Source organism: Oricola sp. (assembly GCF_022763245.1).
Taxonomy (GTDB): Bacteria; Pseudomonadota; Alphaproteobacteria; order Rhizobiales; family Rhizobiaceae; genus Oricola.
The window spans coordinates 1-57,671 of the sequence record NZ_JALEGV010000009.1 but is presented as its reverse complement, the minus strand read 5'-3'; the positions used below and the strand labels follow the sequence as shown (position 1 = coordinate 57,671).

Sequence of the window (57,671 nt, the reverse complement as noted above, 5' to 3'; positions counted from 1 at the left end):
CCGAGCCGCTTGCGCGCGTGCCCCTGGATGGAGAGCTGCAACTCCTCGTCCGCGGAAAAGCCCGGCTTGAGCGCGACGAAGGCCTTGACGATCTCGCCGGCGGTCTCGTCCGGTACGCCGATCACGGCCGCTTCCGCGACCGCGTCATGCTCGATCAGCGCGCTCTCGACCTCGAACGGGCCGATCAGGTGGCCGGCGCTCTTGATGACGTCGTCGCTGCGGCCGACGAACCAGAAATAGCCGTCGCTGTCACGCATCGCGAGGTCGCCGGACAAGTACCAGCCGTTGGAGAAGGCTTTGTCGTAGCGCGCCTCCTCATGCAGGTATCCCCTCATCATGGACGGCCATCCGGTGCGAAGCGCCAGTTCCCCGAGCGCCATGGGCTTGGTGACTTCCTGCGCGCCGGCCTCCGTGCGCTCCACGATCCCGGCCTCGATGCCCGGCATCGGCCGTCCCATCGAGCCCGGCTTGACATCGGCGCAGGCGTAGTTGGCGATCATGATGCCGCCGGTCTCGGTCTGCCACCAATTGTCGTGGAACGGCTTCCCGAGAACCTCGACGCCCCAGAGCACCGCTTCGGGATTGAGCGGCTCGCCGACGCTGGCCATGAAGCGCAGGCTGGAAAGGTCCTCCTTTCCTGCAAGCTCCGCCCCGGCTTTCATCAGCATGCGGATCGCCGTCGGCGCGGTGTACCAGACATTGACCTTGTTCCGGGCCAGGATGCGATACCAGCGCTCGGCGTCGAACTCCGCCTCGTCGACGATCATCGTAACGCCGTTGGTCAGCGGCGCGATGATCCCGTAGGAGGTACCGGTCACCCAGCCGGGATCGGCCGTGCACCAGAAGACGTCGTCGGGATGCAGGTCGAGGGCTGTGCGGCCGGTGTAGTTGTGGGCAACCACGGCCTGATGGACGTGCATCGCCCCCTTCGGCTTGCCCGTCGTTCCCGAGGTGAAATGCAACAGCGACAGGTCTTCCGGCTCGGTGGCGACGACATCGAATTCCGTGGAAGCCGCGTCCATGAGCCTCGCGAGGTCGAGCAGTCCAAGCTCCGGGCCCTCGCCGTCGATCAGCAGAATGTGCTTGAGCTCGGGCAGCTGGTCGCGGATCGGCGCGACCTTGCGCTTGTAGAGGAGCCGCGTCGTCACCAGCACATTGGCGCCGCCGATCTCCATGCGCGCCTTCACCGGCTCTGGTCCGAAGGCGGAGAAAAGCGGCGAGAACACGCAGCCCGATTTCAGCGTTCCCAGCACCGCGACATAGAGCTGCGGCACGCGCCCGAGAAGCGAATAGACCCGATCCCCCTTCTCCACGCCGAGGCCGCGCAGAACATTGGCGAACCGGTTCGTCGTGCGCATCAGGTCGCTGTAGCTGATGTCGGTGGCACTCTCGTCCTTGGCGATCAGCCGAAGCGCGGTCTTCTCGCCGCGCCCATGCACGACATGGCGATCCACGGCCTCATAGGCGATGTTGAGCCTTCCGCCGGGCAGACCGTCCAGAAACGCCCGCGCCTTGTCCCAGGAAAATGATGCGCGTTCCACATCATAGTCCTGCATGTTCGCCCGCGCCTTGTCGTCGGCGGACTTCCCGATCAAGTCTTCGGTCAATGTGCCCTCCCGGCCGGCGAGCCGGCTGAATAGAATTTCCTCCGGCTGAAAGACTAGGAGGACGGGAGAACCAAGAAAATGACGTCCATCAACGCGCCATCAAATCTTGGCAAGCACGCTTGAGAGCGCCTTCACTGTCCGTGAAACAGCAAATCGCGCACGTCGGGCGGGACGTCATGGAAGGCGAAACCCGGCGCGAAGGTCAGCATCGAGAAGGGCTCGTCCAGGTTCTTGAAGATGTAGTCCGCGCCAGCGAAATCATCTTCCGCCGTATAGATGCTCGGCGTGATGACGGTCGGGGCGCCTGCCGCCTTGGCCGCGCGCAAACCGTTGGCGGAATCCTCGAAGACCAGGCAGTCCTCCGGAGGAAAACCGAGATCGGCAAGGACCAGCCGGTAAACTTCGGGATCGGGCTTCTTGCGCGGCGTGTCCTCGCCGGTGCGCACCGAGCGAAACCAGGACAGCGCGTCAGCTCCCAGCGTCGCCTGCATCAATGCGCCAACATTGGTGCGACTTGTCGTCGTCCCGATTGCCAGATCCAGGCCTGCCGCGCGTGCCCGACGCAGAAGCGCTTCGACGCCCGGCCGCAACGTCACGTTTCCCGGCCGCATCGACGCGCCGTAGATGTCCGTCTTGCGCCGATGCAGTGCGCCAACATCGATGTCCTGCGCGCCGATCCGCTCGGCATGGAACCGGATGCGTTCGCGGCCGCCTGTTACGGCAAGAAGCTCTCGGTAGAGCTCCCGGTCCCAGACCCAGTCGAGCCCGGCTTCCTCGAAGGTCCGGTTGAAGGCGATACGGTGCAGTTCTTCGGTTTCGGCGAGCGTGCCGTCCACATCGAGGATCAGCGCGCGCACCGCCATGTCATGCCGGTTCCTTCAACCGCTCTATCGCCTGGGGAACCTCGGTGAGGCTGTCGATGACGACGTCGGCGCCGAGCTCATCGACGGGCATGGTCGTGTAACCGCCGCGCACCGCGATCGAGGGCATCGGCACGGCCTTCGCCGCCTCGATATCGGCCGGGCTGTCGCCGACCATCAACGCTCGGTGGGCGCCGTAGCCCAGTTGTTCGAGCGCATGGAGCAGCATGTCGGGCGCGGGTTTGCGCGTCGGCCCGGTGTCGCCGCCCACTACGGCGTGGACGGAAGCGGTCAGCCCGAAATGCGCGATGATTTCGCGCGAGAACGCCTCCGGCTTGTTGGTGACGACGCCGATCTTCACCCCGGCGCGCGCATAGGCCGTCACCATCGTCTCCGCGCCGGGCATCAGCGTGGTTTCGCCGGTCAGATGCCGTGCATAGATGCCCATCATCCGGTCGGTCATCGCGCTCAGCGCGTCGCCCTCGAGCACGATCCCGCGCGCCGCGAAGGCCCGTTCAACCAGCTTGCGCACGCCGTTGCCGATCATCTTGCGGACGTCGTCGACCACCAGCGCGGGCTTGTCCTCGGATGCAAGCAACTCGTTGACGGCGGCGGCGATGTCGGGAACGGAATCGATCAGGGTTCCGTCCAGGTCGAAGAGCACCACCTGCGGCCAGCCGCACCGGTCACCGTCCTGCGCGAAACGCGTGCTCATGCCGCATCCTTCCACTTGATCGAGCACCCCATGGACGGGATCTGCTCGCGCGGCCCCTCGCCGGTCTCCGCGACACTCCGCATCGCCTCGAAAAGCTCGCGCGGGACGTCGCCTTCGGCCGGCGCCGCCCGCGACGCGTCGAGCCGCCCCCGATACTGGAGTTCAAGGTCCCGGTTGAAACCGAAGAAATCCGGCGTGCACACCGCGTCATAGGCGCGCGCGACCGACTGGTCCTCGTCATGCAGGTAGGGAAACGGGAAGGCGTGCGCGGCCGCGAACGCCTTCATCGCGGCGAACGAATCCTCCGGATAGGCGGCGGCGTCGTTCGCGTTGATCGCGACGAAGCCGATGCCCAGCGCCTCCAAGTCACGCGCGTCGCGCACCATGCGGTCGATCACCGCTTTCACATAGGGGCAGTGGTTGCAGATGAAGGCGACGACCAGCCCGTTCGGGCCGGCGCAATCGAAGATCGAATGGGCCCTGCCCTCCGTGCTCGTCAGTCGCGCGTCGATGGCCTTCCAGCCGAAATCGCAGATCGGGGGCGCAGCTCCCATCACACTTCTCCCTTGAAATCAGGCGGCCGCCGCGTCGGCGGCATTTCGGATGGCCTCGATATTGGCTCTGTATGCCGCTTCCTCGCCACCCTTGAACACAGCGGAACCGGCGACAAGCACATTGGCGCCGGCGGCCGCGACGAGCGGTGCCGTCTGCGGCGTCACGCCGCCGTCGATTTCGATGTCGATCGGCCGCTCGCCGATCATGGCCTTGATCCGCTTGACCTTCTCAACGACCGAGGGAATGAAGGCCTGACCGCCGAAGCCCGGGTTGACGGTCATAAGCAGCACCAGGTCGAGCCGGTCGAGTACATATTCGATCACGTTTTCCGGCGTCGACGGATTGAGCGAGACACCGGCCTTCTTGCCGAGATTGCGGATCGCCTGCAGCGAGCGGTCCAGATGCGTCGTCGCTTCCGCATGCACGGTGATGATGTCGCACCCGGCATCGGCGAAGGCTTCCAGGAAGGGATCGCACGGCTCGATCATCAGATGGCAGTCGAACACCTTGTCGGTCCGGTCGCGCACGGCCTTGATGATCGGCGGGCCGAAGGTGATGTTCGGAACATAGTGACCGTCCATGACATCGAGGTGAATCCAGTCGGCGCCGGCGCGGACGACGGCCTCGATCTCGTCACCGAGCCTGGAGAAATCCGACGAAAGCACGGACGGGGCGATGATGGTATTGGATGCCATGGCGATTGTTCTCCGCTTGAACGGCCTATTTGGTCAGATTGGCAAACAGGCTTGGCAGTTTTTCCGGCAGGCGTTCGACCTGGTCGATGATCGTATAGTTGTTGGATCCGAAGATGCGCTCGACATATCGATCCGCCTCGGGATCCAGGGTCAGGCAATAGCTTGAGACACCCGCCTGCTGTAACTCAACTGCCGCCTTTTTTGCATCCATCCTCAGATATTGCGGATCGCGCTCGTCGATATCAGCCGGCTCGCCGTCCGTGACGATCAACAGCAGCTTGTGACGCTCGCTGCGCTGGCCGAGATGATGGCCCGCATGCCGCATGGCCGCGCCCATCCGCGTTGAAAGCCCGCCCTTCATGCCGGCGAGCCTTCCTTTCACATCGGCGTCGAGGCGCTGTTCGAAATCCTTGAACCGATAATACTGCACGTCGTGGCGGCCGTCCGAGGCGAAACCGTGAATGGCGAAGGGATCGCCGATGCCATTGATGGCGCTGGCGACGAGCGCGGAAGCCTCGCGCGTCAGTTCCAGTACCGTCTTCTCCGTGCCCCGGACAATTTCATTGGTGGATTCGGACAGGTCCAGCAGGATCACCACCGCCAGATCGCGACGATTGATGACATTGCGCATGGTGATGCGCGGATCCGGCGGCATGCCGAGCCGCGTCATGACGATGGCGTCGACGGCTGCGTTGATATCGAGCTCGTCGCCATCCTCCAGCCGCCTTTGCCGGGAGATACCCTGCGGACGCAGGCGGTCGACGATCTGCCTGATCCGGTGACTGACGCCCTTGTGCGCGGTCAACATCGTGTCGATGGTCTCGGGATCGCCCCTGCCCTGCCGGCGCTCATAAACCGTCGCCCAGCTCGGGCGATGCAGCTGAACCTTGTAGTCCCATTCGGCATAGTGGAAGGGACCGGAGACCGGCTCCCTGCCCTCCCTATCGTTGTAGGAGACGCCCTCGTCCTCATAGGGAAAGAGTTCGCTCGACAGGACCCAGACCTCCTGCGCGTCGTCGCCGGCGGTTTCGACGTCCACCTCATTGATGAATTCCATCAGCCCGACATTCCGGCGAACCTGTCGCTCCAACTCCGGGCGGTAGGTATTGCTCTCCCCCCAGTCATAATCATCCATCGACCAGACAAAGCGGTTGTCGTCGCGATAGGGAGTATTCAACGTCTCAAGAATGCGCAGGCTGGGGACCGCGCGGCGCTCAGCCAGCAGGTTGTAGAGCTCAATGCCGAGCCCCCAGGAGAACATCGTCTCGCGCTCGTTCGCCGCGATGTTGATGTGGAACTGCTCGACCAGCGAGTCGATCGCACGATCTCCGAGCGGAGGCCCCGGCTCCAGCAGCGCCCGCGCGATCCTCTCCAATAGATACATCGTGTCGTGTTCGTAATAGCCGGCAGGCGATTGCGCCATCAGCGACCTGAACAGCCCGCGCAGTCCCGGGAACTGCCGCGTGGCCGCATACTCGACCCGCGCGTCGTCAAGCATGCCGACGAAGAACATCTGCGCCGGACTCAGCGCCTGCTGGCTCAATCCTCGGTCCGAGCTGGCGATATGCGCCGCCATGTGGGCGCACATGGCGCGATAGAGGTCGAGGCCGCCAACAGTGCCTATTTGATCGACCGCGTCAGGCAAGTGCATCGCGCCGTCCTCGATGAACGGACGAAAACCGGCATGGTCGGCGGCGCTCGGGCGCAGGAAGAAATCGCGGCCCCAAAATGCTCTGAGATAGAAGTTCAACCGGCGCTGAGAGTTGACGAAAAGCGTACCTCGGCGTTCCTGTTTCAGAACCGCGCGCGAATCCTCGCTGACGAGGCCAAAATAGTCGGCCTGTTTCGGCAGGTCGCGCCGATAGGCCTCGGCGCCGAAATCGACCCAGCGCCGCAGGCCCGACAGGGTCAGCTTGGAGAGGAGTTCTTCCAACACGCCGAACATCGGTCGAAGTCCGCGCGGGGCGCGCGCTGCAAGACGATGCAGGAGCTGCAGATAGTCCCGGAGCAGATCCGGATCGCCGAAACGATGCGCCGCACCGGGCAACGTCGAGATCATCAGGGTCAGCACTTCGCCGGAGACCATCGAGGCCAGCTTGAGCGTCGCGCCGACGACATCGCGTATAATGTCTTCGCCGCATTCCTTGACCACCTGCGGCATCTCGTCGAGATAGCTCGTCAGCAGGTTCGGGCCCTTGCCGAGCGAAATCAGCGCCCGCGCGCCGTCGAGATAGTCCTTCAGGCCGGCGGGCGACATGAGCCGCGCGGATTCATGGAACAGGCCTTCCAGCGTATCCACCAGTTCCGGCGCGGCCTTGGTCAGCTCTTCACGATAATCGTCAAGATTGACCGTCATGCCGCCCGATCTTTGCTGCTGTCGGTGATTTCGGGAAAGAAGGTGCTGACCGCGGCCTGCAGCGTGTCGCGGATGTCCGGATCGTCGGTCAGCGGCTCGACCAGCGCCATCTGGCAGGCCGCCTGCGCCGGAATGTCCTTGGCGATCAGCTGGCCCGCATAGACCAGCAGGCGCGTCGACATGCCCTCGTCGAGCCCGTGGCCCTTCAGGTTTCGGGAACGTTGCGCCACCTGCACGAGCCGCTCCGCGGTCTTGCGGTCGACGCCCGCCTCATGGGCCACAATCTCGGATTCCACCTCGGCGGTCGGAAAATCGAACGACATCGCGCCGAAGCGCTGCTTCGTCGACTGTTTCAGGTCCTTCATCATCGACTGGTAGCCGGGATTGTAGGAGATCACGACCTGGAAATCGGGGTGGGCGTCCACCACCTCGCCCTTCTTCTCCAGCGGAAGCTGGCGGCGATGGTCGGTCAGCGGGTGGATCACCACCGTCGTATCCTGACGTGCTTCCACGACCTCGTCGAGATAGCAAATCGCGCCAATCCGCGCCGCGATCGTCAACGGCCCGTCCTGCCATTTCGTGCCGTTGATATCGAGCAGGAAACGGCCGATCAGGTCGGAGGCGGTCATGTCCTCGTTGCAGGCGACCGAGATCAGCGGCTTGCCGAGCTTCCACGCCATATGTTCGACGAAACGCGACTTGCCGCAGCCGGTCGGTCCCTTGAGCATGACCGGCATGCGTACGTCATAGGCGGCCGAGTATTTCTCGATCTCGTCGCCGACGGGCCGGTAATAGGGTTCGGTCTCGATGCAGAACTGCTTCGGGTCGATATCGGTCATCGTCGTCTCCTGTCGGAGCGGGGAACTCGTTTGAACAGGGTGAACCGGGGCCGCATAGTGCGGCCCCGGCAGCCGCGCTTCAGAGCTTGATCGAGGCGCGGTGCACGACCAGCGCGGTGCCCTGTGTCTGCTTGAAGTTGTCGTAGCCGACGAGGCGGACATGATTGTCCGGATTGGCCTTCTTGCACATCTCGATTTCCTGGAAGATGGCGTCGACATCCGTCTCGCCGAACATCGGCAGCTTCCACATGTACCAGTAATGCGAGGACGCGTTTTCCGGTTCGGTATGCTCGATGGCCGGGTTCCAGCCCTTCGAGACGATATATTCCACCTGGCTGCGCAGTTCCTCTTCCGTTAGTTCCGGAAGATAGGAGAAGGTACCCATTTTCCGGCTGTTCGGGTCCGACAGGCGGGAGCCATAATCTTGAACTTCGCTCATAGTTTCATTCCTTCGATAAATTTTCGTTCGTGGTGATCCGGGGGCGGATTACCGGTGAGCGACATCCAGCTTGTCGACGGTGTCGAATTCGAACTTGATCTCTTTCCATGTTTCCATGGCGATCTTCAGTTCGGGGCTGTGCTTGGCGGCCGCGGTCAGGATGTCCTTGCCTTCCTTTTCCAGCTCGCGCCCTTCGTTGCGCGCCTTGACGCAAGCCTCGACAGCGACGCGGTTCGCCGCAGCGCCGGCTGCATTGCCCCACGGGTGGCCGAGCGTGCCGCCGCCGAATTGCAGGCAGGCATCGTCGCCGAAGATCGCAACGAGTGCGGGCATGTGCCAGACATGGATGCCGCCCGAGGCGACCGGCAGGACGCCGGGCATCTGTCCCCAATCCTGGTCGAAGAAGATGCCGCGCGACCGGTCTTCTGCGACGAACTTGTCGCGCAACAGGTCGATCCAGCCGAGCGTCGCCGCGCGGTCGCCCTCAAGCTTGCCGACAACCGTGCCCGAATGCAGGTGGTCTCCGCCGAGCAGGCGCAGCATCTTCGCCAGTACCCGGAAATTGATGCCGTGCTTCGGATGGCGGTCGATCACGCCATGCATGGCCCGGTGGACATGCAGCAGCATGCCGTTATCGCGGCACCAGCGCGACAGGCTGGCCTGCGCCGCCCAGCCAAGCGTGAGATAGTCGCTCATGATGATCGGGGTGCCGATCTCCTTGGCGAATTCGGCGCGCTTGTACATCTCCTCGATATTCGGCGCGGTGACGTTCAGATAGTGGCCCTTGCGTTCGCCGGTCTCGGCCTCGGCCTTCTCGATGGCTTCCTGGCAGAACTGGAAGCGGTCACGCCAGCGCATGAAGGGCTGCGAGTTGACGTTCTCGTCGTCCTTGGTGAAGTCGAGGCCGCCGCGCAGCGCTTCGTAGACGGCGCGGCCGTAATTCTTGGCCGACAGGCCGAGCTTCGGCTTGATCGTGCAGCCGAGGAACGGACGGCCATATTTGTCCATCTTGTCGCGCTCGACCTGGATGCCGTGGGGCGGGCCGTCGCAGGTCGCGACGAACCAGAGCGGAAAGCGCACATCCTCGAGACGCAGCGCGCGGACGGCCTTGAAGCCGAACACGTTCCCGACTAGCGAGGTAAAGACGTTGACCACCGAGCCTTCCTCGAAGAGCCCCATCGGATAGGCGATGAAGGCGTAATAGCTTTCATCGTCGCCCGGCACGTCCTCGATCGCGTAAGCGCGGCCCTTGTAATATTCGAGGTCGGTCAGAAGGTCGGTCCAGACCGTCGTCCAGGTACCGGTGGAGGACTCGGCGGCGACGGCGGCGGCCGCTTCCTCGCGCGGCACGCCCGGCTGCGGCGTGATCTTGAAACAGGCGAGAATGTCGCTCTCCTTCGGTGTGTAGTTCGGCTCCCAATAGGTTTCGCGATATTCCTTGACGCCCGCGGAATATTTGCCGGGAGACGTGTGCGTGTTCATGGGTTCGTTCCTCTGATCTGTTTTGTGCAGGGAAGTGTGGGGGCTTCGATCGCTTGCCTTATGCGGCCTTGGCGGTAGCGGTCTGCGGATCGAGTTTTCCGGCCGCATAGCGCTTTGCCATCTCGTCCATCGGGATCACCTTGATCTTCGAGGCATTGCCCGCCGTGCCGAAGGCCTCGAAGCGATCGCGGCAAAGATCGCGCATCGCGTCCATCGCCGGCTTCAGGAACTTGCGCGGATCGAATTCCGACGGATTGTCCTTTGCGATCTTCCGGAACTGGCCGGTCATCGCCATGCGGCAGTCGGTGTCGATATTGACCTTGCGCACGCCATGCCGGATGCCGCGGACGATCTCCTCCACCGGCACGCCGAAGGTCTGCGGCATCTCCCCGCCATAGGCGTTGATGATGTCCTGCAGTTCCTGCGGCACGGACGACGATCCATGCATGACCAGATGTGTGTTCGGCAGCTTGGCGTGGATCTCTTCAATTACGCGCATGGCGAGGATGTCGCCGGTCGGCTTGCGGGTGAATTTGTAGGCGCCATGGGAGGTGCCGCAGGCGATCGCCAGCGCGTCGACCCCGGTGCGGGTGACGAAATCGACCGCCTGGTCCGGATCGGTCAGGAGCTGGTCGTGCGACAGCTTGCCCTCGGCGCCGTGTCCGTCTTCCGCCTCCGACTCGCCGGTTTCGAGCGAGCCGAGCACGCCGAGCTCGCCCTCGACCGAGGCGCCGACCCAGTGGGCCATTCTGGCGACATGTTCGGTGATCTCGACATTGTATTCGTAGGAGGCCGGCGTCTTGGCGTCGGCTTCCAGCGAGCCGTCCATCATCACCGAGGTGAAGCCGTGCCGGATCGCGGTCAGGCAGGTCGCTTCGTTGTTACCGTGATCCTGGTGCATGCACACGGGGATATCCGGATAGATTTCCGCCAGCGCGTCGATCATCTTGGCCAGCATGATGTCGTTGGCGTAGGAGCGCGCGCCGCGCGACGCCTGGATGATCACCGGCGCGTCGCAAGCCTTGGCCGCCTCCATGATGGCAAGCCCCTGCTCCATATTGTTGATGTTGAAGGCCGGCACGCCATAGGCATGGTCGGCGGCGTGGTCGAGCAACTGGCGAAGGGTGATGCGGGCCATTCTCAAGCCTCCTCTTTGGTGATGGTCTCTGACGGGCCGAGGTCCGGCTCCGGCAGCATCGTCTTCAGCGCCGCCTGCCAGCCCTCGGGATTGAGCGGCGGATCGCCGGCGTCGATGAAGTAGTCGCCCAGCACGGACAGGCGCATCGCGAAGACCTTTTCCCGACGCCGCTCGTCGGCGTGGAAACGCAGGTTCTCCATCAGCGCGATCTCGCCATAGGGCACCCGCGCCAGACCGGCTTCCGCCCCGATGCCCACGCTTTCCTTGACGAAGGCCACAGCCTTGCCGGTGAGGGTCTCCAGGATCGGACGGAAAGGCTCCAGGCTGAGCGCCGGATTGATGTCTCCGGCGGGATTGCCGAGTCCGGCGACCACCACCACCCGGGCGCCGGCGTCTGCCAGCCGGTCGATCAGCGGAATGGCCGTATGGCTGATGCCCTCGTCCAGGCTGATCCTGATGATCGCCGTCTCACCCTCGAGCGGCCGGGCTCGCGCTTTCATCGCCAGCATCACGCCCGTCCTCCGCCCGCCAGCCGGACCGCTTCCTCGACAACCGCGTCCGCAGTGATGCCGAAATGCTTGAATAGATCGCCGGCCGGCGCACTGGCGCCGAAGGAGGTCATGCCGACAAAGGCACCGTCCTCGCCGATCCAGCGGTCCCAGCCGAGCCGCGCGGCCGCTTCGATGGCGATACGGGGCGCTGTGCCCAGCACGTCGCGGCGGTAGGCTTCGTCCTGGGCCTCGAACAGCTCCCAGCAGGGCATGGAAACCACCGCCGCGCTGATGTTCTTCTCGGCCAGCAACCTGTCTGCTGCCGCCTTCGCAATCTCGACCTCCGACCCCGTCGACAGGATGGTGACATCGCGCCGCCCCTCGGGTTCGTGCAGCACATAGGCACCGCGCGCCGAGCGGTTGTCCTTCGAATGAGCGGACCTGAGCATCGGCAGCCCCTGCCGGGACAGTACCAGCACCGTCGGTCGATCCGCCGTCTCCAGCGCCAGTTCCCAGGCTTCCGCGGTTTCGATGATGTCGGCCGGGCGGAAGAGATTGATGTTCGGCGTTGCCCGCAGCATGGCGAGATGCTCGACCGGCTGATGCGTCGGCCCGTCCTCGCCGAGCCCGATGGAGTCATGCGTCATCACGTAGATCACGCGCTGCCCCATCAGGGCCGACAGTCGCATCGCGCCGCGCGCATAGTCGGAGAAGACCAGGAACGTTCCGCCATAGGGCACGAAGCCCCCATGCAGAGCGATCCCGTTCATGGCCGCAGCCATCCCGTGTTCGCGGATGCCGTAATGGATGTAGCGCCCCTTGAAGTTGGCCGGCGTGATCGGGTCCAGTCCCTTGGTGATCGTCAGGTTCGAATGGGTCAGGTCCGCGGAGCCGCCGACCGTGAGGTTGGTGGCAGCATTGATGACACCCAGCGCCATCTCCGAGGCCTTGCGGCTGGCGACCTTGGTGGCCTGCTCCACATGGGTCTTGCGGAAGGCCGCAAGGTCCCGCTTCACCCGCGCCGGCACCTCACCGGATATCGTCGCCAGGAAGGATTTCTGCCGCGCGCTCGCTGCCAACCGTTCCTCCCAGGCCATGCGGCTCTCCTTGCCGCGCGCGGCGATCGCGCGCCATGCTGCGGCGATGTCGTCCGGTACGACGAACGGTTCGTGCGCCCAGCCGATATTGGCACGCGTCGCGGCGATCTCGTCGTCGCCCAGCGGCGCGCCATGGGTCTTTTCGGAGCCCTGCATGTTCGGCGCGCCCTTGCCGATGAGCGTGCGGCAGGCGATCAGCGATGGCTTGCGCGATTTTCGCGCCTTTTCAATGGCTTCCCCAACCGCGCTCATGTCGTGACCATCGACGCTCTGGACGTCCCAGCCCGCCGCCTTGAACCGCGCTTGCTGGTTCATCGAGGTCGAAAGCGAGGTCGGCCCGTCGATGGAGATGTGATTGTCGTCCCACAGCACGATGAGCCGCGAGAGCTTCAGATGCCCGGCGAGGTCAATCGCCTCGTGGCTGATGCCCTCCTGAAGGCAGCCGTCTCCCGCGATGACATAGGTGAAATGATCGACCAGCCTGGTGCCGAAACGCGAGGCCATCATCCGCTCGCCGATTGCCATGCCGACGGCGGTCGCAAGCCCCTGCCCGAGCGGCCCCGTCGTCGTCTCCACGCCGAGCGTATGGCCATATTCCGGATGGCCGGCCGTGTGGCTGCCCAACTGGCGGAACTGCTGCAACTGCTCGATCGGCATGTCCTCGTAACCGAGGAGATGATGGATCGCATATTGCAGCATGGAGCCGTGGCCCGCCGAGAGGACGAAGCGGTCGCGGTCGGGCCAGTCCGACTTCGACGGATCGAGCTTGATGAAGCGGTTGAACAGAACCGTCGCCACGTCGGCCATGCCCATCGGCATGCCGGGATGGCCGGATTTCGCCTTCTGCACCGCATCCATCGCCAGCGCGCGAATGGCGTTGGCCATGTCGCGTTCACCGACGCCGGATGTCAGATCTGCCGTTGCCTGGATGTTCATTGTGTCCTCCTCCAGTCGCGCGATCAGGACGCGCGGCGCTTCAGATCCATCAGCTTGTGGATCAGCGGCGTGAAAATGAGCTGCATGGCGAGATCGAGCTTCTCGCCCGAACACACGATGGAATTGGCGCGCGACATGAAGCTGCCGTCGAGCATCGAGAGCAGATAGGGAAAGTCGATGCCGCGCGGATTGGCGAAGCGGATCACGAGCATCGATTCCGCCGGTGTGGGAATCCAGCGCGCCACGAACGGATTGGACGTATCGACCGTCGGAATGCGCTGAAAGTTGATGTTGGTCTCGGAGAATTGCGGGCAGATGTAGCGCGCGTAATCCGGCATACGTCGCAGGATCGTGTCCGTCACCGCCTCGGTGGAATAGCCGCGCGAGGCCTTGTCGCGATGGATCTTCTGGATCCACTCCAGATTGATGACCGGCACGACGCCGATCTTCAGGTCGATGTGCCTGGGCAGGTCGATCGCGTCCGTCTTCACGCAGCCATGCAGACCCTCGTAGAACAGGAGGTCGCTCGGCTGCAGGTCGGCCCAGTCTGTGAAGGTGCCGGGCGGCGCTCCGTAGAGATCGGCTTCCTTGTCGTCATGGACATAATGACGGGTCTTGCCGGTGCCCTTGCGCCCGTATTCCTCGAACACGGATTCCAGGATTTCCAGCTCGTTCGCCTCGGGGCTGAAATGCGAGAAGTTCGTGTTCCCTCTCGCCTCCTCCTCGGCCACCTTCTCCTTCATGCCGACGCGGTCGTAGCGATGGAACGCGTCGCCCTCGATGTAGGAGGCGGTCACGCCCTCCCGGTCGAAAATCTTCTTGAACGTGTCCTTGATCGTCGTGGTGCCGGCGCCCGACGAACCGGTGATCGCGATAATGGGATGCTTGTGGGACATGGGTTCTTCGTTCTTTCGGTGTCAGGCGCGGAACAGGCCGCGTTTTGCGAAAAGGGGATGACGCGTGCCGATCGCCGAGGGGTCGCTGTGATAGCGCGCGATCTTGTCGACCTCCTTCTTCGATCCGAAGACGAGCGGAGTGCGCTGGTGCACGTCGCCCGGCACGAGATCGAGGATGCGGGTGACGCCGTCGGTCGCCATGCCTCCGGCCTGCTCCACCAGAAGCGCGATGGGGCTCGCCTCGTAGATCAGCCGCAACCGGCCCTGCGCGTAGCCCTTGCGGCTGTCGCGCGGATAGAGGAACACGCCGCCGCGAATGAGGATGCGATAGGTGTCGGCCACCAGCGAGGCGATCCACCGCATGTTGAAGTCCTTCTCGCGCGGGCCTTCGGTCCCCGCGAGGCAATCGTCGATGTAAAGACGGGTCGTCTCGTCCCAGTGGCGGTAGTTCGACATGTTGATGGCGAACTCGGTCGCCATCGCCGGAATGGTCAGCGCCGGATAGGCTTCGACGAAGGTGCCGAGGCGGCTGGAAAAGACGTAGATGCGCGTGCCGTTTCGCTTGGTCAGCACCAGCGCCATCTGCGGTCCGTAGATGAAGAAGCCCGCCGCGAGTTGCTCCGAACCGGGCTGCGAGAATGTCGTGGCTGCGTCTTCCCTGCGCGGCAGGATGGAGAAGATCGTGCCGATGGAGACGTTCGTGTCGATGTTGGAGGAACCGTCGAGCGGATCAATCGCGACGGCGATGTCCGAATCCGGGTTGATGGTCACCGGATTGGCCAGTTCCTCCGAGGCGTAGTAGCCGATGCTCGCCTTGCGCGCGCCGTCGAGAAACAGATTGTCGGCGTGAACGTCGAGTTCCTTTTGCGTGTCGCCGCCTGCATTGGCGTTGCCGCGAGAGTCGGCGAAGGCCGCGCCGAGCGCGCCCTCGTTGATCGACTTGCGGACCAGGACGGCCGCCGCCGCGAAAGCGCGGATGACCTCGGCGATCTGCCCCTTCACCGGATCGTTGGATGCGGTGAACGTGTTGAGATACGCGTCGAGCGTCGCTGGTGTCATGTCGAAACCTCCCGTCGGCGACGCGGACTGGCCGAGCGCCGTGCCGTGATGAGATGCGGGAAGGTCTGAGATCAGTAAATTTTATTTTCTTTATTTTCGAGATAAGAAAATCTAACTACACACATGCTCAATCTCACCATGCGCCAGCTCCGCTCCCTGACCGCGATCGAACAAAGCGGAAAAATATCCATCGCCGCCAATGGGTTGGGCCTGACCGGCCCGGCCGTGACCTTGCAGCTCAAACAGGCGGAGGAAGAAATCGGCATGCCGCTTTTCGACCGAACGCCGGACGGCATGCGTCCCACTGCCGCAGGACAGGCCGTCCTGGAAGCGGCGCATGCTATTCAGGAGCGGCTGCGGGCGCTGGAAGAGGAGATCATCGCCTTCAAGGGCGGCAAGCGCGGGACCCTGAAGCTTGGCGCGGTGTCGACAGCGAAATATTTCGCGCCACGCCTCATCGCCGCGTTTCAGAAAACGCATCCCGACATCGACATCGAGCTCTTCATCGGCAACCGCGCAGAGACGATCGAGGCCCTCCGCCGCCAGACGATCGACATCGCCTTGATGGGACGCCCGCCGCGCGACCTTGAGGTCGAGGCCGCGCTCTTCGGAGATCACCCGCTGGTCATCATCGCACCCGCCGATCATAGGCTGGTCGGCAAGCGCGACATCACCAAGGAGGAGATCGCCGCTGAGAAGTTCCTCGTGCGCGAGCGAGGCTCGGGCACCCGCATATCATTGGAGATCTTCTTCGCCGACATCCCGGGCAAGCTGGAAAACCTCGGCACCGAGATGGGATCCAACGAGACGATCAAGCAGGCCGTCATGGCCGGGCTCGGCGTCGCGTTCATATCCGCCCACACGATCGAACAGGAATTGCAGCTCGGACGCCTTGCCATTCTCGACGTCTCCGGCATGCCCATCCGCCGGCAATGGTTCTCGGTCAGCCGCTCCGACCGGACGGCGTCGCCGGCCATGCGCATCTTCCGCGATTACCTCATCCGCGACGGCGCACGGCACCTGCCGATCACGCCGAAGACCTACCCCGCCGAAATGATCAGTAGCTATGCCGACACGCCGCTGAAGCGCTGACGAGACCGGCGCCGAAGGCTTCTCTCAGAACGCCTTGAAGGTCAGCGTGGTCAGCGACCGCGAGATGCCCTCGATGTCGAGGATGTGGTCGTTGACATATTTGCCGATGTCCTCGCCGGCCGGCACGTAAAGCTTCATCAAGAGGTCGTAGTCGCCGCTCGTCGAGTAGAGCTCCGAGGCGATCTCGCGCTCATAGACCTTGTCGGCCACCTTGTAGGCCTGTCCCGGATGGCAACGCAGCTGAACAAACACGCAATTCATCGAAGGTTCCTCACCATCACGTCCGGAAAAGGCCCGAGGCCACTGCCCCATCTCCTAAAGAAAATGCGTTCGAGATCAAGACCAAACGCCCCCGCCGCGATCCCGTAACGCACCGCCCGGAAGCTGCGGCCTAGTCGAAAACGATCGAAGGCGCCGCCTGCTGGGCCGCACCGATGCGCTGTTGAACCTGGCGGGCGATCTTCCGGTAGACTTCCGCGTTGGGGCTGTCGGGATCGAAGACCACGATCGGCGTCCCGGCGTCCGATTTCTCGCGAATATCCATCGTCAACGGCACCCCACCGAGGAACGGCACGCCCAGCTTTTCAGCTTCCTTCTCCGCGCCGCCATGGCTGAAGATGTCGTGCCGCGAGCCACAATCGGGACAGATGAAATAGCTCATGTTCTCAATGATCCCGAGAACCGGAACCTCTACCTTGCGGAACATGTTCAGCCCCTTGCGCGCGTCGATGAGCGCCAGGTCCTGGGGCGTCGAGACGATCACCGCGCCGGCGAGCGGCACGTTCTGGGCCATCGTCAATTGCGCGTCGCCCGTGCCCGGCGGCATGTCGACGACGAGCACGTCCAGTTCGCCCCAGGCCACTTCCTTGAGCATCTGGTTGAGCGCCGAAATCACCATCGGGCCGCGCCAGATCATCGGCGTGTCCTCTTCCACGAGGAAGCCCATCGACATCACCTTGACGCCGTAATTCTCCATCGGCTTCAGCGTCCGTCCGTCGATAGTCGTCGGCTTGCCGGTGATGCCCATCAGGCGCGGCATGGAGGGCCCGTAGATGTCCGCGTCCAGGATGCCGACCTTGAGGCCGAGCCCCTTGAGCGCCAGCGCCAGATTGACGGCGGTGGTCGACTTGCCCACCCCGCCCTTGCCGGACGCGACCGCGACGATCGAGGCGATGCCCGGAATGCCGGCCGGCTTGCGCGGCCCGCCACCCTGGGGCGGAACCTGCCGTGCTGGCTGCGGCGCGGGCCTTGGCTGGGACGACGGGCTTCCCGCCGTCTTGGCGGCGGTCAGGACGACACCGGCCTTCTCCACGCCCGGCACGCCAAGCGCGGCCCGCTCGGCCGCCTCGCGCAACGGCTCCAGCTCCTCGGCGCGTTCGGCCGGAACGGTCACGGAGAAGAACACCTTCGATCCCGCCTCGACGATTTCCGAGACGAGCCCGAGATCGACGATATTGCCGGTCAGGTCGGGGCCCTTCACCCGCTTCAGCTGCTCCAGAACAAGGTCCTTGATGGCCACGTCATTCCCCTTCTGTCTGGCGTTTCGATACGCCAGATAGGTGATTTGTCCTGCCAGTCCAATGGGGTGGCGCCGAAAGCGGACTCAATTTCTCAATCGGCGGACGCGTTTCCGTTGGCCGAAGGCTTGCCCGAGAAACCGGCGAGCATGCTTTGCGGCGTGATCACGCCGACCGGCTTTCCGGCCTTTTCCACCCGCAACGGCGCGTCATTGGACAGGAAGATGTCCATGATCGCGCCGACGCCCATGTCATGCGCGACGGCCTGTGCGCCGTCCGGCGCGGCCCCTTCGGTCATGACGTCCTCGGCGCACAGCACGCCGAGCGGGTTCATGTGCGCAACGAAATCGGCGACATAATCGTTCGCGGGCTTGCGGATGATCTCCTGCGGCGTCCCGCACTGGACGATGCGCCCGCCCTCCATAATCGCGATCCGCCCGCCGATCTTGAAGGCCTCGTCGAGGTCGTGGCTGACGAAGATGATCGTGCGCTTGAGGTTGGACTGTAGCTCCAGCAGTTCGTCCTGCAGCCGCGTGCGGATCAGCGGATCGAGCGCCGAGAACGGTTCGTCCATCAAGAGGATCGGTGCTTCGGTGGCGAAAGCCCGCGCCAGGCCGACACGCTGCTGCATGCCGCCTGAAAGTTCGCCCACCTTGCGCTCGGCCCAGTCCGTCAGCCCGACAAGCTTCAACTGCTCGCGCGCCCGCTTTTCGCGCTCGTCCCGCGACAGGCCCGACAGTTCGAGCCCGAAGGCGACATTGTCGAGCACGTTGCGCCACGGCAGCAGGCCGAACTGCTGGAACACCATGGAGATGCATTCGCGCCGGACGCGCCTGAGCGCCGCCCCGCCCGCATGGGTGACGTCCACCGGACCGCCCCCACCATCCACCACAACCCGTCCCCGAACCACGGGGTTCAGCCCGTTGACGGCGCGCAGCAGGGTGGACTTGCCGGAACCCGAAAGCCCCATGAGAACGAGTATCTCGCCGGCTTCGACGGACAACTGGCAATCGTGGACGCCGAGCACCTGGCCCGTTTCCTGCTGGATTTCCGCGCGATCCTTGCCCGCATCCATCATCGGCAATGCGACATGCGGCAGATCTCCGAAGACGATGGAGACGTTCTCGAAAACGACGGCGTGTTTCATCGGATCACCCGTCCTCCCCGTCGATGCGGAGCATCCGGTCGAGCATGATCGCCAGAACCACGATGATGAAGCCGCTTTCGAAGCCAAGCGCGGTGTTGACCGAGTTGAGCGCGCGCACCACGGGCACCCCCAGTCCGTCCGCGCCCACCAGCGCCGCGATGACCACCATCGAAAGCGACAGCATGATCGTCTGGTTGAGGCCGGTCATGATCTGCGGCAAGGCATAGGGCAACTCCACCTTCCACAGTCTCTGCGAAGGCGTCGCGCCAAAGGCGTCCGCGGCCTCCAGCAGGGAGCCGGGCGTGGACGAGACGCCGAGATGCGTCAGGCGAATGGGCGCGGGCACGACGAAGATGACGGTGGCGATCAGCCCCGGCACCATGCCGATGCCGAAGAACACGATGGCGGGGATCAGATAGACGAAGGTTGGCAGGGTCTGCATCAGGTCCAGGATCGGGCGCATGACCTGGTAGAGGCGCGGCCTGTGCGCCGCGGCGATGCCGATCGGCACGCCGACCGCCATGCAGACGACGCAGGCCGACAGCACCAGCGTCAGGCTCTCCGTCGTCTCTTCCCAGTAGCCCTGGTTCAGGATGAACAGGAAGCCGAGCAGGACGAAGAGCGGCGTCTTCCAGCTACGCCGCAACGCGAACGTTCCGGCGACGATGACCAGTACGACGACGATGGGTGGCGGCGTTTGCAGGATCCAGAGCAGCGCCTCGATCAGCACCTCCATCGCCTGCGCCAGCCCGTCGAAGAACCAGCCGGCATGATCCTGAAGCCAGTCGAACACCGCTTTCGCGGTCTTGCCCACGGGTATCTTGGTCTCGGTCAACCACTCCAACGCGCCCGTCCCCTCTGCCTGGAGGTCAATCGCCGCAGGATGCAGCGGGGCGGCCGCGAAGACAAGGCGCGGCCGCCTCTATCGATCAAAGGCCGAGTTCGGCCTTGACGGCGGCCATGGCGTCTCCACCGTCCTCGGTCGTCACGCCGTCGAGCCAGCCGTCGAGAACGGTGGGATTGGCCTTCAGCCACGCCGCGGCTGCATCGTCGGGATCCTCGCCGTCATTGAGGATGGCGCCCATGATCTCGTTTTCCATCTGCAACGAGAACTTCAGGTTCGACAGCAGCGCACCGATGTTCGGGCACTCCTCGGAATAGCCGGCACGGGTGTTGGTATAGACCGTCGCACCGCCGAGATCGGGACCGAAATACTCGTCGCCACCCGTCAGGTAGGACATCTCGAAATTGGCGTTCATCGGATGCGGCTCCCATCCCAGGAAGACGATCGGCTCGTCGCGCTTGCTGGCGCGGCCCACCTGGGCGAGCATGCCCTGCTCGGAGCTCTCCACGACCTCGAAACCGTCGAGACCGAAGGCGTCAGACGAGATCATGTCCATGATCAGGCGGTTGCCGTCATTGCCCGGCTCGATCCCGTAGATCTTGCCTTCCAGTTCGTCCTTGTGGGCGGCAATGTCGGCGAAGTCGGCGATGCCCATGTCCGCAGCGGCCTTGTTGACCGCCAGCGTGTATTTCGCGCCTTCGAGGTTCTCGCGAACCGTCTCCACGCTTCCGTCCTCGCGATAAGGCGCGATGTCGCCTTCCATGGTCGGCATCCAGTTGCCGAGGAAGATGTCGATGTCGCCCGATTTCATCGAGGCGTAGGTGACCGGCACCGACAGAACCTTGACGTCCACGTCATATCCGAGCGCTTCCAAAACCGTTTTGGTCGCAGCGGTCGTGGCGGTAATGTCGGTCCAGCCCACATCCGAAAACACCACTTCATCGCACTGGGCAAAGGCTAGGCTCGTGCTCGCCGCAAGCGCGGCGATCGTCGTCAGGGTGGACTTGCAGAGGGTCATATAGTCTCTCCTGTTGGCTTATCCGGCGGATGCGGATTTTCTTGATTGACGGATCAATTAAAAAACAACTAGGGATAATTGGCAAGCGACGATTGGAGAATGCTATGCCCAGGATCGGCATGGAAGCTGTCCGAAGAAGCGCCCTTGTCGATGCGGCCATCCAGGAGATCGGCTCGACGGGATCGCTGGAAGTCACCGTCAGCGCGATCGCACGACGCGCCGGAGTGTCCTCCGCCCTCGCTCACCACTATTTCGGCTCCAAGGACCAGATCTTCCTGGCGGCGATGCGACGCATCCTGAGCGATTTCGGCAATGACGTGCGCGCCCGCCTGTCGACCGCCGGCGGTCCGGTGGAACGGGTCCAGGCGATCATCGCGGCCAGTTTCGGTCCGGACCAGTTCGACCGCGAGATCGTCGCGGCCTGGCTCGCCTTCTACGTTCTGGCGCAGAAATCGCCCGAAGCCGGCCGCCTGCTGAGGGTCTATGCGCGCCGCCTGGACAGCAACCTCGTCTTCAACCTGCGCCAACTCGTCGGCGAGACCGCGGCCCGGCGCATCGCGCAAGGCCTCTCCTCGATGATCGACGGCTTCTACATCCGCCATGCCCTGCAGGAGCATGTGCCCGACCGCGAGGACATGAAGAAGCTCGTCTGCGAATATCTCGAAATGTGCCTGGAGAAAGAAAGTCAGTCGTGACGACCGCGCCCAACATCCTGATCCTGATGGTCGACCAGTTGAACGGGACGCTGTTTCCCGACGGCCCCGCCGACTGGCTGCACGTCCCGAACCTGCGCAGACTGGCAGAACGCTCCGTTCGCTTCGCCAACGCCTACACGGGCTCACCGCTCTGCGCGCCGGGACGGGCGAGCTTCATGGCCGGCCAGTTGCCGCGCCGCACGCGGGTCTATGACAACGCAGCGGAATTCGCCTCCGACATCCCGACCTATGCGCATCATTTGCGCCGCGCCGGCTACCAGACATGCCTGTCCGGCAAGATGCATTTCGTCGGCCCCGACCAGTTGCATGGTTTCGAGGAGCGCCTGACCACGGACGTCTATCCGGCCGATTTCGGCTGGACGCCGGACTACCGCAAGCCCGGCGAGCGCATCGACTGGTGGTATCACAACATGGGGTCCGTCACGGGCGCCGGCGTCGCCGAGATCACCAACCAGCTCGAGTATGACGACGAGGTCGCCTACCACGCCGTCCGCAAGGTCTATGACCTGTCGCGCGGCAAGGACGAGCGGCCCTGGATGCTGACGGTGTCCTTCACCCACCCGCACGACCCCTATGTCGCGCGGAAGAAATACTGGGACCTCTACGAGGATTGCGAGCACCTGGAACCGGTCGTGCCGGCCATCCCCTACGAGGAGCAGGACTCCCATTCCAAGCGGCTTTTCGACGCCAATGACTGGCGCAACTTCGACATCACCACGGATAACATCCGCCGCTCCCGCCGCGCCTATTTCGCCAACATCTCCTACATCGACGACAAGATCGGCGAGATCCTGGAAGCGCTGGAATCCTCGCGGCAGGCCGACAACACGATCGTCCTGTTCGTGTCAGACCACGGCGACATGCTCGGCGAACGCGGCCTCTGGTTCAAGATGAGCTTCTTCGAGGGCTCGGCGCGCGTCCCGCTGATGATCGCCGCGCCGAACGTCGTCCCGTCCCGCGTCATCGAACCGGTGAGCACGATGGACGTCACGCCGACACTCTGCGACCTCGCGGGCATCGACATCACCGAAATCGCGCCCTGGACGGATGGCCAGTCGCTCGTCCCTGCCATGGCCGGCGAGAAGCGCACGGAACCGGTGCGCATCGAATATGCCGCCGAAGGATCCTACGCGCCGCTCGTCTGCATCCGCCGCGGCAACTGGAAATACACCCATTGCGAATTGGACGATCCGCAGCTCTTTGACCTTTCGGCCGACCCGCACGAGATGAACAACCTCGCCCATGCGCCGGAACATCTTGAAACGGCTTCGGAATTTGCGCGGCTGGCCGGCCAGTTCTGGGACATGACGGCCTATGACGCCGAGATACGCCAGAGCCAGGCACGGCGCTGGGTCGTCTACGAGGCGCTGCGCAACGGCAGCTACTATCCATGGGACTACCAGCCGCTGCAGAAGGCGTCCGAACGCTACATGCGCAACCACATGGATCTGAACGTGCTGGAGGAGAGCCAGCGCTTCCCGAGGGGAGATTGAGATGCTGACCGTTTGGGGCCGCAAATCCTCCTCAAACGTGCAGGCGCTGATGTGGGCCATCGGCGAGCTTGGTCTCGCCTATGAGCGCCATGACGTGGGGCACACCTACGGCGGCAACGACACTCCGGAATTCCTGGCCATGAACCCGAACGGCACCGTGCCCGTTCTGAAGGACGGCGACGGCGACTTTCTGTGGGAGACCGGCGCGATCCTTCGATACGTCGCCAACCGCTACGGCGCCCCGCCCTTCTGGCCCGACGATCTGGCGGCGCGCGCGCATATCGACAAATGGACCGAGTGGTCGAAGATCAACGTCGCGATCAAGTTCACCGGACCGGTCTTCTGGCGCGTCGTCAGAACCGCACCGAAGGACCGCGACCCTGCCGCGATCGTCAGGGCCCTTCGCGAACTCGGCAGGTTCCTCGACATCGCCGAAACGCGCCTTGCCTCCCACCCCTTCCTTGCCGGGGACGATTTCACGCTGGCCGACATCCAGTTCGGCCACGTGCTGTATCGCTATTTCGACATCGATATCGATCGGACGCCGCGACCGGCGCTCGATCGCTACTATGTCAAACTGACAGCCCGGCCTGCCTTCCAGGAGCATGTCATGGTGTCATATGAAGAATTGAGGGTCTCGTAGATGCAAACACAACCCGCCGCCAGCCACTTCATCGACGGTGCGCCGGTCGAGGATGCCGCCGGCAAGCCGATCGAGGTCATCTATCCGGCGACAGGCGAAACGATCGCCACGCTTCACTCGGCCACCGACGCCGCAGTCGAAAAGGCACTCCAGACGGCCCAGCGCGCGCAGGGCGAATGGGCCGCCCTGTCTCCGACCGAGCGCGGCCGCGTCCTGCGTCGCGCCGCCGACATCATCCGCGATCGCAACCGCGCGCTCTCCGAACTCGAAACCCACGACACCGGCAAGCCGCTCCAGGAGACGCTCGTCGCCGACGCGATGTCAGGCGCCGACGCATTGGAGTATTTCGGCGGCCTCGCACCGACGATCGGCGGCCAGACCGTCGAGCTTGGCGGCGACTTCGCCTATACGCGCCGCGAGCCGCTGGGCGTCTGCCTGGGCATCGGCGCGTGGAACTACCCGATCCAGATCGCCTGCTGGAAGGCCGCGCCGGCGCTGGCCTGCGGCAATGCGATGATCTTCAAGCCGTCGGAGATGACGCCCCTCTCCGCGCTGAAATTGGCGGAAATCCTCATCGAGGCCGGCGCGCCTGCGGGCCTCTTCAACGTCGTGCAGGGCTATGGCGACGTCGGCGCGAAGCTGACCACCGATCCGCGCGTCGCCAAGGTGTCTCTGACGGGCTCCGTGCCGACCGGCCGCAAGGTCTATTCCAGCGCGGCGGAAGGCCTGCGCCACGTGACGATGGAACTCGGCGGCAAATCGCCCCTCATCGTCTTCGAGGACGCCGACATCGAAAGCGCCATCGGCGGCGCCATGCTCGGCAATTTCTATTCAACCGGCCAGATCTGCTCCAACGGCACCCGTGTCTTCGTGCACCGCGCCATTCGCGACCGCTTCGTCGAACGGCTGGTCGAGCGCACCCGCTCCATCGTCATCGGCGATCCGATGGACGAGGCCGTGCAGATGGGGCCGCTCGTTTCGGCGGCGCAGCGCGACAAGGTCATGGGCTATGTCGAACGCGGCCGACAGGAAGGCGCGACGCTGGAGATCGGCGGCGGCATTCCCTCGATCCAGGGCTTCGACAACGGCTTCTTCCTCGAGCCGGCGGTGTTCACCGGCGTCACGGACGACATGACGATCGCGCGCGAGGAGATCTTCGGGCCGGTCATGTCGGTCCTCGATTTCGACGACGAGGACGAAGTAATCGCCCGCGCCAACGCCACCGAATTCGGCTTGGCTGCCGGTGTCTTCACCGCAGACATCACCCGCGCCCACCGCGCCGTCGCCCGGCTGCAGGCCGGCACCTGTTGGATCAACGCCTACAACCTCACCCCCGCAGGCATGCCCTTCGGCGGCGTGAAGGCCTCCGGTTTCGGCCGCGAGAACGCGGCGGCGGCGATCGAAGCCTACAGCCAGGTCAAGAGCGTCTATGTCGGCCTCGGCCCCGTCGAAAGCCCCTATTGAACGAGACGGCCATGCAAGCGGATTTCATCATCATCGGTTCCGGCTCGGCCGGATCGGCCATGGCGCACCGCCTTTCCGAGGACGGCAGGCATTCCGTCATCGTCGTGGAGGCCGGCGGCACCGATGTCGGGCCCTTCATCCAGATGCCGGGCGCCCTGTCCTATCCGATGAACATGAAACGCTATGACTGGGGCTTCCAGTCCGAACCCGAGCCGCATCTGGGCGGCCGGCGCCTGGCGACCCCGCGCGGCCATGTCATCGGCGGCTCGTCCTCCATCAACGGCATGGTCTATGTGCGCGGCCACGCCCGCGACTACGACCACTGGGCCGAAACCGGCGCGACAGGATGGGCCTATGCGGACGTGCTGCCCTATTTCAAGCGACTGGAGAACTGGCACGATGGCGGCCATGGCGGCGATCCGGCCTGGCGCGGGACGTCCGGCCCGCTGCATGTGACGCGCGGCAAGCGCGACAACCCCCTCCACGCGGCCTTTGTCGAGGCGGGCAAGCAGGCAGGCTTCGAACTTACCGACGACTACAATGGCGAAAAGCAGGAAGGCTTCGGCCCGATGGAGCAGACGGTCTGGCAGGGCCGCCGCTGGTCGACCGCCAATGCCTATCTGAAGCCGGCGCTGAAGCGGGAGAACTGCACCCTCGTGCGCGGCTTCGCCCGCCGCGTCACCTTCGAGGGAAACCGCGCGACCGGCGTCGAGATCGACCGCGGCGGCCACGTCGAGACGCTCTTCGCCCGGCGCGAAGTGATCCTGGCCGCCTCCTCGATCAACACGCCCAAGATCCTGATGCTGTCGGGCGTCGGCCCGGCCGCCCATCTTGGCGAGCATGGGATCGGCCTTGTCGCCGACCGGCCCGGTGTCGGCCAGAACCTGCAGGACCATCTGGAACTCTACATCCAGCAGGCCTGCACCCAGCCGATCACGCTCTACTCATACTGGAACCTTTTCGGGAAGGCCTTCGTCGGCGCGCAGTGGCTCTTCACGAAGACCGGCGTCGGCGCCTCCAACCAGTTCGAGAGCGCCGCCTTCCTGCGGTCGAAACCCGGCGTGGACTACCCGGACATACAGTATCATTTCCTGCCGATCGCGGTGCGTTACGACGGCAAGGCGGCGGCCGAGGGCCACGGTTTCCAGGCGCATGTCGGCCCGATGCGCTCGCCATCGCGCGGTAGTGTCACGCTCAGTTCGTCGGACCCGAAGGCGGCGCCGAAGATCCTGTTCAACTATATGAGTCACGAACAGGACTGGGCCGATTTCCGCCACTGCATCCGGCTGACTCGCGAGATCTTCGGCCAGGCCGCCTTCGAACCCTACCGCGGCAAGGAAATCCAGCCCGGCGTATCCGTTCAGAGCAACGCCGAACTCGACGATTTCATTCGCGAACATGTCGAGAGCGCCTACCACCCCTGCGGCAGCGCCCGCATGGGCCGGGCGGACGATCCGCTTGCCGTCGTCGATCCGGAATGCCGCGTGATCGGCGTTGAGGGCCTGCGCGTCGCAGACTCCTCGATCTTCCCGCGCATCACCAACGGCAATCTGAACGGGCCTTCGATCCTCGTCGGGGAAAAGGCGTCCGACCACATCCTCGGCCGCACGCCGCTCGCGCCCGAGAACGCCGAGCCCTGGATCAATCCGCGCTGGCGGACATCCGACCGCTGACGCCGCCGGTCACTTCGCGAAGACGACCGTCTTGTGGCCGTTCAGCATGACACGGCGCTCCAGATGCATCTTCACCGCGCGAGCCAGGACGCGGCTCTCGATGTCACGGCCGGCGGCGACGAAATCGTCCGCCGTCATCGCGTGGCCGACGCGCTCCGTCTCCTGCTCGATGATCGGCCCCTCGTCGAGATCCGGCGTTACGTAATGGGCCGTCGCGCCGATCAGCTTGACGCCGCGCTCGAACGCCTGATGATAGGGCTTGGCGCCCTTGAAGCTCGGCAGGAAGGAGTGGTGGATGTTGATCACCGCACCAAACAGCCGGTTCGACAGCTCGTTCGACAGCACCTGCATGTAACGCGCCAGGATGACGAGCTCCGCGCCGGTCTCCTTGACCAGCGCCAGGAGTTGCTCCTCCTGCTCCGCCTTGTTGTCCTTCGTCACCTTCCAGCAGTGATACGGAATGCCCTCGATCTCGGCGGTACGGCGCGAGTCCTCGTGGTTTGAGACGATCGCGACCACCTCCGCCGGAAGCCAGCCGACACGGATCTGGTACAGCAGGTGCAGCATCGCGTGGTCGAACTTGGAGACCATGATGATGATCTTCGGCCGCCGCTCGAGATCGGCGATCGTCATCTTGATGGAGAACCGGTCCGACGCCGGCTTGAGAGCCCGCTCGACGGCGTCTCGGTCCACGCCGTCCGGCGCGGTGAACGCGATGCGCAGGAAGAAACGGTTGGTCTGGCGGTCCCAGAACTGGTTGGATTCGGCGATGTTCGCGCCGATGGCGGCAAGTTCGGTCGTGACCGCCGCGACGATGCCCGGACGGTCCTCGCAAGTCAGCGTGACGACAAATTGGCGCTCATTCATGGCTTAACCTTCCCGGTTTGGCTCGCGCTCGACGCGCGCATTCCTCATAATGCATTCCCCGACGGATGCCACGCCGGACATGCATCATTGTCAGCATTCACGCAATTCCGCAACATTCTCACATTATGAGAGAAATGCACGACAATTCGCACAGGCGCCACGGATTTTTTTGCATTCTTTTCCCAAGTTTTTGCAGGTCGATATGCGCTAGAAGGCTCTGACCGCAGACTTTGGTTTAGTCGGGCGGCGAATGTGGTGACAACCGGCCGAAAAAGCGTTTGAAATAGACGGAGAGGCTCCGTTGGGAGGCGAGAGCGGCACGATCGTGTGCGGTCGTGTCCATCGGGCCTGGAGGCCATGTCACAGAAATTGTCATGAGGAGGTAACCATGAAAGCATTGAAATTCGCGGGCGCGGCCGTTCTCGGCGCGGCCATGGCGCTCGCCGGCACGTCGCTGGCGTCGGCGCAGGAATTCACCTTCAAGCTCCATCACCTGCTCGGCGCCAAGGCGCCTGCGCAGACCCAGATGCTCGAGCCCTGGGCGAAGCAGGTCGAGGAAAACTCCGGCGGCCGCGTCAAGATCGAGATCTATCCGGCCATGTCGCTCGGCGGCCGCCCGCCGGAGCTGGTCCAGCAAGTTCGTGACGGCGTCGTTGATCTGATCTGGACGGTGAACGGCTACACGCCGGGCCTGTTCCCGCGCACGGAGGTCTTCGAACTTCCGACCGTCTTCAAGAACGACCCGAAGGCAGCCAACCTCGCCCTCTACGACATGTTCGAGGACGACCTGAAGGAAGAGTACAAGGGCGTCGAGGTCATGTTCCTCCACGTTCACGCCGGTCAGGCTCTCCACATGCGCGACAAGCTCGTCCGCACGCCGGAAGACGTCGCCGGAACCAAGCTCCGCATCCCGACGCGCACCGGCGCCTGGGTCATCGAGGCGCTTGGCGCCGCGCCGACCGCCATGCCGGTTCCGGAGCTGCCGCAGGCCCTGTCCAAGGGTGTGGTCGACGGCGCTCTGATCCCGTGGGAAATCATCCCGCCGCTGAAGATCCATGAGCAGACCAAGTATCAGATCGAAGGCTATGACAAGGCTCGCCTTGGCACCACCACCTTCCAGGTCTCGATGAACAAGGCGCGCTGGGACGGCCTGCCGGACGACATCAAGAAGGCCTTCAAGGACGCTTCCGGTCCGGATTGGTGGGCGCAGGTCGGCGACATCTGGCGCGCATCCGACGAGTTCGGCATCAAGATGGCCGTCGATTCCGGCAATGAGCACATCACGCTCACCGAGGAAGAAACCGCTGCCTTCGACGCCGCTCTCGAACCGGTCGTGCAGCGCTGGGTCGACGAAGTTACCAGCCAGGGCATTGACGGCGCTGGCCTCGTCGAGAAGGCGCGCGCCGGCATCGCCAAGCACAGCAGCATGTAATGACTGCGACAACGTCACAAGAGCGGGCGGGGCTTGACGGCCTCGCCCGCACTGCGATCACGCTATGGGCCTTCTTCGGAGGCCTGGCGCTGTCGCTCGTCGTCCTGATCAACGTCGCCTCGGTGATCGGCGGCGTCGTCTGGAAGCCTTTCCCGGGCGACTTCGAAATGACGGAGGTCGGCGTCGCCGTCGCAGCCTTCGCGTTCCTGCCCTATTGCCAGTTGGTCGGCGCCAACGTGACCGCCGACATCTTCACCAGCCGCGCGCCCGTCCGCCTGGTCGCCTTCTTCGGCGTCCTCGCGTCGCTCGTCGCGCTCCTTTTCAGCCTGCTGCTTCTGTGGCGCATGTATTACGGCATGCTTGACCAGAAGGCTTATGGCTACACGACCGCGATCCTGCAGTTCCCGCACTGGATTGCCTTCGTCCCGATCCTGATCTCGCTCGCCCTCCTCGCGGTCGCGGCGCTGATCACCCTGATCGAGAACACCAATTCGCTGAGGAAAGCCTGAGCCATGGCCGACGCGCTTCTGATAGGTCTGGCCGGTCTCGCCGTCCTGATCGTTCTGATCGCCATCCGCATGCCGATCGCCTATGCGATGATCCTGGTCGGCGGCGTCGGCGTGACGCTGCTCAACGGCAGCGCCATCTTCATGAGCCAGCTGAAGACGCTGGCCTACGGCCAGTTCTCCATCTTCGACCTGTCCGTAGTGCCGATGTTCGTCTTCATGGGCGCGCTGGCGACGCGCGCCGGGCTCAGTCAGGACATGTTCCGCGCCGCCAATGCCTGGCTCGGTTGGCTGCGGGGCGGCACGGCGATGGCCGCGATTTCCGCCTGCGCGATCTTCGGCGCCGTCTGTGGCTCGTCACTGGCGACCGCGTCAACGATGGGCAAGGTCGCCCTGCCCGAGCTCAAGCGCTACAACTATGCCGGCTCGCTCGCTACGGGCACGCTTGCCGCGGGCGGCGTGCTGGGCATCCTGATCCCGCCCTCCGTCGTCCTGATCATCTACGCCATCATCGTGGAAGCCAACATCGTCACCATGTTCATGGCGGCGCTGATCCCCGGCATCCTGGCCGTGCTGCTCTTCCTGTTGACGATCGCGATCTATGTGAGCATCTGGCCGAATGCGGGACCGCGTGGCGGGACGAGCAACCGCGAGGAATTCGTCGCCGCGACCGTTGGCGTCATCCCCGTTCTCCTCATCTTTCTGATGGTGATCGGCGGCATCTATGCGGGCCTCTATAACCCCACCCCGGCGGCCGCCGTCGGCGTGTTCCTCGTCTGGCTCTACGCGGTCGTGCGCGGCAGGCTCGACCTGCGCGGAATGAAGGACTCGCTCTTCGAGACCGCACAGACGACAGGCATGATCTACCTGATCCTGCTTGGCGCGGAGATGCTTAAGATCTTCATGTCGCGCGCCGGCGTGCCGCAGGTCGCGGCCGAATGGATGGTGTCGTCCGGCTTCGAGCCCATGATCGTCCTCATCCTGCTGCTGTTCGCGCTGATCCTGCTCGGCTGCCTGATGGACAGCCTGTCGATGATACTGCTGGTCATCCCCTTCTTCTGGCCCGTGCTGATGGAGCTCAACGGCGGCATCTATCAGGGTGCGGAAGGCGCCGGCTTCGGCATGAGCACGGAAGAGCTCAAGGTCTGGTTCGGCATTCTGGCGTTGATCGTCGTCGAACTGGGGCTGATCACGCCACCGGTCGGCATGAATGTTTTTGTCATCTCCGCTTTGGCAAAAGACACGCCCATGAGTGAAACTTTTAAGGGTGTCATGCCATTCTTCCTGGCGGAACTTATCCGGGTGGCCGTTCTCGTGGCATTCCCGGCAATCACGCTCTGGCTGCCAAGACTCTTGAGCGGCTGACAAGAAAATGGGGGAGACAAGCAATGAAACACACCGCTTCCGATGACATCACCGCAGGCGGCGCCATCTTCACGCGACTGAAGGCGCTGGGGGTGGACTATGTCTTCGCCAATTCCGGTACCGACTTTCCGCCGATCATCGAGGGTCTGGCGGAGGCCGCCGCCAAGAATATCGACCTGCCGACGCCGATAGTCATCCCGCATGAGCATGCCGCGCTCGGCATGGCGCATGGCTACTACCTGATGAGCGGCAAGGCCCAGGCGGTCATGCTGCACACCAATGTCGGCCTCTCCAACGGCGCGACGGGCGCGATCAACGCCGCCTGCGAGCAGATTCCGATGTTTCTGATGTCGGGGCGTACCCCGGTCATGGAAGGCGACCGCTTCGGCGCGCGCACCGTGCCGATCGGCTGGGGCCAGGAGATGCGCGACCAGACCGCGCTCGTGCGCGAAGCGTGCAAATGGGACTACGAGTTGAAGTTCCCCGAGCAGATCGCCGGCCTGATGGATCGCGCATATGCGATCGCCAATTCCACGCCGAAAGGCCCCGTCTACCTGTCGCTGCCGCGTGAAGTGCTGTGCGAGGCGACGCCGCGCGAAGGGCTGGAAGCCCCCTCGACAATCCAGCCGGTCACCGGCGCGCCCAATCCGCGTGACATCGAAACCGCTGCACGCTGGCTGGCGGAGGCGAAGAACCCGCTGGTCATCGCCCAGCGCGGCACCGGCGACGAGGCGAGCTTCGCCGCTTTCGCGAACTGGGCCGAGTCGTGGGGTATTGCCGTCTCCTCTTGGTGGGCGACGCATCTCTCGATTTCCACCGAGCATCCCTGCCATGTCGGAGGCAACCCTGGCCCGTGGATGGAAAAGGCCGATGTCGTCGTCGTCCTCAACTGCCTCGCTCCCTGGTGGCCGGACAAACACCATCTCGCCGACGGTGCGAAGGTCATCAATATCGGCCCCGACCCGGTCTTCAGCCGTTACCCGGTGCGCAATTTCCGCTCCGACATCACGATCGCCGGCGAAACGGCGTTGACGGTGCCGGCGCTCATCGAGGCGATGCGGCCTTTGTACCGGGACGAGAACGCCCTCGCCGCCCGGCGCGCGCAACTCGCCAAAGCCTCGGCGGAAAATCGCGCGACGCTCGCCGAAGCCGCCGCCGACACGTCGCGCGGGATCACCAAGGCTCATGTCAGCCGCTGCCTTGGCGAGGCGCTCAAGGGCATCAAGTCCAGCGTCTTCTCCGAGCTCGGGACGATGCTCGGCTTCATTGCGCGAGAGGATCACAAGTCCTGGTTCCAGGAGCCGCATTCCGGCGGCCTCGGCTGGAGCTTCCCGACCGCGCTGGGCGCGCAACTGGCAGAACCGGACCGCGTCTGCGTCGCGACGATGGGCGACGGCTCCTACATGTTTTCCAACCCGACGGCCTGCCACCAGATCGCCGAGGCGCTGGAACTGCCGGTGCTGATCATCATCCTCAACAACGAGGAATGGGGCGCGGTGCGCGCCTCGGTGACGGACCTCTATCCGAGCGGCTTCGCCTCGCGCGCCAACGAGATGCCGCTGACCGCGCTGAAGCCGTCACCCGACTTCACCAACATCGCCGCCGCCAGCCGCGCCTGGGCCAGAAAAGTGACCGATCCGGCAGAGTTGCCGAAAGTGATCGAGCAGGCTTTGCGCGTCGTGCGCGAGAACCGCCGTACGGCCCTGTTGGATGTTCGCGTCCTGCCGAACTGAGGCGGAAAACGAGGCAACAAAAAAGCGCGCTGGCATGACGCCAGCGCGCTTTTTCTTTGAGTGTGTGCCGGATCAGAAGACCGGCGGGAACGGCCGGCCACCGCGATCGAGCGTGATCCAGCGCGTCTCAGTGAATGTCTCCATCGACCATTTTCCGCCATGCTTGCCCAGGCCGGAAGCCTTGAAGCCGCCGAACGGCACATGCGGCTCGTCATTCACCGGCGAGCAGTTGACGTGGCAATTGCCCGTGTCCAGCTTGTTGACGATGGCAAGCGCCCTGCCCTCGTCTTCCGACATGACGCCGGCCGTCAGGCCGTATTCGCTGTCATTGGCCAGACGCACGGCTTCCTCGTCGCTGGAAACCTTGAACACGGAGCAGACCGGTCCGAAGCTTTCCTCCTGATAGAGCAGCATGTCGGGCGTGACGTTGGCGAACACCGTCGGCGTGATGAAGCGGCCGTTGACGTCGCCACCGGCGAGGACCGTCGCACCCTTGGCCTTGGCGTCGTCGAAATGGCGCGCAATTCGCTCGGCCGCACGATCGTTGATCACCGGGCCGAGGATGTTGTCCTTGTTGCCGGTCTCGCCGACCGTCAGTTTCTTCACGCGCGGAATGAAGTTCTCGACAAACTTGTCATAGACCTTCTCGTGCACGATCACCCGTTCGACCGACATGCAGATCTGGCCCTGATGCATGAAGGCGCCAAAATTGGCGGCCTGGACGGCGCGTTCCATGTCGGCGTCATCGCAGACGATCATTGAGTTCTTGCCGCCGAGCTCCACGCAGCATTTCTTCAGATGGGCGCCGGCCTTGGCCGCGATCAGCCGACCGACGGCGGTGGACCCGGTGAAGGAGACGCCCTTGACCAGCGGGTTTTCGATCAGTTCGTCGCCGACAGCGGCAACGCTTTCACGCGAGCAGGTCACGACATTGAGGACGCCCTTCGGCAGGCCCGCTTCCTCGAAGATCTCCGCCCAGAGAAGGCCGCCGATATAGGGCGTGTCTTCCGACGGCTTGAGCACGATCGTGTTGCCGGCGACCAGCGGGAACAGGAAGCCGCGGCCGGTCAGGATCAGCGGGAAGTTCCACGGGCTGATGACCGAAACGACACCCATCGGCCGGCGCACAGCCATCGACATCTTGCCGTATTCCGACGGCAGCACGTCGCCGATCGAGCCGTAGTTCGCGGCAGCCGCAGCCGGGAAGAGTTCAGCGGTGTATCCGGTCTCGAACATCGCCTTGCCGAACCAGCCGCCGCCCTCGGCCATCACCGCCTCGGCGATTTCCTGGCGGCGCTTCTCGAAGATCTCGCCAGCCTTGATCAGAAGATGCGAGCGCTTGGTGAAGGGCATCTCGGACCACTCGCCGAACGCCTCATGCGCGGCTTCGATCGCGCGGCGGGTGTCCTCGACGGAGGCATCGGGAACATTCGCCCAGATCGACCCGTCCGACGGGTTGTAGTCCGCAAAGGTCTGTGACTTGGCGGTCCAGCCGCCGCCGATATACATGCCGTCCAATACGCGTGCCATTTCTGGTTCTCCCTTGAATGCCCCGCTCCGGCTGCGTTTGCCGGCCGAGGTGTTCGGCCTCTTGGGCCTGTTGTCGAATGGTTGTGGTGCCGGGTGGTCCCGGCCGATTATTTCCCGCGTCCAGACGTGACGTGATCGCGTCCGATGCGCGAGGCACGTTCGGCCATTTCCGCGGCGCGGCGGCTGAGATCGAGGGCAGACGGCAACGCCGTCGGGCCGGCCTTCAGCGGAGCCTGCGCAACCAGCGCCGAGGCAGTGCTGAAGTGGTGATCGACGCGCTGCGCCTCGACATGGTGGCGCTGTATCTGTGCCGCCCTCTTGGCGAATTCCGCGGCTTTCCGGCTGAGATCATGCGCCTGGTTCGACACGATGATCGCGTCTTCCTGCGTGCTCACCTGCTTGGCCGGACCAGTGCCGTGCCCGTTGGCATGGCCGTTGACGGCGCCATTCGCGCCCGCCGGAACATAGAAGCCCTGCGATTCCCGGCTGGCGGCAGGCCCGGACTGAGCTGCCACGGTGCCCGGCTGGCTTTCAACCGTCCTGCCGCCGACCATCGCGCCGGCCGGAACATAGAAACGCCTGTGCTCCGCCCTGACCGCCCCGTCAGTCCGCATCGCGGCGTCAGCGACGGCCGTCGAAGGTTGCGGTGTTGCCGGCATCGCGGCCGCGGTTGCACGCTGTCCGCCAGCGGCAGCAGGCACGTAATAGTGCCGATGTTCCTCGCGCATGTTCGCCTCCCGTTTGTGTTGTGGTGCCGCAGCGGCCCCGCCCAGATAGGCCGCCTGCACGGCGGGGTCGTGAGCCAGTTCAGCGCCCGTTCCCTCGCCCGTGATGTGGCCGTTTTCGATAAGATAGCCGCGATCCGCGATCGCCAGGCTCTGCTTGGCGTTCTGCTCGACCAGAAGAATGCCGACACCGGTCTCGCGCACTGCCTTGAGCGACTTGAACAGATCCTTGGTCAGCAAGGGCGACAGGCCGAGTGACGGCTCGTCGAGCATCAGGATCTTCGGATTGGACATCAGTGCGCGGCCGATCGCGACCATCTGCTGTTCGCCGCCGCTCATCGTGCGCGCGATCTGGTTGCGGCGTTCCTCCAGCTTGGGGAACAGCTTCAACACGTCCTCGCGGCGCTTCGCTTCGCTGGAGCGTGCCTGCGGCCCGTAGGCGCCGAGCTGAAGATTCTCCGCCACCGTCAAGTCGCCGAAAATGCCTCGCCCTTCCGGCACCAGTGCCAGTCCGGCCTCCACGACCTTGTGCGGCTTGGCCTGCGTGATGTCCCGGCCGTCGATACGGATCCGCGCACCCGACGCCGCACGCACCATGCCGCCGATCGTCTTGAGGAGCGAGCTCTTGCCCGCCCCGTTGGCGCCGAGGATCACGCAGATCTCGCCTGTCGCCACATGGATCGAAACATCCTCCAGCGCCCTGTGTGCGCCGTAGGAAACGGAAAGATTGCTGACCTCAAGCATCGTCGGCTCCCAGATAGGCGCTGATGACTTCCGGTTGCGCCAGCACGTCGTGCACGGACCCGTCGGCGATCTTCACTCCGCTCGACATGACCACGCATCGGTCGCAAAGCGACCGGATAGCGTCCATCACATGCTCCACCATGATGATCGTACGTCCATCTTCACGCAGGTCGCGGATCAGTTCGATACCGATCTTCAATTCACTCGGATTGAGCCCGGCCAGCCACTCGTCGAGCAGCAGCAGGCGCGGGTTGGAGGCGAGCGCGCGGGCGAGTTCCAGGCGCTTCTGGTCGATATAGGTCATTGAGCCGGTCGGCGCGCCGCCGCGGCCACCCAGGCCGACGCGATCGAGCAGGACCTCGGCCTCGCGATAGGCGTCGTCGCCCCAGGCGCGCACATGACCGAACACCGCCCCCGCGATGACGTTCTCGATCGCCGAGAGCGACGGCAGGATGCGCACGAGTTGGAACGTGCGCGCGACGCCGCGACGCGAGATCTCATGCGCCGGCAGGCCGGAAATGGCCTCGCCATTAAGACGGATCGTGCCCGAGGTCGGCTTCAGCGCGCCCGAGATCAGGTTCATCATCGTCGTCTTGCCCGATCCGTTCGGGCCGATGAGCCCGATCAGTTCGCTCTGCTTGACAGTGAAGCTGACGTCGTTGACGGCGACGAGCCCGCCGAAGGCCTTGAGCACGGTGTCGACGGAAAGAAGCGAAGACCCGGTCATTCCGCAGCCTCCGGAACACCCGCCGCATGTTCGTGCCGCTTCGTCTGACGCATCCGGATGTCATCGACGAGCCCGATGACGCCGCGCGGCAGGTAGTAGACGATGGCCATGAAGGCGATGCCGATCAGCAGGCTCGTGTAGTTCGGGAAATTGGCCGAGATCTGATCGAACAGGATCGTGAACGGGATGACGCCGAGCAAGGGCGCCCACAGCCGTCCCGTGCCGCCGAGCAGCGCCATGATGACCACCTGGAACGAGATCACCGGATTGAAGGCAGACGGCGGTTCCACATAGGCGAAACGCGGCGCCAGGATCGCGCCCGTGATGCCGATGAACGCGCCGGAGATCATGAACAGGATCACCTTGGAGCGTGCGACGTCGATGCCGACATGACGCGCCACCGTTTCGTCATTGCCGATGATGCGCATGGCAAATCCGAGCCGCGACCGGTTGACCAGCCAGCCCGTGACATAGACCAGCGCGGCCAGCGCCAGCAGCATCCAGAAGATGTGCGCCTCGGTCAGGTCGGTGAAGACATAAAGGCCCACCGAACCGACGAAATTGACCTGAAGCCATGTCACGACCTGGCGCACCAGTTCGGCAAGGCCCAGCGTGAAGATCACGAAATAGACGCCCGACAGGCGCAGCGTCGCCAGGCCGACGAGGCCTGCAAGGATGCTGCTTGCCACCGCGGCGATTGCGATCAGGAGCGGAAATGGCAGCGTGTCGATGCCAAGGCCCACCGAATAGGTGCCGACCCCGAAGAAGGCCGCCGTCGCCAGCGAGACGTAATGGGTCGGGCCGGAGAACAGCGTCCAGGCCGTGCAGAGCACCGCATACATGGCGATATTGACGGCCATCGACAGGTAGTAGCCGTCGTCGGCCAGCGGAATGAGCGCCGCCGCGCCGAACAGCAGGAGCGCGATCCCGCCCGTGCGCTGTTCCGTTTCCTTGATGAGGCTCATGCCGTTTGCCTTCCGAAAATGCCCTGCGGCCGGAACAACAGCACCAGGATGAAGAGCGTGTAGGTGGCCGCCAGCGTGAGGCCCGGGTCGATCAGCGTCGCCACGGCCGTCTCGGCGAGGCCGAGCAGCAGTGCGGCCAGCACCGCGCCGCGGACATCGCCGACGCCGCCCATGATCACAATGATCAGCGCCTTCATGGTGAAGATCACGCCCATGGAGGCGTTGAACGTGTAGAAGGTCGAGAGCAGCGCGCCGCCCGCCGCTGTCAGGCCGCCGCCGAGCGCGAAGGCGAAGGCCGACATGCGCGGCACGTCGATCGCCACCAGGCTGGCCGACGCCGGATTGACAGCGACCGCGCGCACGGCCGTGCCGTAACGCGTACGATAGAGAAAGCCGTAGAGTGCGGCCGCGATGACGACCGCGGCGATCAGCGCGACGATACGGTTGAGCCCGTAATTCTCGCCCATGATGCGCACCGGCTCGGACAGGAAATTGTAGGAGAAATAGCCGCCGCCGAAGACGAGCAGCATCACGCCCTGCATGATGAACATCAGACCGAACGTCGCCAGAATGCTGTCGATCTCAAGCTGTCCCCGGTTCTTCGCCCGGTCGACCAGCGGCCGCATCCCGTAGGCGTAGATCAGCCAGTTGAGCACGAAGGCGCCGGGCGCGATCAGCGCGATGCCGATGATCGGATTGATGGAGGCGGCCGTGTGCAGCCAGAACGCGCAGAAGCACGCCAGAACGAGGTTTTCCCCGTTGGCGAGATTCATGATTCGCGCCACGCCGTATTGCAGCGTCAGCCCGAGCGCGATCAGCGCATAGGTGCCCCCCAGCACCGTCCCCGTCACCAAAATGTCCATGGATCAATTCTACGATTTTCGCCGGTGCGGCAAAAGCCGCACCGGTTTTTGTGGTTAGTGATCAGTTCCAGCCGGACTTCAGGATCGGTGCGGTCTCGCCGCCAACCCCGGTCGAAGCGATGCCGTGGAAGACGCCGTCCTGCCACTGGCCAACCGTCCAGAACTTGCGGATGACGTTGTTGTCGAACGTCCACTCGCCCATGATCGTCTCGAAGGTGCCGCTCTTGAGCTGCTCGATCACCGCGGCCTTGTCCAGCGAACCGACTGCCGTGATGGCCTGTTCGAGGACTTCAAGGCTCGCATACTGCACCGGGCTCGCCCAATAGTCGGGCGCGACGCCGGTCACTTCTTCCTGACGCTTGGCGAAGTCCTGATAGGCGGGGCTTTCCGCATTCACGCCGCCGACGCCCATGACGCCGTTGGCTGCTGCGCCATTGGCACCTGCGAAGGCCGGAAACGCGGTCGCAACGCCCACATAGTAGGCCTTGACCGGCAGATCCGCGATCGCAGCCTGCTTGGTCAGACCGAACGTGTCGCCCGGATAGGAAAACGCGATGAACGTGTCCGGACCGGCATTCTTCGCCGCCGAGATGATCGGTGCGAAATCCTGCTGCTGCAGCGGGTAGGACGTCTCGTAGACGATGTCGAAGCCCGCTTCCTTCAGCGCCGGCTTGCCGGTGTTGGCCAGTTCGATGCCGAACGCGTCGGCGACGTTGACGACAGCGACCTTGTCGTTGATCTGGCCGGCTTCGCGCATGTCCTTGAGCAGATCGACGAGCGACGAGGCCATGCCTTCCGAGGTGCCGAGCGTCCAGAAGGAATTCGGCCAGCGGCTGGCGAAATCATCGACCCCATCCGCGACAGCCGTGACGGCGATGTGCGGATAGCCGTTCTTGGCGATCAGCGGCGCCACGGCGAGGTTGATGCCGGTGCCATAGGGCGGAACGATGAAATCGACCTTGTCGACGGTGGCCATGCGCTGAACGTTCTTGATCGCTTCCTCGTTGGAGGTGCGGTCATCATATTCGATCAGCTCGACCTTCATCTTCGTGCCGCCGACGTCGATGCCGCCGCGCTCGTTGACGTCATGGACCCAGAGCTGCACGGCCGGCCAGTAGGTGACCGCCGCACCACCGGCCAGCGGGCCGGTCTTCGGGGCGCTTGCGCCGATCTTGATCACATCTTCGGCGACGGCCGGTCCGGCGAGGACCGCGCTTGCCAGAAGCGATGCGGCGAGAGTTTTGATCACAGTTCTACGTTCCATTGGCTTCCTCCCTTTGAGAACGTTGGTTGCATGGATCCCGATCGGTCAGATCGGGTACTCGTGTTTGCCGTTCTGGATCGTGATCCAGCGCAGCTCCGTGAATTCGTCGATGCCGGCCCGTCCGCCGAAACGGCCGTAGCCCGAGGCTTTCACCCCGCCGAACGGCATCTGCGGCTCGTCATAGATCGTCGCCGAATTGACGTGACAAATCCCCGTTTCCAGCCGCTGGGCCACGGCGAGCGCGCGGCTGACGTCGCGGCTGAACACTGCCGCCGCGAGCCCGTATTCCGTATCGTTGGCGACAGACACCGCCTCGTCCTCTCCACTGACCCGAATGATCGAGGCGACAGGCCCGAAACTTTCCTCGTGATAGATGCGCATCGCCGGCGAGACATTGTCGAGGATCGCCGGATCGACGAAGACGCCTTCCTGACGTCCGCCGGTTACCAGCTTTGCACCCTTCATCGCGGCATCATCGATGAGCCCCTTGACCCGCTGGGCGGCCTGTTCGGTGATCATCGCGCCGAGCACGCAATCCGGATCGCGCGGGTCGGTGGCGCGAATGGCGTTGGCGCGCGTCTTGAATTTGTCCACGAACTCGTCGGCCACGCTCTCGTCAACGACGATGCGTTCGGTCGACATGCAGATCTGGCCCTGGTTGAAGAACGCGCCGAACACCGCGGCGTCGACGGCGGCATCGATGTCCGCGTCGTCCAGAACGATCACCGGCGCCTTGCCGCCAAGTTCGAGGAGGCAACGCTTCAGATAGCGAGCCGCCTTCTCGGCGATCATCCGGCCGACGCGCGTCGAGCCGGTGAAGTTCACCCGGCGAACGGCCGGATGCGCAATCAGCGCCTCGACGACCTCGGGCGCAGTCTCCGGAGCGGAATGAATGACGTTTACGCAGCCTTTCGGCAGGCCGGCTTCGTTGAGCACCTCACCCAAGAGCCCGTGCGTCCGAGGACACAGTTCGGACGCCTTCATCACGACCGTGTTGCCACAGGCAAGCGGCATGGCGACACTACGCGTCGACAGGATCACGGGCGCGTTCCATGGCGCCATCGAGAACACAACGCCACATGGCTGCCGGATCGCCATGGCGAATGCGCCTGGCCGCTCGGCGGGGATCACCTCGCCCGTCGCCTGGCCGGCCATCGCCCCGGCTTCTAGCAACATGCTCGCCGCCAATCGGCAATTGAACTGGCCCCACGAAGCCGTGCTGCCCGTCTCGCTGATCATCGCCTCGACGAAATCGTCGGCGCGTTGAAGCAGGAGACTGGCGGCATCATTGAGGATTTCGCGGCGTTCGCTCGGAACCGTCGAGGACCAGCCCGGAAAGGCGCGCGCGGCAGCATTGGCGGCGCGTACCGCATCCTCGGTGCTCGCGGCCGAGGCGCGCGTCGAAACCTCCAGCGACACGGGATCGAGCCGATCAAACGTCTCACCCCGCGTGGCCGAAACCATCGCACTGTCTATCAGGAGCGCCGTTTCCAGCATTCCTCCTCCCTGCTCCCCGGACCTTTGTACCGTCCAGGGATGTGTACATCCCACAGCCTCTGCGGGCCGTTTCCATCCTGCAATCAAAGATAGCGTATACACCTTGAAAGAAAATGCAATTTCTTGGTCGAATATTGCGGAAAATACGGATAAACGGTGCAGCGCCGCGCATTCGAGGAAACTGGTAAATGGTCTCTGATCTCCCGCTCTTCACCAAGCTGCCGATCTATGTCAGCCATTTGGAGAGCGGATTGCAGCGCCGCATCGAGACCTTGAAGCGCGGCGCGGGCGAGAAGGCGCACATCCTTTTCCTCCTGAGCGACGGCGACGCGCGCATCGAGGGCCGCGGCTCCGAAGCGGTCCTCAGCGGGCCGTCGATCGCCTGGCGTCAGACCGCCGGCGACTTCAAGCTCATCCTGGAGGCCGGTTCGGCCGGCTATCTCGCAGAGATCACGGAAGAGACGCTGGCCCGTTCCATCGGCGACTTCTTCGAATCCGCTGCCCTCAAGCGACTGTTCGACGGCAACTGGACCCGCCCGCTTGAGGATAGCAGCGCTCCCCTGGTCGCCATCCGCCAACACATCGAAAGCATCCTCGACGAGGTGCGCACCCAACAGGCGGCCACCGGCATGATGATCGTGGCGCATCTGCGCATCGTCCTCGTCACGATCCTGCGGGCGACCGGCGAGGAGGAAATCGCCAGCGTCACGCACGGCAACAGCGCCCACTACCTGCAGCGCTTCCGGCAGCTTCTGGAGGCCGGGTTTCGCGCCCACCACCCGGTCGGACACTATGCACAGGAACTCGGCATCACCCACGACCGGCTCCACGCCATCTGCGTGCGCGAACTCAACAAGACGCCGAAGTCGCTGATCGCCGAGCGGCTCGCGCGCGAGGCGGCGCTCGGGCTGGAGCGCTCGACGCTATCGATCAAGCAGTTGAGCTATTCGCTCGGTTTTCGCGACCCGGCCCATTTCTCCAACTTCTTTCGCCGGATGACCGGGCTGACGCCCGGCCGTTTTCGAAAGATGATGGCCGCCGCGGCCCCGGAGACCGACGGCTTTTCGCCGCCGAGCTTCGCCGACTGGCCCTGAGCTTCGAAGACGCGCACGCGAACGCTGTTGCAGGCCGCGACAAGCGCCGGTACAAGCACGCCAACCACAACAAATGTCTTGCATGGGGAGATTCCGATGACCGTTGCAAAACCGCCATATCGCGCCGACCACGTTGGCAGCCTGCTGCGTCCCGAACCGGTCAAGCAGGCCCGCAAGAGCTTCTACGAAGACAAGTCCATTTCCGCGGACGAGCTGAAAGCCGTCGAGGACGCGGCAATCGTTGACCTCATCAAGATGCAGGAAGAAATCGGCCTGCCGGTCGTCACCGACGGCGAAGCGCGCCGCTCCTTCTGGCACTATGACTTCATGGGCATGCTGACCGGCCTCGACCTCGAAGAGCGCGACGAAGGCGTGCAGTTCGCGGGCGTCAAGCTGCGTCCGATCTTCCCGACGATCAACGCGAAGCTCGACTTCCCGTCCGATCACCCGATGATCGAGCACTTCAAGTTTGTCGCTGACAACACCAAGGTCATGCCGAAGATCTCGATCCCCGGCCCGTCCTGCTGCCACTTCCGCACTGCGGTCGAAGACATCCATCCGGCCGAGTACAAGGACCCGCAGACCCTGTTTGCAGACCTTGCCGCCACTTATGCCAAGGCCGTCCAGGCGTTCTACGACGCCGGCTGCCGCTACCTGCAGATGGACGACATCTTCTTCGCCTATCTCTGCGATCCGAAGCATCGCGAAGCGAAGGCCGCCGCGGGCCAGGATCCTGACTGGCTGATCGACCGCTACGCATGGATGATGCGCGAGGCGATCAAGGACCGGCCCGACGACATGACGATCGGCATGCATATGTGCCGCGGCAACTTCCGCTCGACCCACGCCGCCGAAGGCGCCTACGACCTTGCCGCCGAAGCCATCTTCTCGACCGGCGTCGATATCTTCTTCATGGAGTACGACACCGACCGTGCCGGCGGGCTCGAGGCACTGAAGCTTCTGCCGAAAGGCAAGCAGCGGGTGCTGCCCGGCTTCATCACGACAAAGACCGCGGAACTGGAGAGCATCGACTGGCTGAAGGCGAAGTTCGAGGAAGCGTCGCAGTATTGCGACATCGACCAGCTCGGCATCGCGCCGCAATGCGGCTTCGCCTCCACCGAGGAAGGCAATGCGATCACCTATGACGACCAGCGCCGCAAGCTGGAACTGGTGGTCAACACGGCCGAAGCCATCTGGGGCGGCGTCGCCTCCTGATCCTAACCCGCCTGACTTTGAAAACACCGGCTGCCCCGCAGCCGGTGTTTTTTGTGCGCATCAGACGCGTGAGATCAAAGGTGTATACATTCGCGCCGCAACTCCCTTGCTTTCACCGGTCGCAGCGTTGAAAACAGGTGGAGATCGCATGTCCCGGAGGTCCGGGATGTACGCAAGATGGGAGGAAAGCATGCAATCGATCAAAGGCAAGGTGGCGATCGTCACCGGGGCGAGCAGCGGCATCGGACGTGGCGTGGCCGAGGAATTGGCGAAGGCCGGTGTGGTCACGGTCCTGGCAGCCCGCAGCGCCGACAAGCTTCAGGAGCTGGCTGCCGAAATTGCCGCCGAGGGTGGAACGGCTTTCGTCGTGCCGACGGATGTCACCAACGAGGATGACCTGCTGCGCCTGTTTTCCGAGACCGAGCGGCTTGCCGGTCCGGTCGACATCCTTGTCAACAATGCCGGCATGGCCGACGCGACGCCCCTGCCCGACCTGTCCACGGAACGCTGGCAGCAGATGCTGGCCACCAACCTCACCTCGGCGGTGATCTGCGCGCGCGAAGCGATGCGCTCGATGAAGGGCCGCGGCGGGCGGATCATCAACATGGGCTCGCTGTCGGCCAAGATCCCGCGCCACCATTCGCCGGCCTACACCATGACGAAATTCGCCATCGAAGGCCTGACGCGCCAGATTTGCCTGGACGGACGCGACGACAACATCACCGCCTCGACGCTGCATCCCGGCGCGACCCGCTCCATGCTCGCCCCGGGCAGCACCGACAAGCTGACGGAAAACTGCCTCGAGCCGGAAATGCTGGGCGAACTGGTCGTCTATATGTGCAGCTTGCCGCCCGAGCTCACCATGCTCGACACGGTCATCCTGCCGGTGAAGAACCCGTTCCTCGGCCGCGGCTGAGCGCCGCTCAGCCCTCCTGCCCCATCTTGCCGGGATTCATGATCCCGGCGGGATCCAGCGCCGCCTTGATGCGCTTCATCACATCGACCGCGTCGCCATGTTCACGGCGCAGGAACTTCAGCTTGCCGACGCCGATTCCATGCTCGCCGCTCGCCGTGCCGCCGATGGCGAGCGCCCGTTCGACAAGGCGATCGCCGAGCCGTTCGGCCTCGGCCAGTTCCTCTTTGGATTCCGGGTGGATCAGATAGGCGGTGTGATAATTGCCGTCGCCGACATGGCCGATGATCTGCCCTTTCAGGAAGGAAGCGTCGATATCCTCGCGCGCTGCCGCGATGCTCTCTGCCAGTCGCGAGATCGGCACGCAGATGTCGCCCGTGTAGAGTTCGCAGCCGGGCCGCTGCGCCTTCGTGGCCCAGTAGAGGTCGTGGCGGGCCTGCCACAGCTTCGCCCGCTCGTCGGCATTGTCGGTCCACTGGAAGTCCTCGCCGCCATGACCGTCAACGATCCCGCGCACGATTTCGGCCTGTTCCGCGACCCAATTCGGAGTGCCGTGGAACTCGTAGAAGAGCGTCGGCGCGACCTTCATGTCGAGACCGGAATAGGCGTTGACCCCGGCGATCGCCACCGGGTCAAGGAATTCCACGCGCGCCACCGGCACCCCGTATTGCACGGTCTCGATCACCGAGTTCACGGCGCTGGCGACGTCGGGAAAGGCGCAAACCGCCGACGACACCGCCTCCGGGATCGGATGCAGCCTGACCGTCAGTTCGGTGATCACGCCGAGCGTGCCCTCCGCGCCGACGAAGAGATGCGTCAGGTCGTAGCCGGTCGAGGATTTGCGCGCCTGGCTGCCCGTATGGATCGCCGTACCGTCCGGCGTCACGACCCTCAGCGCCATGACATTGTCGCGCATCGTGCCGTAGCGCACCGCCGTCGTGCCGCTGCCGCGCGTCGACGCCATGCCGCCGAGCGAGGCGTCGGCGCCCGGATCGACTGAGAACATCAGGCCGGTCGCCCGCAATTCCTCGTTCAACTGCTTGCGGGTCACGCCGGACTGCACGATAGCCAGCCCGTCCTCGGGGCGGATTTCGACAATCCGGTTCATCTCGCGTGTGTTGATGGTGATCCCGCCGCGCACCGGTATGGTGTGCCCTTCCATCGAGGATCCCGCACCGAACGGCACGACCGGCAGGCCATGCGTCGCGCAGGCCCGAACGATCGCCACCACCTCGTCCTCGTCGCGCGGAAACGCCACCGCGTCAGGCATGCTCGGCGCCATCCACGACGTGTCATGGCTATGGTGCTCGCGCACGGCCCCCGACGTCACCAGGCGGTCGCCGAGGATCGGCTTCAATGTGTCGATGACGGCGGCGGCGGTCTGCGTGTCGCTCATGGGTATCCCTTCGGCATGATGCGCGAGGCGTCGATTTCCTTGCAGGTGATGAATTCGAGAAGCGCCGGAACGCCCTCCTCGGTCTTGGCGATGCCGCGCCGGATCGCGGCGCCGATTTCGGCGGGATCGGTCACGCGCTCGCCATAGCCGCCAAGCGCCGTTGCGAAATCGGCATAGTGACCGGAGATGTCGGTTGCACGGTATTTCTCAGTCGACACCTTCATGATGGGCAATTCCATCGCCATCGAGAAATTGTTGAGCAGGATCGACAGGATGGGAATGCGATCGCGCGCAGCGGTCTCGAAATCCATGCCGGTGAAGCCGATCGCCGCATCGCCCCACACATTGATGCAGAGCTTGTCGGGGCAAGCGAGCTTCGCGCCCATAGCGAGACCAAGCCCGTAGCCGAGCTGGGTGGACTTGCCCCACCCGATATAGGAGAGCGGCGTCACCGACTTCCAGAATGGCGAGAGCTGGTCGCGCGGGCTGCCCGCGTCGTGGGTGATGATCGTATTGGCCACATCCACGGTCTTCTGCAGGTCCCACAGCACGCGATACGGCGAGAGCGGCGCCTGGTTCGACGTCAGCTTCGGCATCCAGATCTTCAGCCATTCCGCGCGAACCTGGGCGATCTCGTCGCTGAAATAGGTCCACGAGCGGCGCTGGACGCCTCGCGCCCGGATTTCCGCCAGCATCGCGTCCAGCGTGAGCGCGGCGTCGCCGACCAGGCCGATCTCGCAGCCGTAATCCTTGTTGATATGGTCCGCGTCGAGCGTGGCATGGATTACACGCTTCGGCGCCTTCGGCATCTGCACGCCGAAGGCGGTCTCGGTGAAGGAGCAGCCGATGCCGAAGATCACGTCGGCCTCGTCGAGGAAGTGCCGGATCGTCATCGGGATCGCCGCGCCGCCAGACCCCAGCGCCAGCGCGTGGTCCTCGGGAAACGCGCTCTTGCCCTCAAGGCTGGTCGAGACCGGAATGCCGAGGTGTTCGGCGAGCTCCTTCAGCTGCGGCCAGGCCTGCGCATAATGGATGCCCTGGCCCGCATAGATCACCGGGCGCTTGGCGGCCAGCAGAAGGTCCACGGCCTTCTTCACCGCCTCCGGATCGGGTCCGCTACGCGTCGAAACGACGGGGCGGTAATCCAGCGGCTCCGGCACTTCCTCGTCCCAGATGTCATTGGGAATCTCGACCAGCACGGGGCCGCCGCGACCGTTGCGCAGGCGCGAGAAAGCCCGGCGCATGATGTTGACCAGTTCGCGCGCGTCGTTGACCGGCTCGGCCGATTTTGTGACGTCGCGCATCGAAACAGTCGAATTGAAATTCGGATCGATATGCGCCTGGCGACGCGCATAGCCACCCGGCATGACGAGAACAGGCACCGATTCCGCGTAAGCCTGCGCGACCGCACCGTAGGAGTTTTCCACTCCCGGCCCGGACTGGCAGACGAACACGCCGATCTTCTTGCCCGACGTCATGCGCGAAATCGCGTCCGCCATGTGCAGCCCGGTTCGCTCCTGACGCACGATGATCGTGCGAATGTCGGCGACGGCCGCATGTTCCAGAACATGATTGACGGGATAGCCAATCACCACCTCGATCCCTTCCCTTTTCAGGATCTCGGCAATCGCATCTCCAAACTTCATCCAACTCGTCCCTGTTACGCGTACACTTTTGTATTTTTGTCCTACTTACCGGATGCGTCTTTCGATCCGGTTTCCGCCGCGCGGAAATCTTCCGATTTCCATGCGCCGGGATGGCGGACCGCGAGTTCGCGGGCACCGGCGACCGTCCTCGCACCGGTCTGGGCGAGTCCGATCCGCAATTCCTCCATCAAGGTCGCGATGACATGGCGGGCGCCGTCCTCGCCGAGCGCGGCAAGGCCGAGCATGAAGGCGCGCCCCGCCATCACGCCGTTGGCTCCCAGCGCGAGAGCTTTCAGCACGTCCGTTCCCGACATGAACCCGCCATCGATGAGGATCGTCGGCTCGGCGCCGACGGCGGACCGGATCGCCGGCAGCACGTCGATCGGCGCCGGCGCCGGATCGAACTGCCGGCCGCCATGGTTGGAGACGATCACCCCGTCCAGTCCGAGCGCGACCGCCTTTTCGGCGTCGCCCGGATGCATGACGCCCTTGACCACCATCGCGTGCGGCCAGGCGTCGCGAAACCGTGCAAGCACCTCCCATGTGACGCCGGCGCCGGGCCGGCCGGCGGCGACGAAAGCATCGACCTCGGCCTTGCCAGCGCCCTGGCGACAATAGTGAGCGAAATTGCCGAATCTCGGCATCCCGGCCCGCGCGACCGCCGCCAGCCACTGCGGCCGCATCACTGCGGCAACGGCCATGGCCGGCGTGATCCGCATGGGCATGGCGATGCCGTTGCGCATGTCACGCACGCGGCGCGCGGGCGCCGGGATGTCAAGCGTCACGGCAAGCACGCGCGCTCCCGCCTCACGCGCACGGTCGATCAGATCGAAGCTGGTCGCGTGATCGTTGGCGGCGAAGCCGTAGAGCTGGAACCAGAACCTCTCGCCCGCGACCGTCGAGACGCGCTCGATTGAATCGGCGGCCATCGAACTCATCATGTAGCCGATGCCGGCCTCGCGTGCCGCTGCGGCAAGCAATTGCGACGCGCCGGGCCAGATGGCTCCGTCCATCCCGATCGGACTGATGGCAAGCGGTGCGGCGTACCGTCGGCCGAACAGCTCGGCGGCGGTGTCGGTCGTGGAGAGGTCGATGCCGTAGCGCGGCACGATCTCGACCGACCTCAAGGCGTCGATATTGCGCCGGCACGACAGCTCCTCGCCCGTGCCGCCTTGCAGATAGTCGAAGAGAAAGGCCGGAATCCGGCCGCGTGCCTTCGCCTCGAGTTCACCGAGAACCGGGTAACGCGTTCTCCATTCCGCCAATCGCGCGGCATCCGCCGACATTCGCTTCTCCTCCCCTGGGGCGGCTCCCCCTCGCCGCTTTCCCTCAAATCCCGGGACTGCATACGATGTATGCATTTCCAGGTCCATCACCATTTGACGACGTTCTTCACAAGCGTGGGGAGACAATCGCAACGGATCTGGCGTCCGATCGCCATCTCTACAATGATCAGCCTAATGAACCCTTGTCGTGCGGAGTTTTCTATGATGATACTTAACAAGCGCTGCCAGGAGGAGGCCGCCGCGAAAACGCGAGCGCCAAGGCACGCAAGGGAGAGATCATGTATACAAAGACGTTGACAGCCGTTGCCTTCGCCCTGGGAATGGCAAGTTCGGTTTCCGCAGCCGAAGTGGAGTTGAGCCTCGCCCATTGGGTGCCCGGCACCCATCCGCTTCAAACGCTCGGCATGGAGCCGTGGATCGAATCGATGAAAGAGGCGTCCGGCGGACGAATCAATGTCACGATCTATCCGGCCCAGCAGCTCGGCGCCGCCGCCGACCACTACGACATGGCGCGCGACGGCATTTCCGACATCAGCTTCATCAACCCCGGCTATCAGCCGGGCCGTTTCCCGATCATGTCCGCCGCAGAGCTGCCGTTCAATTTCGCCAACGCCAAGGGCGGCGTGCGTGGCCTGACTGAGTGGTACAAGCAATACGCCGAAGAGGAGATGAGCGACGTCTACTTCTGCATGGCGATCTCGCACGACCCGGGCACGATGCACGGCAAGGACAAGATCCTTGTTCCCGAGGACATCAAGGGCAAGACCGTTCGTCCGGCCAACGCGACCGAGGCCCGCTTCGTGAACCTGCTGGGCGGCGCGTCGGTGCAGGTCCCCGCCCCCGCCATGCGCGAGGCGCTCGCCAAGGGCACTGCGGACATTACCCAATCGCCCTGGGAATCGCTCTACATTTTCGGAGCCGATTCGCTGGTCAAGCATCACCTCGACATGCCGTTCTACGCCTCGATCAACGTCTTCGTGATCAACAAGGGCGTTCTGGAAGGCATGGCGACCGAGGACCGGCAGGTCATCGAGGATCACTGCACCCCGGAATGGGCTGAGAAGATGTCTTCGGGCTGGGCTGACGTCGAAGCGGCCGGCCGCGACAAGATCGCCGCCGATCCGGAGCACACGCTGCACACCCCGAACGCCGAGCAGGTGAAGATGTGGCAGGACGCTGCGGCACCGCTGACGGATGAGTGGAAGAAGACCATCTCCGACATGGGCAAGGATCCCGATCCGATCCTCAACGGGCTGATTGACGCGCTCAAGAAATACGATTCCTATTACGGTGGGTAATTAAGGCGATCACCCGCCTGCCTGAAGACACGGCCCAACGCGTCGATCCGATGCGTTGGGCCTTGAGTGAATGGACTCCGGACGAACCGGAGACGAGTGAGGAGGAAATCACATGAAACGTATTCTGATGGCTGCCGTGGCGAGCTGCGCTCTGATGACAGGCGCGACACAGGCCGCGGAAGTGGAACTGGCGCTGTCGCACTGGGTTCCCGCCACGCACCCGCTTCAGCCTTCCGGCATGGAGCCCTGGGCTGAATCGATCAAGGAAGCCTCGGGCGGACGGATCGAAATCACGATCTATCCGTCCCAGCAGCTCGGCGCCGCACCGGACCACTACGACATGGCGCGCGACGGCATCGTCGACATCGGCTTCATCAATCCGGGCTACCAGCCGGGCCGTTTCCCGATCATCGCGGCCGCGGAACTGCCGTTCCACATCTCCAACGCCAAGGGCGGCTCGCGCGCAGTGCATGAGTGGTACCAGCAATATGCCGAGCAGGAGATGAGCGACGTCTATGTCTGCCTCGTGCACCTCCACGATCCGGGCACGCTGCACGGCAAGACCGGCCCGCTCGCCGTGCCGGCCGACTTCGCCGGCAAGAACATCCGTCCCGCCCACGGCACCCTCGCCCGCGCGGTGAACCTGATGGGCGGCGCGTCCGTGCAGGTGCCGGCCCCGGCGATGCGCGAAGCGCTCGCCAAGGGAACGGCCGACGTGACGGCCTCGCCCTGGGGCTCGCTGTTCGTCTTCGGCGCACAGGATCTGGTGACCCATCACCTCGACATCCCGCTCTATGTCACGAGCTTCGCCTTCGTCATGAACAAGGCCAAGATCGACGGCCTGGCGCCGGAAGACCGCAAGGTCATCGACGATCACTGCACGCCGGAATGGTCCGAGAAGATGGCATCCGGATGGGCCGACGCCGAAGCGAGTGGCCGCCAGAAGATCGCCGACATGGAAGGCCACACGCTCTACGCGCCCGACGACGCTCAGCTCGCTCTCTGGAAAGAGACGATGGCGCCGCTGACCGGCGAGTGGAAAGCGTCCGCGGCCGAAGCGGGCATCGACGCCGATGCCGCCTATGACAGTCTCGTCGAGACGCTGAAGAAGTACGACGCCTACGTGGAGTAAGCGGCGGCGCAAGCCAACTTGGAGGCAGGCGCACGAGCGCCTGCCTCTCCCTTCTCAAACAAGAACCAAGACACAATGATCCGCGCTCTCGAAACATTCTGCCAGTGGGTTGAAGTCCTTGCTGGCCTCCTCCTGGGGATATGCACGATCCTCGTCTGCGCCTCCGCGGTCGGACGGTATCTGTTTGCCTGGCCCATTCCCGACGCCTTCGACATCTCGCGCCTGCTGATCGGGGCCTGCATCATGTGGGGCTTCGCATCCGTCGGCTATCGCGGCGGCCACATCAAGGTCGATCTCTTCGCCGAAATGATGTCGCCCACGGTCCGCCGTATCGTCGACGTTTTCGCCTGGGCCATGCTCCTCTTCTTCGTCACCCTCTTGACCTGGAAGATGTTCGACCGCGTGGAAAGTGCGATGCGCAGCAACGAGGCGACCTTCGACCTGCGTATTTCCGTATGGCCCCTGATGAGCATCATCTGGGCCGGAACGGCGGCAACCATGGTGACCGTCGTCATGCGGCTCTACCTGATCGCGACGGGACGCGGTGAGTTGGAACACGCTGAAAACAGCGAATTCGGGGACGAGTGAAATGGCGCATGGTGATTGGATCGCCCTGGCGGGCTTTGTCGCCCTTTTCACGATGATCGCACTGCGCGTGCCGATCGGCGTGGCCATGGGTCTTGTCGGCGTCTTCGGTTTCGCCTCAATTCGCGGCATCAACCCCGCGCTCAACCTGCTTGCCTCCTCGCCGATCCGCGTGGTGGGTGACTTCAATCTGACGCTGGTGCCCTTCTTCATCTTGATGGGGATCTTCGCCACCAATTCGGGCATGTCGCGCGAACTCTTCAGGGCCGGCAACGCCTGGCTCGGCTCTTTCCGCGGCGGCCTGGCGCTGTCGACCATCGCCGCTTGCGCGGGCTTTGCCGCGATCTGCGGATCGACGGTCGCGACGGCGGCCACCATGACGAAGGTCGCCCTGCCCGAAATGCGCCGCTTCGGATACCGCGACGAGACCGCATCGGGTGTGATCGCGGCCGGCGGCACGCTCGGAATCCTGATCCCGCCTTCGGTCGTGCTGGTGGTTTACGCCTACATCACCGAAAACGACGTCGGCCAATTGTTCATGGCGGGCATCCTGCCCGGCATCCTTGCCATGGTCATGTACATGGCGACCGTGCTGATCGGCCACCGCAAGGGCCTTCCGGAAGGCAAGCCGTTCGACATTCGTGAAGGCTTCGCCTCGCTGTCCGGCATCTGGGCGGTGATGCTGCTGTTCATCGCGGTGATCGGCGCCATCTATCTCGGCGTCACCACGCCCACCGAAGCCGCTGCCGTCGGCGCTTTCCTGACCATGGTGATCGGCATAGTGCGCGGACGGCTCAACGTGCGCACGATCATCGAGAGCCTGACCGAGGCCCTGCGCACCTCCGTGGCGGTCTACACGATCCTAATCGGTGCGGTTCTCTTCGGCTACTTCCTCGCCATCACCCAGTCCCCGCAGAAGCTGACCAACGTGCTCATCGCGTTCGATCTCGGCCCCTACGGGACGCTGGCGCTGATCCTGGGATTGTTCGTCGTCGCCGGCTGCATCCTCGATTCCATGGCGATGATCATCCTGCTTGTGCCGATCGTCTATCCGGTCATCATCCAGCTTGGCTTCGATCCGATCTGGTTCGGCATCATCATCGTCATGACCGCGGAACTCGGCCTGATCACGCCGCCGGTCGGCATCAACGTCTTCGTCATCAACACGATCGCGAAGGACGTGAAACTGACGACGATCTTCAAGGGCGTCATCCCATTCATCGTCTCCGACCTGTTCCGGCTGGCGATCCTGGTGATGTTCCCCGGCATCGTTCTGCTGCTGCCGATGACCATGAGATAGGAGGGGGCGATGCAACCACCCGCACTGCGCCCGCTCTGCGTCATCACCGCCGAACTCGCCCCGCCTATGGAAAAAGGCGCGGCGCCCGGCGGGTTCGGGCGCATCATCCCGATCATCGGCGGCACCGTGGAAGGCGAGCGCCTAAGCGGCAAGGTGCTCAACCTGGGCGCCGACTGGCAGACGGTCTTCGATGAGGGCTATGCCGAACTCGACACCCGCTATGCGATCGAGACCCATGACGGCGCCTTGATCGACGTGCGCAATTTCGGCTTCCGCCACGGCCCGGCAGACGTTCTGGCCCGCCTCGCGGCCGGCGAGGACGTCGATCCCGCCCTCTACTACATGCGCACCCAACCGCGCCTGCAGACGGGCGATCCGCGTTATGCCTGGCTCAATCGCACCGTGTTCGTCGGCACCGGCGAACGCCACGCCAGTTCCGTGCGCATCGGACTGTTCGAAGTTCTCTAATCAGCCACAACGAAAAACCGCCGGAAAATCCGGCGGTTTTCACATTCACTCACGAAGGCTTTCGCGTCAGCCGAAATGAATCGTCTTGGTCTCGATGTAGTTGTCGAGGCCTTCAGGACCGCCTTCACGTCCCATGCCGGATTGCTTGAACCCGCCGAAGGGATGCTTCGGATCGACGATCATGCCGTTGACCGTCACGCTGCCGGTGCGCATGCGCCGCGCCATCGCGTAACCACGCTCCGGATTGGACGTGAACACCGCGCCGCTCAGGCCGTAGGCGGAATCATTGGCCTTGCGCGCCGCATCTTCCTCGTCCGTGTAGCTGATGATGGAGACAACCGGGCCGAAGATCTCTTCCTGCGCGATCTTCATGGACGGATCCACATCGACGAACACGGTCGGCTCGACGAAATAGCCCTTGTCCAGACCTGCCGGCCGGCCACCGCCACAGGCGATCGTCGCGCCCTCTTCGCGGCCGGCGGCGATGTAGCCCTGCACCCGCTCGAGCTGGCGCGCCATCGTCAGCGGCCCCATCTGGGTTGCCGGGTCGAACGGGTCGCCGACCTTGATGTTCTTCACCGCGCCGACATACATGTCGACGAATTCCTGCTTGCGCGATTCCGGCACCAGGATGCGGGTCAGCGAGAAGCAGACCTGACCAGTGATCGGCATCGAATACATCATCAGCGGCATCATCGCGGCGGAGAAATCCGCATCGTCGAGAAGCACGGCAGCCGACTTGCCGCCCAGTTCCAGGCTGACACGGGCCAGCCTGTCGGAACAGGCCGCGGCAATCTTCTTGCCGGCGATGGTGGAGCCGGTGAAGGCGACCTTGTCGACATCGGTGTGACGCACCAGGTAGTCGCCGCTTTCACGTCCCGCCGGAACGAGGTTGAAGACGCCCTTGGGAAGGCCGGCCTTCTCGATGCATTCGGCCAGCATGTAGGCTTCCAGCGGCGTCTCCGGAGACGGCTTGGCGACCATCGTGCAGCCTGCGGCGAGGCCGGCGGCGATCTTGTAGGACAGCAGCACCAGCGGCGCGTTCCACGGCGTGATCGCCGCGCAGACGCCGACCGGCTCCTTCACCACCTTCACCTTGCCGCCGTCGTCGCGGCTACGATCGTCGACGAAGGGATAGGTCTCGATCAGGTCGGCGTAGTAGTTGAACAGCGTCGGGTTCTGGCCCACCAGCTTCTTGGTCAGCATGATCGGCGCACCGACCTGCAGGGTCCAGGCGTGGGCGATGTCGTCGAGCCGCTCCGTCAGCAGCGCAGCGACCTTGCGCAGATATCCGGCGCGCTCGGCCGGCGACATGCGCGGCCAGGGACCGTAGTCGAAGGCGTCGCGGGCAGCCGCGACCGCGCGATCCATGTCGGCGGTGCTCGCCTCGGGATAGCGCATCACCAGCTCTTCGGTCACAGGCGAAATCACCTCGAGCGTCGAGTTGGAAAGCGGATCGACCCACTCGCCACCGATGAAGAATTTCGCCGGTCCGACCGACGCGGTTTCGTTTTGAACCATGACATTCATTGCAGATTCCTCCTCTGACAGAATGACCTCAAGCAAACGCGGCCCCTTTTGCCGCAGCATAGTTTCCAGGCTGGACGAAAGTTTGGTGCCGTCGTCGCAGCGCTCCGCGCGGCAGCCCTGCGCCTCGGCGACCGCCACGAAATCCATGTGGCCGATCTCCACCCCATCGACGCGACTGCCTTGCGCGGCCATACCTTTCAAAGCGGCATAGCCGCCATTGTTGAGAATGATGACCAGAAGATCGGCGTCGTGTTCGACAGCCGACCACAGCGCCTGGATGGCGTAGAGGCTGGAGCCGTCGCCGAGAATCGCGATCACCGGCTCGCTCGGTCCCGTGAGCGCGGCTCCGACCGATGCCGGAAGCGCGTAGCCGAGACCGCCGCTCGCCGTGGCGAGAAATCCTCGCGGGCGCTCGATCGGGAAATGATCGTGCAAGGCTCCGCGCGCGGTCGGCGCTTCCTCGACGATGATGCTGTCGGGCGACCGCAGATCGGCGAGCACCTGATACAGCAAGCCGGGCGTGATGTTCCTGGTCACCGGCAGGCGCTTAATCCTGCGTGCGGGCAGGTCCGCGCGCTTGTCGCGCGCCGCGATCCGCTGAACCAGACCCTTCGCGGCCACGCGAATGTTGGAACGGACGGCCGATCCGACGATCGCGCCGGCGATCTGCTGCGGATCGTCGGTGATCAGGCAGAGTTCGGAACCCTCCGGGATGTGCCGGCCGCTGCCCGGGAAATGATAGGTGAAGACCGGGCCGCCCAGCACCAGGATGTAGTCCGCGCCTTCCAGCGCCCGGCATACGTCCGGCTGGCGCGCCGGAAGGAAACCGGCGAACAACGGATGCCGCTCCGGAAAGCTGCACCGGGCAGACAGCGGCGCAACCCACACCTTCGCCTGCAGGCGCTCGGCAAGACGCACGGTCTCGTCCCAGGCGTCATCGATATCGACGCCGGGACCGACGACGATCACCGGTGCGCGCGCCGCATCGAGTTTCGACGCTACGGCGTCCAGCGCGCCCGCATCGCAACCGAGTACGGTATGCACCGAGCGCTGCGCGATCTCGCCGGCCGGCTTGTCCCAGTCGCTGAGCGGAACGGAAACGAGGACAGGCCCGCGCGGCGCCTGCATCGCCATGTGATAGGCGCGTGCGATCGCGGCGGGAACGTCTTCGGCCCTCGCCGGCTCGATCGCCCATTTTACATAGGGCTTCGGCAGTTCGATCGGGCTCTCGTTGAAAAGGAACGGATCATGCGGCAGCAGGTCGCGTGTCTGCTGGCCGGTCGTCACGATCAGCGGCGCGCGGTTTCTGAACGCGGTATAGAGATTGCCCATCGCATGGCCGAGCCCGGCCGCTGAATGCAGATTGACGAATGCTGCGTTGCCGGTCACCTGCGCATAGGCGTCTGCCATCGCGACGACGATGGATTCCTGCAGCCCGAGCACATAGGAGAACCCGTCGGGCAGATCGACGAACATCGGCAATTCGGTGGAGCCGGGATTGCCGAAGACGCGGTCGATCCCCTGCTCGCGCAAGTATTCAAACACGGCCTCGGCCACCGTCAGGGCGCCAAGCCGGGTTCCGGACCCGAAGTCCGTTGACATGGTGTTCATGTATCCTCCCTGGGCACACGCCCCGAACTGAGCGGAACGATACGCGATCTTCGCAAATAAAGTCCTGACATGGAATTGAAGAAGATTCGCAAAGCCATTACAAAATCGCATGACTTTGGGAGTAAGATCCGCCGCCGTGATCCTCGAATGCGCCCGCCGCGGCAGTCTCGGCGGGGCAGCGGCCGCGCTGAACATGACGCAGCCCGCGGTCACACGCATGCTCAAGCGGCTTGAGGAAAGCTATGGCGTGGCCCTGTTCCACCGCACCACGCGCGGCGTCGAGCCGACGGTCTTCGGCGAGGCGCTGCTGCCCTATGCCAAGCTGATCGTCTCGGAGATCGGCAACGCCGACGACGTCATCCGCCAGATGCGCGGCGCGAGCCGCGGCGTCGTTCGCATCGGCGGCGTCGGCAGCGTGGTCGGCGGCTTCGTCATGGCGGCCGTCGGCATGATGCGCGAGGAGCACCCTGAGGTGCAGTTCAGTGTCGTCGAGGATCTGGAAGACCGCGTGCTGGACGCGCTGAAGGACGGCCGGATCGACATCGCCATCTCGCCCGAACCCTATATCGACGACGAGATCACGCTGGCGACACCGGAACCGATGCACGACCTCGTCGCCGTGTTCTGCCGCGCCGGCCATCCCGTTCTCGACAGGCCCGAACTGACGCTTCTGGACGCAGCCCGCCTCGATTGGGTGTTGCCGCCGGACGCCACCCCGACGGTGCGCGAGTGGCAGCGACGCTTCCACGCCCGCTCGATAGATCCCAAGGCTCCGGTGGTGGTCTCGCGCTCGGTCCAGGTGGTCAAATCCGCCGTCCTGGCCGGCGATCTCCTGTGCTGGATGCCCCTGCCCCTGATGCGCTCCGAGATGGAGCGTGGCGAGATCGCCCAGGTCTGCGCCCCGGAACTGGAATGGCGCCGCACCTTCCGCATCTACCGGCGCAAGAAAGGCCTCCTGACCCCGTCCGCCGCCATCCTGATCGACCGCCTCCGCCGCACCAGCGAGGCCTGGTCGCACGAGGTGCGTTAGCTCACACCGCCTCGATGGCGATGGCGATGCCCTGGCCGACGCCGATGCACATGGTGGCGAGCGCGCGCTTGGCGCCGCGAGCCTGCAGCTCCAGCGCCGCCGTGCCGGTGATGCGCGCGCCCGACATGCCGAGCGGATGGCCCAGCGCGATCGCGCCGCCATTCGGATTGACGTGCT

At 64.2% G+C, this 57,671-nt stretch carries 50 protein-coding genes and 1 pseudogene (1 of these 51 running past the window's edge); 19 read left to right on the top strand and 32 right to left on the bottom strand.

Annotation, left to right across the window (positions count from 1 at the left end):
• From acsA to MRY80_RS02485, 14 genes are all read right to left on the bottom strand, one after another.
• Positions 1–1,607 carry the 5' portion of an acetate--CoA ligase gene (acsA, locus tag MRY80_RS02550; RefSeq protein WP_293287634.1) on the bottom strand. The gene continues 145 nt to the left of window position 1, outside the view, so 1,607 of the gene's 1,752 nt are visible here — the first part of the coding sequence; it begins with the start codon at positions 1,605–1,607; its stop codon lies off the left edge, out of view.
• A 131-nt stretch (positions 1,608–1,738) separates the two neighbouring features.
• On the bottom strand, positions 1,739–2,470 hold the full coding sequence (locus MRY80_RS02545; protein ID WP_293287632.1) for an HAD-IA family hydrolase: 732 nt from the start codon (positions 2,468–2,470) through the stop codon (positions 1,739–1,741).
• Position 2,471: 1 nt separating this feature from the next.
• Positions 2,472–3,182, bottom strand: a complete 711-nt coding sequence (gene gph, locus MRY80_RS02540; protein WP_293287630.1) for a phosphoglycolate phosphatase — start codon at positions 3,180–3,182, stop codon at positions 2,472–2,474.
• Positions 3,179–3,736 (bottom strand): thioredoxin family protein, encoded by a 558-nt coding sequence (locus MRY80_RS02535; protein ID WP_293287628.1) that lies wholly within the window; start codon positions 3,734–3,736, stop codon positions 3,179–3,181. The genes gph and MRY80_RS02535 overlap by 4 nt, the downstream gene beginning before the upstream one ends.
• 18 nt (positions 3,737–3,754) lie before the next feature.
• Positions 3,755–4,432, bottom strand: a complete 678-nt coding sequence (gene rpe / locus MRY80_RS02530; RefSeq protein ID WP_293287626.1) for a ribulose-phosphate 3-epimerase — start codon at positions 4,430–4,432, stop codon at positions 3,755–3,757.
• A gap of 25 nt (positions 4,433–4,457) precedes the next feature.
• A complete protein-coding gene (locus MRY80_RS02525; protein WP_293287623.1) occupies positions 4,458–6,788 on the bottom strand; it encodes a VWA domain-containing protein in 2,331 nt (776 codons plus the stop codon).
• Positions 6,785–7,627, bottom strand: a complete 843-nt coding sequence (locus MRY80_RS02520) for a CbbQ/NirQ/NorQ/GpvN family protein (RefSeq protein ID WP_293287621.1) — start codon at positions 7,625–7,627, stop codon at positions 6,785–6,787. The genes MRY80_RS02525 and MRY80_RS02520 overlap by 4 nt, the downstream gene beginning before the upstream one ends.
• A gap of 79 nt (positions 7,628–7,706) precedes the next feature.
• Positions 7,707–8,066 (bottom strand): ribulose bisphosphate carboxylase small subunit, encoded by a 360-nt coding sequence (locus tag MRY80_RS02515; protein WP_293287619.1) that lies wholly within the window; start codon positions 8,064–8,066, stop codon positions 7,707–7,709.
• Positions 8,067–8,114: 48 nt separating this feature from the next.
• The gene (locus MRY80_RS02510) at positions 8,115–9,548 is read right to left on the bottom strand and encodes a form I ribulose bisphosphate carboxylase large subunit (protein ID WP_293287618.1); all 1,434 of its coding nucleotides are present in this window, start codon (positions 9,546–9,548) and stop codon (positions 8,115–8,117) included.
• A 58-nt stretch (positions 9,549–9,606) separates the two neighbouring features.
• Positions 9,607–10,686 carry a class II fructose-bisphosphate aldolase gene (gene fba / locus MRY80_RS02505; RefSeq protein ID WP_293287615.1) on the bottom strand — a complete coding sequence of 360 codons (1,080 nt, stop codon included), beginning with the start codon at positions 10,684–10,686 and terminating at the stop codon, positions 9,607–9,609.
• A 2-nt stretch (positions 10,687–10,688) separates the two neighbouring features.
• Positions 10,689–11,195, bottom strand: coding sequence for a phosphoglycerate kinase (gene pgk, locus MRY80_RS02500; protein ID WP_293287612.1), 507 nt, complete (start codon positions 11,193–11,195; stop codon positions 10,689–10,691).
• A complete protein-coding gene (gene tkt, locus MRY80_RS02495; protein WP_293287610.1) occupies positions 11,195–13,210 on the bottom strand; it encodes a transketolase in 2,016 nt (671 codons plus the stop codon). The genes pgk and tkt overlap by 1 nt, the downstream gene beginning before the upstream one ends.
• A 23-nt stretch (positions 13,211–13,233) precedes the next feature.
• Positions 13,234–14,106 carry a phosphoribulokinase gene (locus tag MRY80_RS02490; protein WP_293287608.1) on the bottom strand — a complete coding sequence of 291 codons (873 nt, stop codon included), beginning with the start codon at positions 14,104–14,106 and terminating at the stop codon, positions 13,234–13,236.
• Positions 14,107–14,127: 21 nt separating this feature from the next.
• Positions 14,128–15,165, bottom strand: coding sequence for a class 1 fructose-bisphosphatase (locus tag MRY80_RS02485; protein WP_293287606.1), 1,038 nt, complete (start codon positions 15,163–15,165; stop codon positions 14,128–14,130).
• 123 nt (positions 15,166–15,288) lie between these two features.
• Here MRY80_RS02485 and MRY80_RS02480 point away from each other — a divergent pair, with 123 nt between their 5' ends.
• Positions 15,289–16,257 carry a LysR family transcriptional regulator gene (locus tag MRY80_RS02480; RefSeq protein WP_293287603.1) on the top strand — a complete coding sequence of 323 codons (969 nt, stop codon included), beginning with the start codon at positions 15,289–15,291 and terminating at the stop codon, positions 16,255–16,257.
• A gap of 24 nt (positions 16,258–16,281) precedes the next feature.
• On the opposite strand, the gene MRY80_RS02475 is transcribed toward MRY80_RS02480, so the two are convergent.
• The 5 genes from MRY80_RS02475 to MRY80_RS02455 form a co-directional block, all read right to left on the bottom strand.
• Positions 16,282–16,518 (bottom strand): Lrp/AsnC ligand binding domain-containing protein, encoded by a 237-nt coding sequence (locus tag MRY80_RS02475; RefSeq protein ID WP_293287601.1) that lies wholly within the window; start codon positions 16,516–16,518, stop codon positions 16,282–16,284.
• A gap of 130 nt (positions 16,519–16,648) precedes the next feature.
• Positions 16,649–17,776: an iron-sulfur cluster carrier protein ApbC gene (gene apbC, locus MRY80_RS02470; protein WP_293287598.1), complete on the bottom strand. Its 1,128-nt coding sequence runs from the start codon at positions 17,774–17,776 to the stop codon at positions 16,649–16,651.
• 92 nt (positions 17,777–17,868) lie between these two features.
• Complete coding sequence (gene choV, locus MRY80_RS02465) at positions 17,869–18,921, bottom strand: choline ABC transporter ATP-binding protein (protein WP_293287595.1); 1,053 nt, start codon at positions 18,919–18,921, stop codon at positions 17,869–17,871.
• 4 nt (positions 18,922–18,925) lie between these two features.
• Entirely contained in the window at positions 18,926–19,765 is an 840-nt protein-coding gene (choW, locus tag MRY80_RS02460) for a choline ABC transporter permease subunit (protein WP_293287593.1), read from the bottom strand.
• Positions 19,766–19,850: 85 nt separating this feature from the next.
• The gene (locus MRY80_RS02455) at positions 19,851–20,783 is read right to left on the bottom strand and encodes a choline ABC transporter substrate-binding protein (RefSeq protein ID WP_293287591.1); all 933 of its coding nucleotides are present in this window, start codon (positions 20,781–20,783) and stop codon (positions 19,851–19,853) included.
• A 104-nt stretch (positions 20,784–20,887) separates the two neighbouring features.
• Here MRY80_RS02455 and betI point away from each other — a divergent pair, with 104 nt between their 5' ends.
• The 5 genes from betI to betA are packed head-to-tail and all read left to right on the top strand — an operon-like array spanning position 20,888 to position 26,772.
• Entirely contained in the window at positions 20,888–21,478 is a 591-nt protein-coding gene (betI, locus tag MRY80_RS02450) for a transcriptional regulator BetI (RefSeq protein WP_293287588.1), read from the top strand.
• Positions 21,475–22,992 carry a choline-sulfatase gene (betC, locus tag MRY80_RS02445; protein ID WP_293287585.1) on the top strand — a complete coding sequence of 506 codons (1,518 nt, stop codon included), beginning with the start codon at positions 21,475–21,477 and terminating at the stop codon, positions 22,990–22,992. The genes betI and betC overlap by 4 nt, the downstream gene beginning before the upstream one ends.
• A 1-nt stretch (position 22,993) precedes the next feature.
• Positions 22,994–23,635: a glutathione S-transferase family protein gene (locus MRY80_RS02440; RefSeq protein ID WP_293287583.1), complete on the top strand. Its 642-nt coding sequence runs from the start codon at positions 22,994–22,996 to the stop codon at positions 23,633–23,635.
• Positions 23,636–25,099, top strand: coding sequence for a betaine-aldehyde dehydrogenase (gene betB, locus MRY80_RS02435; RefSeq protein WP_293287581.1), 1,464 nt, complete (start codon positions 23,636–23,638; stop codon positions 25,097–25,099). It abuts the gene before it with no gap.
• 11 nt (positions 25,100–25,110) lie between these two features.
• The gene (betA, locus tag MRY80_RS02430; RefSeq protein ID WP_293287579.1) at positions 25,111–26,772 is read left to right on the top strand and encodes a choline dehydrogenase; all 1,662 of its coding nucleotides are present in this window, start codon (positions 25,111–25,113) and stop codon (positions 26,770–26,772) included.
• Between the two features lie 9 nt (positions 26,773–26,781).
• Here betA and purU read toward each other — a convergent pair whose 3' ends face one another.
• Complete coding sequence (gene purU / locus MRY80_RS02425) at positions 26,782–27,639, bottom strand: formyltetrahydrofolate deformylase (protein WP_293287577.1); 858 nt, start codon at positions 27,637–27,639, stop codon at positions 26,782–26,784.
• 388 nt (positions 27,640–28,027) lie between these two features.
• Between purU and MRY80_RS02420 the strand changes: the two genes are divergently transcribed.
• Genes MRY80_RS02420 through MRY80_RS02405 form a run of 4 tightly spaced genes read left to right on the top strand, consistent with a single transcriptional unit; the run spans position 28,028 to position 32,675 of the window.
• Complete coding sequence (locus MRY80_RS02420) at positions 28,028–29,071, top strand: TRAP transporter substrate-binding protein (RefSeq protein ID WP_293287574.1); 1,044 nt, start codon at positions 28,028–28,030, stop codon at positions 29,069–29,071.
• Complete coding sequence (locus MRY80_RS02415) at positions 29,071–29,580, top strand: TRAP transporter small permease subunit (RefSeq protein ID WP_293287571.1); 510 nt, start codon at positions 29,071–29,073, stop codon at positions 29,578–29,580. The genes MRY80_RS02420 and MRY80_RS02415 overlap by 1 nt, the downstream gene beginning before the upstream one ends.
• Before the next feature lie 3 nt (positions 29,581–29,583).
• Positions 29,584–30,942, top strand: coding sequence for a TRAP transporter large permease (locus tag MRY80_RS02410; RefSeq protein ID WP_293287567.1), 1,359 nt, complete (start codon positions 29,584–29,586; stop codon positions 30,940–30,942).
• A 23-nt stretch (positions 30,943–30,965) separates the two neighbouring features.
• The gene (locus MRY80_RS02405) at positions 30,966–32,675 is read left to right on the top strand and encodes a thiamine pyrophosphate-requiring protein (protein ID WP_293287564.1); all 1,710 of its coding nucleotides are present in this window, start codon (positions 30,966–30,968) and stop codon (positions 32,673–32,675) included.
• 72 nt (positions 32,676–32,747) lie between these two features.
• Here the strand turns inward: MRY80_RS02405 and MRY80_RS02400 are convergent, their stop codons facing one another.
• The 7 genes from MRY80_RS02400 to MRY80_RS02370 form a co-directional block, all read right to left on the bottom strand.
• Positions 32,748–34,205: an aldehyde dehydrogenase family protein gene (locus MRY80_RS02400; protein ID WP_293287562.1), complete on the bottom strand. Its 1,458-nt coding sequence runs from the start codon at positions 34,203–34,205 to the stop codon at positions 32,748–32,750.
• A gap of 107 nt (positions 34,206–34,312) precedes the next feature.
• The gene (locus MRY80_RS27255) at positions 34,313–35,674 is read right to left on the bottom strand and encodes an ABC transporter ATP-binding protein (protein WP_346433373.1); all 1,362 of its coding nucleotides are present in this window, start codon (positions 35,672–35,674) and stop codon (positions 34,313–34,315) included.
• Positions 35,667–36,401 (bottom strand): ABC transporter ATP-binding protein, encoded by a 735-nt coding sequence (locus MRY80_RS02390; protein ID WP_293287560.1) that lies wholly within the window; start codon positions 36,399–36,401, stop codon positions 35,667–35,669. The genes MRY80_RS27255 and MRY80_RS02390 overlap by 8 nt, the downstream gene beginning before the upstream one ends.
• Entirely contained in the window at positions 36,398–37,366 is a 969-nt protein-coding gene (locus tag MRY80_RS02385) for a branched-chain amino acid ABC transporter permease (RefSeq protein WP_293287557.1), read from the bottom strand. The genes MRY80_RS02390 and MRY80_RS02385 overlap by 4 nt, the downstream gene beginning before the upstream one ends.
• Positions 37,363–38,229, bottom strand: coding sequence for a branched-chain amino acid ABC transporter permease (locus MRY80_RS02380; protein WP_293287555.1), 867 nt, complete (start codon positions 38,227–38,229; stop codon positions 37,363–37,365). Before MRY80_RS02380 ends, MRY80_RS02385 begins: the two co-directional genes overlap by 4 nt.
• Positions 38,230–38,290: 61 nt before the next feature.
• Positions 38,291–39,493, bottom strand: coding sequence for an amino acid ABC transporter substrate-binding protein (locus tag MRY80_RS02375; protein ID WP_293287553.1), 1,203 nt, complete (start codon positions 39,491–39,493; stop codon positions 38,291–38,293).
• 45 nt (positions 39,494–39,538) lie between these two features.
• On the bottom strand, positions 39,539–40,990 hold the full coding sequence (locus MRY80_RS02370; RefSeq protein WP_293287550.1) for an aldehyde dehydrogenase: 1,452 nt from the start codon (positions 40,988–40,990) through the stop codon (positions 39,539–39,541).
• A gap of 188 nt (positions 40,991–41,178) precedes the next feature.
• Between MRY80_RS02370 and MRY80_RS02365 the strand changes: the two genes are divergently transcribed.
• The 3 genes from MRY80_RS02365 to MRY80_RS02355 all read left to right on the top strand — a co-directional run bounded on the left by MRY80_RS02365 (position 41,179) and on the right by MRY80_RS02355 (position 44,215).
• Complete coding sequence (locus MRY80_RS02365) at positions 41,179–42,084, top strand: helix-turn-helix domain-containing protein (protein WP_293287549.1); 906 nt, start codon at positions 41,179–41,181, stop codon at positions 42,082–42,084.
• A gap of 96 nt (positions 42,085–42,180) precedes the next feature.
• On the top strand, positions 42,181–43,299 hold the full coding sequence (locus MRY80_RS02360) for a 5-methyltetrahydropteroyltriglutamate--homocysteine S-methyltransferase (RefSeq protein ID WP_293287547.1): 1,119 nt from the start codon (positions 42,181–42,183) through the stop codon (positions 43,297–43,299).
• Positions 43,300–43,489: 190 nt separating this feature from the next.
• Positions 43,490–44,215 carry an SDR family oxidoreductase gene (locus MRY80_RS02355; protein ID WP_293287546.1) on the top strand — a complete coding sequence of 242 codons (726 nt, stop codon included), beginning with the start codon at positions 43,490–43,492 and terminating at the stop codon, positions 44,213–44,215.
• Positions 44,216–44,222: 7 nt separating this feature from the next.
• Here the strand turns inward: MRY80_RS02355 and MRY80_RS02350 are convergent, their stop codons facing one another.
• The 3 genes from MRY80_RS02350 to MRY80_RS02340 are packed head-to-tail and all read right to left on the bottom strand — an operon-like array spanning position 44,223 to position 48,540.
• A complete protein-coding gene (locus MRY80_RS02350; protein ID WP_293287545.1) occupies positions 44,223–45,608 on the bottom strand; it encodes an FAD-linked oxidase C-terminal domain-containing protein in 1,386 nt (461 codons plus the stop codon).
• Entirely contained in the window at positions 45,605–47,254 is a 1,650-nt protein-coding gene (locus tag MRY80_RS02345; RefSeq protein ID WP_293287544.1) for a thiamine pyrophosphate-requiring protein, read from the bottom strand. Before MRY80_RS02345 ends, MRY80_RS02350 begins: the two co-directional genes overlap by 4 nt.
• Before the next feature lie 41 nt (positions 47,255–47,295).
• On the bottom strand, positions 47,296–48,540 hold the full coding sequence (locus MRY80_RS02340) for an alpha-hydroxy acid oxidase (protein ID WP_293287542.1): 1,245 nt from the start codon (positions 48,538–48,540) through the stop codon (positions 47,296–47,298).
• 278 nt (positions 48,541–48,818) lie between these two features.
• On the opposite strand from MRY80_RS02340, the gene MRY80_RS02335 reads away from it, so the two are divergent.
• The 5 genes from MRY80_RS02335 (at position 48,819) to MRY80_RS02315 (ending at position 53,323) form a co-directional block, all read left to right on the top strand.
• Positions 48,819–49,838, top strand: coding sequence for a TRAP transporter substrate-binding protein (locus tag MRY80_RS02335; protein ID WP_293287539.1), 1,020 nt, complete (start codon positions 48,819–48,821; stop codon positions 49,836–49,838).
• A gap of 112 nt (positions 49,839–49,950) precedes the next feature.
• On the top strand, positions 49,951–50,970 hold the full coding sequence (locus MRY80_RS02330) for a TRAP transporter substrate-binding protein (RefSeq protein WP_293287536.1): 1,020 nt from the start codon (positions 49,951–49,953) through the stop codon (positions 50,968–50,970).
• A 75-nt stretch (positions 50,971–51,045) separates the two neighbouring features.
• Positions 51,046–51,558 carry a TRAP transporter small permease gene (locus tag MRY80_RS02325; RefSeq protein ID WP_293287535.1) on the top strand — a complete coding sequence of 171 codons (513 nt, stop codon included), beginning with the start codon at positions 51,046–51,048 and terminating at the stop codon, positions 51,556–51,558.
• 1 nt (position 51,559) lies between these two features.
• Positions 51,560–52,855 (top strand): TRAP transporter permease, encoded by a 1,296-nt coding sequence (locus tag MRY80_RS02320; protein WP_293287533.1) that lies wholly within the window; start codon positions 51,560–51,562, stop codon positions 52,853–52,855.
• 9 nt (positions 52,856–52,864) lie between these two features.
• Positions 52,865–53,323 carry a DUF3237 domain-containing protein gene (locus MRY80_RS02315; protein ID WP_293287531.1) on the top strand — a complete coding sequence of 153 codons (459 nt, stop codon included), beginning with the start codon at positions 52,865–52,867 and terminating at the stop codon, positions 53,321–53,323.
• 66 nt (positions 53,324–53,389) lie between these two features.
• On the opposite strand, the gene mdlC is transcribed toward MRY80_RS02315, so the two are convergent.
• The gene (gene mdlC, locus MRY80_RS02310) at positions 53,390–56,464 is read right to left on the bottom strand and encodes a benzoylformate decarboxylase (RefSeq protein WP_293287529.1); all 3,075 of its coding nucleotides are present in this window, start codon (positions 56,462–56,464) and stop codon (positions 53,390–53,392) included.
• A gap of 109 nt (positions 56,465–56,573) precedes the next feature.
• On the opposite strand from mdlC, the gene MRY80_RS02305 reads away from it, so the two are divergent.
• Positions 56,574–57,494, top strand: coding sequence for a LysR family transcriptional regulator (locus MRY80_RS02305; protein ID WP_293287527.1), 921 nt, complete (start codon positions 56,574–56,576; stop codon positions 57,492–57,494).
• A gap of 1 nt (position 57,495) precedes the next feature.
• On the opposite strand, the pseudogene MRY80_RS02300 reads toward MRY80_RS02305, so the two are convergent.
• A pseudogene (locus MRY80_RS02300) lies at positions 57,496–57,671 on the bottom strand (3-oxoadipyl-CoA thiolase); the annotation flags it as partial.

Coding starts and splice junctions, on each gene's coding strand:
- MRY80_RS02350 (WP_293287545.1), bottom strand. CDS start 45,608: ATGAGCGACACGCAGACCGCCGCCGCCGTCATCGACACATTGAAGCCG.
- MRY80_RS02455 (WP_293287591.1), bottom strand. CDS start 20,783: ATGACCCTCTGCAAGTCCACCCTGACGACGATCGCCGCGCTTGCGGCG.
- choV (WP_293287595.1), bottom strand. CDS start 18,921: ATGAAACACGCCGTCGTTTTCGAGAACGTCTCCATCGTCTTCGGAGAT.
- MRY80_RS02510 (WP_293287618.1), bottom strand. CDS start 9,548: ATGAACACGCACACGTCTCCCGGCAAATATTCCGCGGGCGTCAAGGAA.
- MRY80_RS02420 (WP_293287574.1), top strand. CDS start 28,028: ATGAAAGCATTGAAATTCGCGGGCGCGGCCGTTCTCGGCGCGGCCATG.
- MRY80_RS02410 (WP_293287567.1), top strand. CDS start 29,584: ATGGCCGACGCGCTTCTGATAGGTCTGGCCGGTCTCGCCGTCCTGATC.
- MRY80_RS02405 (WP_293287564.1), top strand. CDS start 30,966: ATGAAACACACCGCTTCCGATGACATCACCGCAGGCGGCGCCATCTTC.
- MRY80_RS02480 (WP_293287603.1), top strand. CDS start 15,289: ATGCTCAATCTCACCATGCGCCAGCTCCGCTCCCTGACCGCGATCGAA.
- MRY80_RS02515 (WP_293287619.1), bottom strand. CDS start 8,066: ATGAGCGAAGTTCAAGATTATGGCTCCCGCCTGTCGGACCCGAACAGC.
- MRY80_RS02490 (WP_293287608.1), bottom strand. CDS start 14,106: ATGTCCCACAAGCATCCCATTATCGCGATCACCGGTTCGTCGGGCGCC.
- MRY80_RS02375 (WP_293287553.1), bottom strand. CDS start 39,493: ATGGAACGTAGAACTGTGATCAAAACTCTCGCCGCATCGCTTCTGGCA.
- MRY80_RS02340 (WP_293287542.1), bottom strand. CDS start 48,540: ATGTCGGCGGATGCCGCGCGATTGGCGGAATGGAGAACGCGTTACCCG.
- MRY80_RS02385 (WP_293287557.1), bottom strand. CDS start 37,366: ATGAGCCTCATCAAGGAAACGGAACAGCGCACGGGCGGGATCGCGCTC.
- MRY80_RS02485 (WP_293287606.1), bottom strand. CDS start 15,165: ATGACACCAGCGACGCTCGACGCGTATCTCAACACGTTCACCGCATCC.
- purU (WP_293287577.1), bottom strand. CDS start 27,639: ATGAATGAGCGCCAATTTGTCGTCACGCTGACTTGCGAGGACCGTCCG.
- MRY80_RS02320 (WP_293287533.1), top strand. CDS start 51,560: ATGGCGCATGGTGATTGGATCGCCCTGGCGGGCTTTGTCGCCCTTTTC.
- betA (WP_293287579.1), top strand. CDS start 25,111: ATGCAAGCGGATTTCATCATCATCGGTTCCGGCTCGGCCGGATCGGCC.
- MRY80_RS02440 (WP_293287583.1), top strand. CDS start 22,994: ATGCTGACCGTTTGGGGCCGCAAATCCTCCTCAAACGTGCAGGCGCTG.
- gph (WP_293287630.1), bottom strand. CDS start 3,182: ATGAGCACGCGTTTCGCGCAGGACGGTGACCGGTGCGGCTGGCCGCAG.
- MRY80_RS02355 (WP_293287546.1), top strand. CDS start 43,490: ATGCAATCGATCAAAGGCAAGGTGGCGATCGTCACCGGGGCGAGCAGC.
- MRY80_RS02545 (WP_293287632.1), bottom strand. CDS start 2,470: ATGGCGGTGCGCGCGCTGATCCTCGATGTGGACGGCACGCTCGCCGAA.
- MRY80_RS02325 (WP_293287535.1), top strand. CDS start 51,046: ATGATCCGCGCTCTCGAAACATTCTGCCAGTGGGTTGAAGTCCTTGCT.
- MRY80_RS27255 (WP_346433373.1), bottom strand. CDS start 35,674: ATGCTTGAGGTCAGCAATCTTTCCGTTTCCTACGGCGCACACAGGGCG.
- MRY80_RS02365 (WP_293287549.1), top strand. CDS start 41,179: ATGGTCTCTGATCTCCCGCTCTTCACCAAGCTGCCGATCTATGTCAGC.
- MRY80_RS02475 (WP_293287601.1), bottom strand. CDS start 16,518: ATGAATTGCGTGTTTGTTCAGCTGCGTTGCCATCCGGGACAGGCCTAC.
- rpe (WP_293287626.1), bottom strand. CDS start 4,432: ATGGCATCCAATACCATCATCGCCCCGTCCGTGCTTTCGTCGGATTTC.
- MRY80_RS02370 (WP_293287550.1), bottom strand. CDS start 40,990: ATGCTGGAAACGGCGCTCCTGATAGACAGTGCGATGGTTTCGGCCACG.
- MRY80_RS02315 (WP_293287531.1), top strand. CDS start 52,865: ATGCAACCACCCGCACTGCGCCCGCTCTGCGTCATCACCGCCGAACTC.
- MRY80_RS02415 (WP_293287571.1), top strand. CDS start 29,071: ATGACTGCGACAACGTCACAAGAGCGGGCGGGGCTTGACGGCCTCGCC.
- MRY80_RS02400 (WP_293287562.1), bottom strand. CDS start 34,205: ATGGCACGCGTATTGGACGGCATGTATATCGGCGGCGGCTGGACCGCC.
- betB (WP_293287581.1), top strand. CDS start 23,636: ATGCAAACACAACCCGCCGCCAGCCACTTCATCGACGGTGCGCCGGTC.
- MRY80_RS02525 (WP_293287623.1), bottom strand. CDS start 6,788: ATGACGGTCAATCTTGACGATTATCGTGAAGAGCTGACCAAGGCCGCG.
- MRY80_RS02335 (WP_293287539.1), top strand. CDS start 48,819: ATGTATACAAAGACGTTGACAGCCGTTGCCTTCGCCCTGGGAATGGCA.
- betI (WP_293287588.1), top strand. CDS start 20,888: ATGCCCAGGATCGGCATGGAAGCTGTCCGAAGAAGCGCCCTTGTCGAT.
- MRY80_RS02360 (WP_293287547.1), top strand. CDS start 42,181: ATGACCGTTGCAAAACCGCCATATCGCGCCGACCACGTTGGCAGCCTG.
- MRY80_RS02305 (WP_293287527.1), top strand. CDS start 56,574: ATGACTTTGGGAGTAAGATCCGCCGCCGTGATCCTCGAATGCGCCCGC.
- MRY80_RS02380 (WP_293287555.1), bottom strand. CDS start 38,229: ATGGACATTTTGGTGACGGGGACGGTGCTGGGGGGCACCTATGCGCTG.
- mdlC (WP_293287529.1), bottom strand. CDS start 56,464: ATGAACACCATGTCAACGGACTTCGGGTCCGGAACCCGGCTTGGCGCC.
- MRY80_RS02330 (WP_293287536.1), top strand. CDS start 49,951: ATGAAACGTATTCTGATGGCTGCCGTGGCGAGCTGCGCTCTGATGACA.
- MRY80_RS02345 (WP_293287544.1), bottom strand. CDS start 47,254: ATGAAGTTTGGAGATGCGATTGCCGAGATCCTGAAAAGGGAAGGGATC.
- tkt (WP_293287610.1), bottom strand. CDS start 13,210: ATGAACATCCAGGCAACGGCAGATCTGACATCCGGCGTCGGTGAACGC.
- MRY80_RS02520 (WP_293287621.1), bottom strand. CDS start 7,627: ATGACCGATATCGACCCGAAGCAGTTCTGCATCGAGACCGAACCCTAT.
- MRY80_RS02535 (WP_293287628.1), bottom strand. CDS start 3,736: ATGGGAGCTGCGCCCCCGATCTGCGATTTCGGCTGGAAGGCCATCGAC.
- MRY80_RS02390 (WP_293287560.1), bottom strand. CDS start 36,401: ATGACCGGGTCTTCGCTTCTTTCCGTCGACACCGTGCTCAAGGCCTTC.
- fba (WP_293287615.1), bottom strand. CDS start 10,686: ATGGCCCGCATCACCCTTCGCCAGTTGCTCGACCACGCCGCCGACCAT.
- pgk (WP_293287612.1), bottom strand. CDS start 11,195: ATGCTGGCGATGAAAGCGCGAGCCCGGCCGCTCGAGGGTGAGACGGCG.